General features: G+C 71.4%; 50 protein-coding genes and 2 tRNA genes (1 of these 52 cut by a window edge). 21 read left to right on the forward strand and 31 right to left on the reverse strand.

Annotated elements, in window-relative coordinates:
• Nucleotides 1-88: 88 nt before the first annotated feature.
• Both H299_RS0114270 and H299_RS0114275 read left to right on the forward strand, forming a co-directional pair.
• Nucleotides 89-613 carry a YceI family protein gene (locus H299_RS0114270; RefSeq protein WP_027748954.1) on the forward strand — a complete coding sequence of 175 codons (525 nt, stop codon included), beginning with the start codon at nt 89-91 and terminating at the stop codon, nt 611-613.
• Between the two features lie 368 nt (nt 614-981).
• Nucleotides 982-1,917: an aromatic prenyltransferase gene (locus H299_RS0114275; RefSeq protein ID WP_027748955.1), complete on the forward strand. Its 936-nt coding sequence runs from the start codon at nt 982-984 to the stop codon at nt 1,915-1,917.
• A 54-nt stretch (nt 1,918-1,971) separates the two neighbouring features.
• Here H299_RS0114275 and H299_RS0114280 read toward each other — a convergent pair whose 3' ends face one another.
• Nucleotides 1,972-3,546 carry a penicillin-binding transpeptidase domain-containing protein gene (locus H299_RS0114280; protein WP_037759106.1) on the reverse strand — a complete coding sequence of 525 codons (1,575 nt, stop codon included), beginning with the start codon at nt 3,544-3,546 and terminating at the stop codon, nt 1,972-1,974.
• 228 nt (nt 3,547-3,774) lie between these two features.
• On the opposite strand from H299_RS0114280, the gene H299_RS0114285 reads away from it, so the two are divergent.
• Both H299_RS0114285 and H299_RS0114290 read left to right on the forward strand, forming a co-directional pair.
• On the forward strand, nt 3,775-4,695 hold the full coding sequence (locus H299_RS0114285; protein ID WP_027748957.1) for a LysR family transcriptional regulator: 921 nt from the start codon (nt 3,775-3,777) through the stop codon (nt 4,693-4,695).
• The gene (locus tag H299_RS0114290) at nt 4,692-5,606 is read left to right on the forward strand and encodes a serine hydrolase (protein ID WP_027748958.1); all 915 of its coding nucleotides are present in this window, start codon (nt 4,692-4,694) and stop codon (nt 5,604-5,606) included. Before H299_RS0114285 ends, H299_RS0114290 begins: the two co-directional genes overlap by 4 nt.
• Nucleotides 5,607-5,709: 103 nt before the next feature.
• Here H299_RS0114290 and H299_RS0114295 read toward each other — a convergent pair whose 3' ends face one another.
• From H299_RS0114295 to H299_RS0114310, 4 genes are all read right to left on the reverse strand, one after another.
• A complete protein-coding gene (locus tag H299_RS0114295) occupies nt 5,710-6,624 on the reverse strand; it encodes a GNAT family N-acetyltransferase (protein ID WP_027748959.1) in 915 nt (304 codons plus the stop codon).
• Nucleotides 6,625-6,883: 259 nt separating this feature from the next.
• Complete coding sequence (gene vanX / locus H299_RS0114300; RefSeq protein ID WP_027748960.1) at nt 6,884-7,501, reverse strand: D-Ala-D-Ala dipeptidase VanX; 618 nt, start codon at nt 7,499-7,501, stop codon at nt 6,884-6,886.
• Nucleotides 7,498-8,538, reverse strand: coding sequence for a D-alanine--(R)-lactate ligase (gene vanA, locus H299_RS0114305; RefSeq protein WP_027748961.1), 1,041 nt, complete (start codon nt 8,536-8,538; stop codon nt 7,498-7,500). Before vanA ends, vanX begins: the two co-directional genes overlap by 4 nt.
• Nucleotides 8,531-9,508, reverse strand: coding sequence for a D-isomer specific 2-hydroxyacid dehydrogenase family protein (locus tag H299_RS0114310; protein ID WP_027748962.1), 978 nt, complete (start codon nt 9,506-9,508; stop codon nt 8,531-8,533). The genes vanA and H299_RS0114310 overlap by 8 nt, the downstream gene beginning before the upstream one ends.
• Nucleotides 9,509-9,674: 166 nt before the next feature.
• Between H299_RS0114310 and H299_RS0114315 the strand changes: the two genes are divergently transcribed.
• On the forward strand, nt 9,675-11,033 hold the full coding sequence (locus H299_RS0114315) for a UDP-N-acetylmuramoyl-tripeptide--D-alanyl-D-alanine ligase (protein WP_027748963.1): 1,359 nt from the start codon (nt 9,675-9,677) through the stop codon (nt 11,031-11,033).
• A 67-nt stretch (nt 11,034-11,100) separates the two neighbouring features.
• Here the strand turns inward: H299_RS0114315 and H299_RS0114320 are convergent, their stop codons facing one another.
• The gene (locus H299_RS0114320) at nt 11,101-12,228 is read right to left on the reverse strand and encodes a peptidoglycan bridge formation glycyltransferase FemA/FemB family protein (RefSeq protein ID WP_027748964.1); all 1,128 of its coding nucleotides are present in this window, start codon (nt 12,226-12,228) and stop codon (nt 11,101-11,103) included.
• A 185-nt stretch (nt 12,229-12,413) separates the two neighbouring features.
• Here H299_RS0114320 and H299_RS34175 point away from each other — a divergent pair, with 185 nt between their 5' ends.
• From H299_RS34175 to H299_RS39615, 3 genes are all read left to right on the forward strand, one after another.
• Nucleotides 12,414-13,145 (forward strand): response regulator transcription factor, encoded by a 732-nt coding sequence (locus tag H299_RS34175; protein ID WP_051262473.1) that lies wholly within the window; start codon nt 12,414-12,416, stop codon nt 13,143-13,145.
• Complete coding sequence (locus H299_RS0114330; protein WP_027748965.1) at nt 13,138-14,220, forward strand: sensor histidine kinase; 1,083 nt, start codon at nt 13,138-13,140, stop codon at nt 14,218-14,220. Before H299_RS34175 ends, H299_RS0114330 begins: the two co-directional genes overlap by 8 nt.
• A gap of 166 nt (nt 14,221-14,386) precedes the next feature.
• Nucleotides 14,387-15,673 carry a protein kinase domain-containing protein gene (locus H299_RS39615; RefSeq protein WP_158692329.1) on the forward strand — a complete coding sequence of 429 codons (1,287 nt, stop codon included), beginning with the start codon at nt 14,387-14,389 and terminating at the stop codon, nt 15,671-15,673.
• A gap of 94 nt (nt 15,674-15,767) precedes the next feature.
• Here the strand turns inward: H299_RS39615 and H299_RS0114340 are convergent, their stop codons facing one another.
• Together H299_RS0114340 and H299_RS0114345 are read right to left on the reverse strand one after the other, a co-directional pair.
• Nucleotides 15,768-16,277, reverse strand: a complete 510-nt coding sequence (locus H299_RS0114340; RefSeq protein WP_158692330.1) for a hypothetical protein — start codon at nt 16,275-16,277, stop codon at nt 15,768-15,770.
• A 174-nt stretch (nt 16,278-16,451) separates the two neighbouring features.
• A complete protein-coding gene (locus tag H299_RS0114345) occupies nt 16,452-16,844 on the reverse strand; it encodes a VOC family protein (protein WP_027748967.1) in 393 nt (130 codons plus the stop codon).
• A gap of 125 nt (nt 16,845-16,969) precedes the next feature.
• On the opposite strand from H299_RS0114345, the gene H299_RS0114350 reads away from it, so the two are divergent.
• Nucleotides 16,970-17,482: an SUKH-4 family immunity protein gene (locus H299_RS0114350; RefSeq protein WP_027748968.1), complete on the forward strand. Its 513-nt coding sequence runs from the start codon at nt 16,970-16,972 to the stop codon at nt 17,480-17,482.
• A gap of 37 nt (nt 17,483-17,519) precedes the next feature.
• Here H299_RS0114350 and H299_RS34185 read toward each other — a convergent pair whose 3' ends face one another.
• From H299_RS34185 to H299_RS0114370, 4 genes are all read right to left on the reverse strand, one after another.
• On the reverse strand, nt 17,520-18,980 hold the full coding sequence (locus H299_RS34185; RefSeq protein WP_158692331.1) for an MFS transporter: 1,461 nt from the start codon (nt 18,978-18,980) through the stop codon (nt 17,520-17,522).
• Nucleotides 18,977-19,435 carry an SRPBCC family protein gene (locus H299_RS0114360; protein WP_027748969.1) on the reverse strand — a complete coding sequence of 153 codons (459 nt, stop codon included), beginning with the start codon at nt 19,433-19,435 and terminating at the stop codon, nt 18,977-18,979. The genes H299_RS34185 and H299_RS0114360 overlap by 4 nt, the downstream gene beginning before the upstream one ends.
• Before the next feature lie 11 nt (nt 19,436-19,446).
• Nucleotides 19,447-19,785, reverse strand: coding sequence for a metalloregulator ArsR/SmtB family transcription factor (locus H299_RS0114365; RefSeq protein ID WP_037759115.1), 339 nt, complete (start codon nt 19,783-19,785; stop codon nt 19,447-19,449).
• A 293-nt stretch (nt 19,786-20,078) separates the two neighbouring features.
• Nucleotides 20,079-20,151, reverse strand: a tRNA-Ala gene (locus H299_RS0114370).
• A 133-nt stretch (nt 20,152-20,284) separates the two neighbouring features.
• Here H299_RS0114370 and H299_RS0114375 point away from each other — a divergent pair.
• Together H299_RS0114375 and H299_RS0114380 are read left to right on the forward strand one after the other, a co-directional pair.
• A complete protein-coding gene (locus H299_RS0114375; protein WP_027748971.1) occupies nt 20,285-20,836 on the forward strand; it encodes a DNA-binding protein in 552 nt (183 codons plus the stop codon).
• Complete coding sequence (locus tag H299_RS0114380) at nt 20,837-22,255, forward strand: serine/threonine-protein kinase (protein WP_027748972.1); 1,419 nt, start codon at nt 20,837-20,839, stop codon at nt 22,253-22,255.
• A gap of 33 nt (nt 22,256-22,288) precedes the next feature.
• Here the strand turns inward: H299_RS0114380 and H299_RS34190 are convergent, their stop codons facing one another.
• The 12 genes from H299_RS34190 to dnaA form a co-directional block, all read right to left on the reverse strand.
• Entirely contained in the window at nt 22,289-23,695 is a 1,407-nt protein-coding gene (locus H299_RS34190; protein WP_158692332.1) for a hypothetical protein, read from the reverse strand.
• The gene (locus tag H299_RS34195) at nt 23,695-25,677 is read right to left on the reverse strand and encodes a VWA domain-containing protein (protein WP_051262476.1); all 1,983 of its coding nucleotides are present in this window, start codon (nt 25,675-25,677) and stop codon (nt 23,695-23,697) included. The genes H299_RS34190 and H299_RS34195 overlap by 1 nt, the downstream gene beginning before the upstream one ends.
• Nucleotides 25,678-25,876: 199 nt before the next feature.
• Nucleotides 25,877-26,011 (reverse strand): DLW-39 family protein, encoded by a 135-nt coding sequence (locus H299_RS40430; RefSeq protein WP_003958712.1) that lies wholly within the window; start codon nt 26,009-26,011, stop codon nt 25,877-25,879.
• Nucleotides 26,012-26,147: 136 nt separating this feature from the next.
• Nucleotides 26,148-26,221 (reverse strand) — tRNA-Ile (locus tag H299_RS0114400).
• An 81-nt stretch (nt 26,222-26,302) separates the two neighbouring features.
• Nucleotides 26,303-26,980, reverse strand: coding sequence for a DUF3566 domain-containing protein (locus tag H299_RS0114405; protein WP_027748973.1), 678 nt, complete (start codon nt 26,978-26,980; stop codon nt 26,303-26,305).
• Nucleotides 26,981-26,983: 3 nt separating this feature from the next.
• Nucleotides 26,984-29,647, reverse strand: a complete 2,664-nt coding sequence (gyrA, locus tag H299_RS0114410; protein WP_027748974.1) for a DNA gyrase subunit A — start codon at nt 29,645-29,647, stop codon at nt 26,984-26,986.
• A gap of 47 nt (nt 29,648-29,694) precedes the next feature.
• Entirely contained in the window at nt 29,695-31,758 is a 2,064-nt protein-coding gene (gyrB, locus tag H299_RS0114415) for a DNA topoisomerase (ATP-hydrolyzing) subunit B (RefSeq protein ID WP_027748975.1), read from the reverse strand.
• 351 nt (nt 31,759-32,109) lie between these two features.
• Entirely contained in the window at nt 32,110-32,697 is a 588-nt protein-coding gene (locus H299_RS0114420) for a DciA family protein (protein WP_027748976.1), read from the reverse strand.
• The gene (gene recF / locus H299_RS0114425; protein WP_027748977.1) at nt 32,694-33,812 is read right to left on the reverse strand and encodes a DNA replication/repair protein RecF; all 1,119 of its coding nucleotides are present in this window, start codon (nt 33,810-33,812) and stop codon (nt 32,694-32,696) included. The genes H299_RS0114420 and recF overlap by 4 nt, the downstream gene beginning before the upstream one ends.
• A 36-nt stretch (nt 33,813-33,848) precedes the next feature.
• Nucleotides 33,849-34,727, reverse strand: coding sequence for a phosphogluconate dehydrogenase (NAD(+)-dependent, decarboxylating) (gene gnd, locus H299_RS0114430; RefSeq protein WP_027748978.1), 879 nt, complete (start codon nt 34,725-34,727; stop codon nt 33,849-33,851).
• 103 nt (nt 34,728-34,830) lie between these two features.
• The gene (gene dnaN, locus H299_RS0114435) at nt 34,831-35,961 is read right to left on the reverse strand and encodes a DNA polymerase III subunit beta (RefSeq protein WP_027748979.1); all 1,131 of its coding nucleotides are present in this window, start codon (nt 35,959-35,961) and stop codon (nt 34,831-34,833) included.
• A 785-nt stretch (nt 35,962-36,746) separates the two neighbouring features.
• Complete coding sequence (dnaA, locus tag H299_RS0114440) at nt 36,747-38,609, reverse strand: chromosomal replication initiator protein DnaA (protein WP_027748980.1); 1,863 nt, start codon at nt 38,607-38,609, stop codon at nt 36,747-36,749.
• A 402-nt stretch (nt 38,610-39,011) separates the two neighbouring features.
• Between dnaA and rpmH the strand changes: the two genes are divergently transcribed.
• From rpmH to H299_RS0114485, 9 genes are all read left to right on the forward strand, one after another.
• Nucleotides 39,012-39,149 (forward strand): 50S ribosomal protein L34, encoded by a 138-nt coding sequence (gene rpmH, locus H299_RS0114445; protein WP_027748981.1) that lies wholly within the window; start codon nt 39,012-39,014, stop codon nt 39,147-39,149.
• A gap of 24 nt (nt 39,150-39,173) precedes the next feature.
• The gene (rnpA, locus tag H299_RS0114450) at nt 39,174-39,539 is read left to right on the forward strand and encodes a ribonuclease P protein component (RefSeq protein ID WP_027748982.1); all 366 of its coding nucleotides are present in this window, start codon (nt 39,174-39,176) and stop codon (nt 39,537-39,539) included.
• Nucleotides 39,536-39,826, forward strand: a complete 291-nt coding sequence (gene yidD / locus H299_RS0114455; RefSeq protein ID WP_027748983.1) for a membrane protein insertion efficiency factor YidD — start codon at nt 39,536-39,538, stop codon at nt 39,824-39,826. Before rnpA ends, yidD begins: the two co-directional genes overlap by 4 nt.
• Before the next feature lie 3 nt (nt 39,827-39,829).
• On the forward strand, nt 39,830-40,978 hold the full coding sequence (gene yidC / locus H299_RS0114460) for a membrane protein insertase YidC (RefSeq protein WP_027748984.1): 1,149 nt from the start codon (nt 39,830-39,832) through the stop codon (nt 40,976-40,978).
• Between the two features lie 14 nt (nt 40,979-40,992).
• A complete protein-coding gene (locus tag H299_RS0114465) occupies nt 40,993-41,493 on the forward strand; it encodes a R3H domain-containing nucleic acid-binding protein (protein WP_027748985.1) in 501 nt (166 codons plus the stop codon).
• Nucleotides 41,490-42,224: a 16S rRNA (guanine(527)-N(7))-methyltransferase RsmG gene (gene rsmG, locus H299_RS0114470; RefSeq protein WP_027748986.1), complete on the forward strand. Its 735-nt coding sequence runs from the start codon at nt 41,490-41,492 to the stop codon at nt 42,222-42,224. The genes H299_RS0114465 and rsmG overlap by 4 nt, the downstream gene beginning before the upstream one ends.
• 281 nt (nt 42,225-42,505) lie before the next feature.
• Nucleotides 42,506-43,627 (forward strand): ParA family protein, encoded by a 1,122-nt coding sequence (locus H299_RS34200; RefSeq protein WP_078512739.1) that lies wholly within the window; start codon nt 42,506-42,508, stop codon nt 43,625-43,627.
• Nucleotides 43,624-44,775, forward strand: a complete 1,152-nt coding sequence (locus H299_RS0114480; RefSeq protein ID WP_027748987.1) for a ParB/RepB/Spo0J family partition protein — start codon at nt 43,624-43,626, stop codon at nt 44,773-44,775. Before H299_RS34200 ends, H299_RS0114480 begins: the two co-directional genes overlap by 4 nt.
• Before the next feature lie 83 nt (nt 44,776-44,858).
• Nucleotides 44,859-45,476 (forward strand): GNAT family N-acetyltransferase, encoded by a 618-nt coding sequence (locus H299_RS0114485; protein ID WP_027748988.1) that lies wholly within the window; start codon nt 44,859-44,861, stop codon nt 45,474-45,476.
• 96 nt (nt 45,477-45,572) lie between these two features.
• Here the strand turns inward: H299_RS0114485 and trxA are convergent, their stop codons facing one another.
• The 7 genes from trxA to H299_RS0114520 all read right to left on the reverse strand — a co-directional run bounded on the left by trxA (nt 45,573) and on the right by H299_RS0114520 (nt 56,177).
• Nucleotides 45,573-45,902 (reverse strand): thioredoxin, encoded by a 330-nt coding sequence (gene trxA, locus H299_RS0114490; protein WP_027748989.1) that lies wholly within the window; start codon nt 45,900-45,902, stop codon nt 45,573-45,575.
• Between the two features lie 73 nt (nt 45,903-45,975).
• Entirely contained in the window at nt 45,976-46,962 is a 987-nt protein-coding gene (gene trxB, locus H299_RS0114495; RefSeq protein WP_027748990.1) for a thioredoxin-disulfide reductase, read from the reverse strand.
• A 116-nt stretch (nt 46,963-47,078) separates the two neighbouring features.
• The gene (locus tag H299_RS0114500) at nt 47,079-48,086 is read right to left on the reverse strand and encodes a hypothetical protein (RefSeq protein ID WP_027748991.1); all 1,008 of its coding nucleotides are present in this window, start codon (nt 48,084-48,086) and stop codon (nt 47,079-47,081) included.
• Nucleotides 48,083-48,844: an RNA polymerase sigma factor SigM gene (gene sigM / locus H299_RS0114505; protein ID WP_027748992.1), complete on the reverse strand. Its 762-nt coding sequence runs from the start codon at nt 48,842-48,844 to the stop codon at nt 48,083-48,085. Before sigM ends, H299_RS0114500 begins: the two co-directional genes overlap by 4 nt.
• A gap of 64 nt (nt 48,845-48,908) precedes the next feature.
• Nucleotides 48,909-50,816: a hypothetical protein gene (locus H299_RS0114510; RefSeq protein WP_027748993.1), complete on the reverse strand. Its 1,908-nt coding sequence runs from the start codon at nt 50,814-50,816 to the stop codon at nt 48,909-48,911.
• Nucleotides 50,817-50,995: 179 nt separating this feature from the next.
• Nucleotides 50,996-53,674: a murein biosynthesis integral membrane protein MurJ gene (gene murJ, locus H299_RS0114515; protein ID WP_027748994.1), complete on the reverse strand. Its 2,679-nt coding sequence runs from the start codon at nt 53,672-53,674 to the stop codon at nt 50,996-50,998.
• A gap of 34 nt (nt 53,675-53,708) precedes the next feature.
• A complete protein-coding gene (locus H299_RS0114520) occupies nt 53,709-56,177 on the reverse strand; it encodes a DUF6049 family protein (protein WP_027748995.1) in 2,469 nt (822 codons plus the stop codon).
• A gap of 163 nt (nt 56,178-56,340) precedes the next feature.
• Here H299_RS0114520 and H299_RS0114525 point away from each other — a divergent pair, with 163 nt between their 5' ends.
• On the forward strand, nt 56,341-57,671 hold the 5' portion of the coding sequence (locus H299_RS0114525; protein ID WP_051262479.1) for a CCA tRNA nucleotidyltransferase. It continues 196 nt past the right edge of the window; 1,331 of the gene's 1,527 nt are visible here — the first part of the coding sequence; it begins with the start codon at nt 56,341-56,343; its stop codon lies off the right edge, out of view.

Below are 57,671 nucleotides of genomic sequence, written 5' to 3' on the forward strand. Positions count from 1 at the left end.
GTCGCCGGGCGCCGTTGCCGGTGCCGGATATCGGTGCGACGATGCGGGCCGTTCGCGTCCACATCACCGATAAGGAGTGCTCATCACTATGCCCACGCAGGTCGACATTCCCGGATACGCTGCCGGCACCTGGGTGATCGACACCGGCCGCTCCGAGGTGTCTTTCCACATCCGCCAATTCGCCATCTCCACCGTGCACGGCCGATTCGAGGACTTCGAGGGCACGATCGTGACCGCGGAGAACCCGCTGGAGTCGTCGGTGAAGGCGGTCATCAAGACCGCGTCGGTGAACACCAAGAGCAAGGCCCGCGACAAGCACCTCCGCCAGGAGGACCTGCTGAGCGCCGAGGAACACCCCTCGATGACCTTCAACTCCACGGGCGTACGCGCCGAGGGCGGCAAGTTCTTCCTCGACGGCGACCTCACGGTGCGCGGCGTCACCCAGCAGGTCACCCTGGACCTGGAGTTGCACCAGGTGGAGGGGGAGCCGCTGACCGGGTTCTCGGCCTCCACCCAGATCAGCCGCACGGCGTTCGGCGTCAAGGGCGGCGCGGCCGGAGCCGTCGTCAGCGACACGGTCAAGATCACGCTCGACATCAAGGCCACCCGGTAGGCACGGCCACCGGCGGCCGTCCGCGGGCGGCTGCCGCCAGCGGCACGAACGCCGGCCGGGCGTGACGGTTCTCCCCCACCCGGCAGCCCGGCCCCGCCGTCGCGGCGGGGCCGGCAGTGCATTTCAGCGGTCCGGGCACTCCCGGAATACGCAATTCCCTTTCTCGGTGCCGATCTCCCGGGAAACCTGCGCCCACCAGCGATCCTGGTCGCGCCCCTGGTCAGAAACTCCGTTCGCACGGCGGCGGCGATCTCCATGAATAGGCCATTCAAGCTAGCCGGAGCGGGGAACGCACGTTATGGTTCCGCCAAGTTGGGTCACGGGATTCCTGGTGCAAACAAGCACGCAGGTTGAAACTTGGAGGAAGCATGTACGGGGGCACAGAAGTGGAAGAAGTGTATTCCGCTCTGGAGAAATCAGCCGGGCTCGTCGGCGTACCCTGCAATCGTGACAAGGTCTGGCCGGCCCTGAGCACGTATCAGGACGCACTCGGCGAAGCCGTCATTGTTTTCAGCGTGGCGACCGACGAACGCCACGCGGGGGAGCTGGACTACACCATTACGGTGCCCACCGGAGGCGCGGACCCGTACGCGCTCGCGCTGGCGAAGGGCCTCACCCCGGAGACGGACCACCCCGTCGGCACGCTGCTCGCCGGCGTCCAGGAGCGCTGCCCGGTGGCCGGGTACGCCGTCGACTGCGGGGTCGTCGGCGGCTTCAAGAAGATCTACTCGTTCTTCCCCCAGGATGACCTGCAAGGACTGGCGAAGCTCGCCGAGATCCCGTCCATGCCGCGCGCGCTGGCCGAGAACGCCGCGCTCTTCGCCCGGCACGGTCTGGACCACAAGGTCACCATGCTCGGCATCGACTACCAGCGCGAATCGGTGAACCTCTACTTTGGCAAGCTCCCCGAGGAATGCCTCCAGCCGGACTCCATCCGCGCGATCCTCCGCGACATCGGACTGCCGGAACCGACCGAGCCGATGCTGGAGTTCGCCCGGAAATCATTCGCCATCTACGTCACCCTCAGCTGGGACGCGGCGAAGGTCGAGCGCATCTGCTTCGCCGTTCCGCCGGGCCGCGACCTGATAACTCTTGACCCGTCGGCGCTACCGGCCCGTATTGCACCGGAAATCGAGCACTTCGCGAGAAATTCTCCGTACGCGTACCCCGGCGACCGCATGCTCGTCTACGGCGTCACGTGGTCGCCCGAGGAGGAGTACTACAAGCTCGGGTCCTACTACCAATTGCCCGTGCAGACGCGGAAACTCCTGGTCGCCTTCGACAGCGTCAAGGACCAGGAATAGCGCCTGCGAGCAGCTTCAGGCCGAGCCGGTCCCGGCCCGGCCTGCGGCCGCCGTTCAGCGGTTCAGGTGGCGCAGGAACCGCGCGGCCACGGGGCCCGCGTCGGCGCCGCCGGAGCCGCCGTCCTCCAGGAGCACCGACCAGGCGAGGTCGGAGTCGCCCTGGTAGCCGATCATCCAGGCGTGCGTGCGCGGGGGATCGTCGTCGCCGAACTCGGCGGTTCCGGTCTTCGCGTGCGGCTCCCCGGGCAGATCACTGAGCGCGTCGGCGGACCCGAAGGTCACGGTGGCGCGCATCAGCTCGCGGAGCCTGTCGGCGACCTCACCGTCCAGGGCCGCCGGGGCCCGGTGCTTCTTCTGCACCGCGTCCGGCACCAGCACCGGCTGCTGAAACGTTCCGTTCTTCACGGTGGCCGCCATCGACGCCATCACCATCGGCGAGGCCAGCACGCGGCCCTGGCCGATGGTGGCGGCGGCCTTGTCGTTGTCACTCGTGTTGACGGGGACGCTGCCGTCGTAGGTCGTCGCACCCACGTCCCAGCTGCCGCCGAAGCCGAACGCCTGGGACGCGTCGCGCAGGGCGGTGTCGGTGAGCCGGTCGCGGGCGTTGACGAAGTAGGTGTTGCAGGACTGCGTGAAGACGTCTCCGAAGGTCGAACCGGCGGGCAGCGTGAACTGGTCCTGGTTCTCGAACCGCTGCCCGTCCACACGCGCGAACTTCGGGCAGGGTGCGGGGGTGTCGGGCCGTACGCCGCCCTTCAGGAGCGCCGCCGCGGTGACGACCTTGAAGGTGGAGCCGGGCGGATAGCGCCCCTCCAGCGCGCGGTTGAGGCCGCTGGGCCGGTTGACGGCGGCGAGGACGTGGCCATTGCGCGGGTCGACGGCCACCAGGGACGCGTTGCCCTCCAGCCCCTTCAGCGCCTCGGCCGCCGCCTGCTGGACGCGCGGATCGATGGTGGTGCGGACCGGCCGGCCCTCGGTCTTCGCCTCCGTGCCGAGGTCCTTCACGGCGCGCCCGCTCCGCCGGTCCGCGACCACCAGCGACTTCCCCGCCTTCCGGCCGCCGGACAGAACGTCGTCGTAGCGGGCCTCCAGGCCGGAGGTGCCCTTCCCGCTGACGGGGTCGACGGTGCCGACGAGGCTGGCCGCCTGCAGCGGGTCGCCGTCGGCGTCGAGAACCTTCGCCCGCCCGTCGCCGCTCTTGAGCGCGAGTGTCTGCCCCGGCTTCAGCTCCGGATGGATCATCGGCGAGGTGAACTCGACCTTCCACTTTCCCGACGTGCGGAGCACCTGCGCCCGGGAGCGCCAGGTGAGGTCGCCGGCGCCCGGCACCCGCATGGTGACGGTGAAGGGGAACTCCACCTCCCCCTCGCCCTCCTTGCGGCCCTCGCCCTCGACGATCGTCGTCTTGCCGGGCTTGAGGTTGGCCAGCACGGAGGCCAGAAGCGACGCGGCGTTCCGCGGTGTGTCGGTGTAGCTCGCCGCCTTGGGCGCATCATGCCCGGCCCACGCGGCGAGGAACGCCTCCAGCGGCTGCCGGGCGGACGTCACCTGCGCGTCCTCCTCTCCCGCGTCGTCGCCCCCGAGGCCGAAGGCGGCGTACCCGCCTCCCGCCAGCAGGAGCAGCGTCATGACGATGCCGAGCACGCGCCCGCGCCGCCGCGGCCGGTGCACGGCGGGACTGTTCGCTCTGCCGTTACGCGTCACGGTGCTCTCCGTTTCCGAATCGTGCCTGATCAGCACGGGGGAGAGGGCCCCCGCCGCCTGCTGGGAGTCAAACCCGCCCGCGGGTGCATGTCGAATATGCTCTCGGCATCCGACTGATTCGTGATGCGTATCGATGCACGCCAGGGGGACGGATTGCTGACAGAACGGCATCTCGAAATCTTCGTCGCGCTGGCGGAGGAGGAGCACTTCGGAGCCGCGGCCCAGCGGGTGGGGATCACCCAGCCCCCGCTGTCGCAGGGCCTGCGGCGCCTGGAGGACCTGCTCGGCGTCCAGCTGTTCGTCCGCGCACGCGGGGTGTCCCTCACCGAGGAGGGAGCGCTGCTGCTGCCGCATGCCCGCCGGGCTCTGGCCGCGCTCGCGGAACTCCGGGAGACCGGAGCCCGCGAGCACGCCGACGGCCGCCGACTGCGGCTGGGGCTGGCCCCCGAGGTGCCGACGGCGCTCGCGGCCGATGTGGCCGCCGCACCCGTACGGGCCGGTGAGCGCACCCGGATCGGCATGGTGACGGCGTCGACCGCCGCGCTGCTCGGTGACCTGGCTGCCGGGCGGCTCGACCTCGCCGTGATCCGGCACCCGTCCGTGCTGCACGGCCTCGCCGCCGGCCCGGTCGTCCTGCTGCCGACCTGGCTGCTCGCGCCCGCCGGCCTCGGCGGCTCCGGCACCGGGTCCTCGCCCGCCGCCCCGCCGCCGGAAACACCGCCGCCTGCCGCGCGCCCGCCCCGGCTGCCCGTCGCCGTACGTCCGCGCGCCGAGGCGCCCGCGGCGTACGACCTCTTCCTCGACACCCTGGCCAGCCGTGGCCGCCGGGTCGAGACCGTGGTGGTCTCCGACGAGCGCGCCGGTCTCGCGCTGGTGGCGGCGGGCCAGGCGGTGCTGATCACGGCGGACGAGGCGCTGACGGCCTCCGGGGTCGAGCGGCGTACGGCGGCGGACCCGCCGCTCCCCCTGCGGCTGCGGGTGGCCTGGGACCCGCGGCGCCCGGGGGCGGAGGAGACCGCGCGCACGGCGCGGCTGCTGGAGGACGCGCTGGCCCGAGGGGTGGTGGCACCGTGAGCGGCACGCGACGCGGCAGCGGGGTGGAGCGCACGATCCGCGGCATGTTCGACGACGCGGGCGTGCGCGGCTGGCTACAGGTCGCGGACCTGCACCGCCCGTCGGCCCAGGTCGCCATCGAACCCGACGCGCAGCTGCCCATGGGCTCCGTCTACAAGGTGCCGCTGGCAGTCGCCTTCTGCCGCCTCGCCGACGCGGGCCGGCTCGACCCGCGCCGCAGGATCACCCTGGAGCCCGGCGAGCGCGTGCCCGGTCCGACCGGCGTCTCCGTCCTGCACGACGCTGTCACGCTGTCGCTGCGCGACATGGTGGTGCTGATGATGACCATTTCCGACAACACCTCGGCCGACGCCGTCCTGCGGGCCGTCGGCCCGGGCACCGTCGACGCCGTCTGCCGCGAGCTGGGGCTGCCCGACACCCACATCCGCGGGGGCGTCGTCAGCACGTTCCACCGGCTGGTCGCCGACACGGGCGCCCCTTCGCTGGACGCGGCCCTGGCGCGCGTCGCGGACAACGACACCGTCGTGCCCGCGGGGGTGTACGACCCGGCGTACGAGGCGTCCACCACACCTTCGGACATGACCCGGCTCCTGCGGGCGATCTGGACCGGGGAGGCCGCCTCCGGCGACCGCTGCGCCTTCCTCCGCGAGGTGATGCGCCGGCAGCCGTGGGCGCATCGGCTCGGCTCCGGGTTCCCGTACGACGACGTCACCGTGTACGGCAAGACCGGCACCTTCGGTGCGATGCGCCACGAGGCGGGCGTTGTCGAACTGGCGGACGGCAGCGCCTACACGGCGGTGGTCTTCACCCAGGCGGCCCGGTCCGACACCAAGCTGCCGCGCGCGGACGCGGTGATCGGCGCCGCGGCCCGGGCCGCCGTGGAGGAACTGCGCGGCAGCGAGGGCACCTGACCCTCCCGGGGCCGCCCGCCGGGCGGCGTACCGGCTCCGGCGCGCAGGGCGGCGCGACTCGCGGGTGCCGACTCCGTGGGGGAGCGGGGCGCGGTCGCGGCCGCTACCGCGGGCGGTGCTCCCAGCCGCGGTCCGTGCGGGCCAGTTCACGGAACCCCGCAGCGGTGAGGCGGTCGATCGCGGTCCGGTCGGTGGCCGACTCGTAGGCGAGGAGGCGGTTGGCGCCGCACAGGCGCAGCCAGTCAGCGGCCTCGGCCAGCAGCCGGTGCTCCACTCCCCGCTCCGGGTGAGCGGGGTCGACGTGCAGATTGCCGATGTCGGCGAAACCCGCGGCCCGTATGTGGCGTTCGGGACGGCCCAGGGCCGTGTCGACCTCGATGAAGCCGAGAGCGTGCCCGTCGGCGTGCGCCGTGAAGCGGGTGCCGCACTCCCCCAGGGTGCGGTCGAAGGTGACACCGGGACGCGGCTCGGGCCGGGGCAGGTCAGCCACGTGCGCGATCAGCAGCACCTCCGTGTCCCCGGTGTGCCGGAATTCCGCGCGTTCGTACAGGGCACGCACATGGGGCCAGGTCCGCGGCAATCCGTAGACGGCCGGGGCGGGCAGGGCTCCGTCGGCGTACCGGACGCGGACTCTCCAGCGGGCGAGCTGCGCCAGACAGGCGGTCATCAGCCCCTCTGCAGCCTCCTCCGCGTCCGGCCAGAAGGAGGCCGGCGGGCGGCACACGAACCACTGGATCTCACCGGCGTCCCGGTAGTCAGGGCCGACCTCGTCGTCGGCTCGGTAGCGCAGCAGCTGGGCCGCGGCGACGACGTGCCGGCGCTGCTCGGCGACGAGCGTGACCCGCTCGCTCACCCACGGTTCGGTGATGAACTCGTCCGGCCGCCGCTCCAGGTCGCTGAGCACGGTGTTGACGGAGACGGAGACGCCGGGGACGACAGCGCCGACGTGCATGTTGACGAGTTCGGTCAGCTGGTCGCGGTCGTCACGGCGGAAGGGTCGTACCTCGGGCGCGGACATGCGGGACCTCCAGGGGCAGGATGATGAGCTGGAGACCGCCACGCATTGCGGTACAGGCCCACAGTACGCCGACGGCCGCGACGCGCATCCGCCGGTACGTGGCCTCGGCCGGCCCACCGTCCCGTTGCCCGGCTCCGCCCGGCTTCTGCCCTCCCGCCCAGGTGAACACCGCACGAGTGAAAGGGAGTTCCCGGGTGTCGCTTGCCCGCCCCAGCCGGGTCCCCACGGCCCACGGCCCACGGACCCCGCCCCGAAGCGCCTACGGGGCGGTCCCGACGGGAAAATCGAAGTAAGTGTCCGGATACGGCTCGCCGTTGAGCGTGTAGTGCCACCACTCGCTCTCGTACGCGCGGAAGTCGCACGCCTCCATGACGGCCCGGAGGTGCTGCCGGTTCGCCGCCGCGAGCGGTGCGATCCCTTCCGCTCCGTGGTGCGAGAGGGAATCCATCAGGTCGTGGTCCCCGCCCATGGGGGCGAGTTCGCCGGTGGCCAGGGAGTAGAGCGTCAGATCGACGGTACTGCCGCGGCTGTGGCCCGACTTGGCGGCCACGTAACCCCTGTCGAACATCTCGGCCCGGCCGATGTTCGGATAGTGCCGCGACTTCCTGCGGCCGTCCTCCGGCTGCTCCGACCAGCGCAGGAAGCAGTCGACGGCGCGCTGCGGGCGGTAGCCGTCCCACAGGAGCAGCCCGAAGCCGCGCGCCGCCGCCGCCTCGCGCGCACGCGCCAGAGCCGCGCACAGCGCCCGCGTACCGACCACCCGGTTCGCCAGATAGCCGTCCACCGGTTTGCCGGTGAAGTTGTCCCACGTGGCGTACTTGGCGTCCCAGCGTATTCCGGCGGCGCACTCGTCGACGAAGACGAAATCCTCCTTCATCGGCTCTTCCCGGTCAGCGCCAGCGAGACCGTGCGGTCGATGACTTCGGCGAGCGGCAGCCCCGCAGCCGCCATCATCCGCGGATAGCGGCTGTACGAGGTCAGCCCCGGCAGGGTGTTGACCTCGTTGAGTACCACCTCCCCGTCCCACGTGAGGAACAGGTCCACCCGCGCCAGCCCGCTGCATCCCAGGGCGCGGTAGACGGTTTTGGCGGTCTCCTGCACGAGCGCGCGCGACTCCGCGCTGATGTCGGCGGGAACGATCGCCGTCGAGTTCTCCGAACCGGCCTCCGGATCGTCCTCCTGATGGATTCTGAAGAATCCGTGCGTCAGGTCGATGCGGTCCGCCTCACCCGTGATCAGGTCCGGACCGTTCCCCAGCAGGGCGCACCCGATCTCGCGGCCGACGACCGCCTCCTCGATCAGCACCTTCGCGTCGTACCGCCGCGCGTCCTCCACCGCGGACGGCAGTTCCGCCGCCCGGGAGACCTTGGTGACGCCGAAGGACGACCCCGAGCGGGCCGGCTTGACGAAGACCGGATAGGTGAGCCCGTCGGCGTCGATGTGCTCGTCCGCCGTGACGGTCCGGAAGTTCGGCGTGGCCACCCCCGCGCTGCCGGCGACGAGATAGGTGAGGGACTTGTCCATGCACACGGCGGAGCTGGGGACGTCGCAGCCCGCGTAGGGGATGCCGGACAGCTCCAGCAGCCCCTGCATCGCGCCGTCCTCGCCGAGCGTGCCGTGCAGCACGGGCAGCACGACGTCCAGCCGGACCTCCTCCCAGCGCCCCCGCTCCCGGACGAGCAGCCCGTGCACGCCGCTGTCCGGTGACAGCACGGCCGGACGGAACTCGCCGCTCTCCCAGTCCGCGGCGGGCCCGTCGCACAGCCGCCACGCACCGCTCCGCGTGATCCCGAGGTAGAAGGGTTCGTACTTCCCGGTGTCCAGGTGCCGGGCGACCTCGCGCGCGGATTTCACGGATACGGGGTGCTCCTCGGAACGGCCCCCGAAAACTATTCCGACCTTCAGCCTATCCATGCTCGTTCCCGTTCTCGAATTTCACGCAGTTGATGAGGGAGTTCTCCACGGTGTCGCGCAGCGCGTGGTCCGTGTAATAGGCGGTGTGCGGACTGATGAGCACGTTCGGCAGCTCGTGCAGCCGCATCAGCGGGCCGCGTTCCGGCGGCTTTTCCCGGCGGTCGGCGTAGAAGACTCCTTCCTCGCCCTCCAGGACGTCCAGCGCCGCGCCGCCCAGCCGGCCGCTCTCCAGTTCCCGCACCAGGGCCTCGGTGTCGACGAGCGCCCCGCGCCCGGTGTTCACGACCAGCGCGCCGTGCTTCATCCGCGCCAGGCGCCGCCGGTCCAGCAGGTGCCGGGTGTCCGCGTCCAGCGGCAGATGGAGCGTGACCAGGTCGCTCCGCTCCAGCAGTTCGTCGAGGGGGACCTGTTCGGCGGCGGTGCGAGGACGGCTGTCGTGTGCCAGGACGCGGCAGCCGAATCCGCGCAGCCGCTCCATGACCGCCGCGCCGATGCGCCCGGTACCGACCACCCCGACGGTCAGGTCGCGCAGCTCTCTGCCGCGCACCGCGCCCAGCCGGTAGTCGTGCGCATCCACGCGGCGGATGACGGATTTCGCGTCACGCAGCGCCATCAGCATCAGCATCAGCGTGTAGTCGGCCACGCTGTCCGGCGAATACGTGACGTTCCCGACCGAGATGCCGACGCTCTCCGCGTATTCCACGTCGATGTGGTTGTACCCGATACTCCGCGTCGAGATATACGCCAGTCCGGCTCGGGCGAGCGCCCGCAGAGTGGCGTTCGTGAGCCGCGTCTTGTGCCCGACACTGATGCACCGGCCGCCGGCGGCCAGTTCGATATTCTCTTCGGAGACCGGCGCCTGGGTGAGGGCCGGAGTCACGCCGAACCGCGGCGCCGACTCCCGGAAGAGAACGGCCTCGTCCGGGCCGCACCCGTAGACGGCGATGCGCACCGTTTCGCTGTGGGTCATGGCCGCAGTCAAGGCGGCGAGCTGTTGCCGGAACGTATGGGGATTTCGATACGCCGGCGATACACCGCGCGGTCTTCACTGGCGGAATGACCTTCGACGGAACAGCCGCCCCCGCGCCCTTCCGGTCCGCTCCGCTCCCGCTCGGCGGCCTCCGCGCCGTCCGGCCGTGATCCCGCTCCGCCTCGGCGAGATCGCCGAGGCCGTCGGCGGGAGGATCGTCGGCGGGAGGACCGCGGGCGACAGCTCCGTGACCGTGACCGCCCCGGCCGTGCTGGACGGCCGAAAGGCCGCACCGGGCGGCCTGTTCGCCGCCTTCGCCGGGGAGCACACCGACGGCCACGACTACGCGGACCAGGCCGCGCGGGCCGGTGCGGTGGCCGTACTCGGCTCCCGGCCCACGGCGCTGCCCACCGTCGTCGTCGACGACGCGCGGGCCGCGTTGCAGACGCTCGCCGCCCACGTCGTGGCCCGGCTGCGCGAGGGGCTGACCGTCGTCGCGCTGACCGGCTCCCAGGGCAAGACCGGCACCAAGGACCTGCTGGCGGCCGTACTCGCCGCCTCCGCGCCGACGGTCGCCACGACCGGCTCGCTCAACAACGAGCTGGGAGTGCCGCTGACCATGCTTCGCGCCGAGGCGACCACCCGCTTCCTCGTCCTGGAGATGGGCGCCCGCCACCTCGGCGACATCGCCCGGCTCACCGGCCTGGTCGCCCCCGACATCGGCGTCGTCCTCAACGCCGGCAAGGCCCACCTTGGCGAGTTCGGGTCCCGCGCGGCCATCGCCGAGACCAAGAGCGAGCTGGTACGGGGGCTGGCGCCCGGCGGCACCGCCGTCCTCAACGCCGACGATCCCCGGGTGGCCGCGATGCGCGCGCTCACCGACGGCCCGGTGCTGACCTTCGGCCGCGCGGAGCACGCCGACGTACGGGCGCTCGGCCTGGCGCTGGACCGGCTCGCCCGGCCGTCCTTCACGCTGCGCACCGCCAGAGCCTCGGCCCGGGTCACGCTGCCGCACGTGGGCGCACACCAAGCGCTCAACGCGTCGGCCGCCACCGCCGCGGCGCTGGCGGCAGGCGTACCCCTGGATGCGGCCGCGGCGGCGCTGGCCACCTCCTCGCTCTCCCGGTGGCGTACGGAGCCGCGCGGACTCACCGGCGGCGCGACGCTGCTGGACGACAGCTACAACGCGAACCCCGACTCGGCCCGCGCCGCCCTGGACGCGCTGGCGGCGGTCGCGGGCCGGCGCCGTATCGCCGTCCTCGGCACGATGCTCGAACTCGGCGGCACCAGTGCGGCAGAGCACCGCGCCCTCGGGGAGTACGCCGCCGCGCGGGCCGACGTGGTGGCCGCGGTCGGCGAGGCCGCCCGGCCGATCGCCGAGGGCGCGGGGGCGCGGGCGGTCGCCCTGGGCGACAACGGCGCGGCCGTCGCCTGGCTGCGCGCCCACCTCGCCGCCGGGGACGTGGTGCTCGTCAAGGGCTCGCGCGGGGCACGGCTGGACGAGGTGGCCGCCGCGCTCGGCTGAGGCACCCGCGTACAGGGGCAGGCAGCCCGCGTACAGGCACCCCCGCGGCCCGCGCCGGGCCGCGGGTTCAGCGCCCGCGCCGCCGCAGGTAGAGGGCGAAGGCCCGGTAGGCCATCGGCCGCAGCGGCAGGTCCCACTCGCCCGCGTACCGCACGGCCTGGCCGCCGGTGCCGGCCTTGAACTGGATCAGCCCGGCGTGCGGGTCGCCGGTGTCGAGGGTGGGGGTGATGCCGCGCAGGTCGTAGACGTCGCAGCCGGCCGCGAGCGAGTCGCGGACCATCGCCCACTGGCAGGCGTTCGAGCCGCGCACCTCGCGCTTCTTCGTGGACGAGGCGCCGTACGAGTACCACGCGTGCGCGCCGACGCGGACCAGGAGGGCGGCGGCGACCAGGTCGCCCCGGTGGCGGGCCAGATAGAGCCTGATCCGCTCGGGGTCCTCGGCGCTCAGCACCCTGGTCATGGTCTCGAAGTACCGCAGCGGCCGGGGCGTGAAGCGGTCGCGCGCGGCGGTGTGGACGTACAGGTCGTGGAACGCCGTCAGGTCCGCACCGGCCGCGGCCTCGCGGGCCGCGACCTCGACGCCCGCCTTGGCCGCCTTCCTGATGTTGCGGCGCCAGAGCTGGTTCATGCCCCCGAGCAGGTCGTCCTCGGTCCGGCCGGCCAGCGGAAGCTCGTACTTGAACTGCGGATGCCCGAGCCCGAAGCCGTCCTGCGGGCTCTGCGGCAGCCAGCCGGCGTCCTCGAGCCAGGTGGTCACGCGGGCGCCGACCGGGTCGGTCCACCGGCTCTCCAGCCCGGTCAGCCGCTGCACGCCCGGGTCCGCGAGGCCCTCCTTGACCTGGGCGGCGCTCCAGACGTTCGTGCACACCTGCGGGCCGAGCCGGACGGCGAACGCGCCGTGCGCCCGGAGCCGGGCCGCCAGCGGGTCGAGCCACCCCTCCAGCTCGCCGGTCCAGTCGATGACCGGGCCCTCGGGCAGGTAGGCCAGCGTGAAGCGCTCCAGCCGCGGCACCGGGCGGTGCAGGACGAGACCCGCACCGACCAGCCGCGGGCCGTCGAACCAGCCGAGGGACTCGCTGCGCCACTCGGTCTTGACGCGACCCCAGGCCGGGGTCTGGAGGAAGCTGACCGCACGCTGCGTCCGCACGAACGCGAGGTGCTCGGCGGCGCTGATCGCCGTGACCGTCAGCCGCACGCCCGCCCCCTGCCGGGTGTGGCGGGTGAGGCGGGCAAGGCGGGTGAGGCGAGGGGGGAGGGCGGGGCCGCGGTGCGTACCGGTGCGCTGAGGGACATGCCACGAGTCAAGGCCGCGCCGTGTTGCCGGTGCGTATGGGGATTTCGATACGCCGGCGATATGTGCGCGCTCGTAACCTGGGGAACATGCGTGTCTTGGTCGTCGAGGACGAGCCCTACATGGCGGACGCCATCCGCGACGGCCTGCGCCTGGAAGCGATCGCGGCGGACATCGCGGGTGACGGTGGCACCGCGCTGGAACTGCTCAGCGTCAACACCTACGACATCGCTGTCCTGGACCGCGACATCCCCGGCCCCTCCGGCGACGAGATCGCCAAGCACGTGGTCGCCTCCGGCAGCGGCATGCCGATCCTGATGCTCACCGCGGCCGACCGCCTCGACGACAAGGCCACCGGCTTCGGCCTCGGCGCCGACGACTACCTCACCAAACCGTTCGAGCTGCGGGAGCTGGTGCTCAGGCTCCGGGCACTCGACCGCAGACGTGCGCACACCCGGCCGCCCGTACGGGAGATCGCGGGGCTGCGACTCGACCCGTTCCGCCGCGAGGTCTACCGCGACGACCGCTACGTCGCGCTCACCCGCAAGCAGTTCGCGGTGCTCGACGTCCTGGTCGCCGCCGAAGGGGGAGTCGTCAGCGCCGAGGACCTCCTGGAACGGGCGTGGGACGAGAACGCCGACCCGTTCACCAACGCCGTACGCATCACGGTCTCCGCGCTGCGCAAACGCCTCGGCGAGCCCTGGCTCATCGCCACCGTGCCGGGCGTCGGCTACCGGATCGACACGGCGTCCGGGAGCGGGGACGGGAACGGCAGCGGGAACGGGAACGGCGACGGGAACGGGAACGGCGACCGTGGATAGGCGTCCCGGGTTGAGCGTCCGCCTCAAACTCACCCTCAGCTACACCGGGTTCCTCATGCTCGCCGGACTCCTGCTGCTCGCGGTGATGTGGGTGTTCGTCCTGCGCCACCTGCCCGCCTACTCGGGCGTCCCCGGGGGAGTGCTGGTCCGCTCCTTCCTCCTGCGCGACTTCGCGAGGGCCGCGGGCGCCACGCTGGTCTTCCTGATGCTGATCGGGCTCCTGGGCGGCTGGTTCCTCGCCGGCCGCATGCTCGCCCCGCTGACCCGCATCACGCACGCCACCCGTGTGGCCGCGCGGGGCTCGCTCTCCCACCGGGTCCGGCTGCCGGGCCGCGAGGACGAGTTCCGCGAACTCGCCGACGCCTTCGACACGATGCTCGCGCAGCTGGAAGCACACGTCGCCGAACAGCGCAGGTTCGCGGCCAACGCCTCGCACGAACTGCGCACCCCGCTGGCCATCTCGAAGGCACTGCTGGAGATCGCCCGTACCGACCCGCACCACGACACCGGCGAACTCGTCGACCGCCTCCACACCGTCAACACCCGGGCCATCGACCTCACCGAGGCGCTCCTCGTGCTCAGCCGCGCCAACCAGCGGTCCTTCACCCGGGAACACGTCGACCTGTCCCTGATCGCGGAAGAGGCCGCCGAGACGCTCCTCCCCCTCGCGGAAGAGCACGGCGTCACCCTGGAGACCCACGGCGACATCGCCCCCATGACCGGCTCGCCGACGCTCCTGCTGCAACTGACCACGAACCTCGTGCAGAACGCGATCGTCCACAACCTGCGGGCGTGCGGCAGCGTCTGGATTCACACCAGCGTGGGCCCCAGGACCGTGCTGCTCACCGTCGAGAACACCGGTGAGCGGCTCGCCCCGCAGCTGGTCGCGACCCTCGCCGAACCCTTCCAGCGCGGCACCGAGCGCGTCCACAGCGACCAGGCGGGCGTCGGCCTGGGCCTGGCCATCGTCAAGACCATCGCCCGTGCCCACGACGGCACCCTCGCCCTCGCCCCGCGCGCCGCGGGCGGCCTCCGCGTCACCGTCGAACTGCCCGTATCCGGCGCAGCCGCCTGAACCCGGCTCAGCCGCCTGAACCCGCGCGGCGCCGCGGCACTGCGCACAGGAGCGGCGGCCACCCTGTCGCTCCCGACCGGCCGCATAGGCGACACTGATCGCGCTCGCGGCGCTCCGCCCGTGAGCGGTGAGGGGCAGCGATGTCCCAGACGCGGGAGGCGCAGCCGTGCGGGACCAACTACTCGCGGACCGATACCGGTTGGTGCGGCAGCTCGCCGAGGGCGGGATGGGGGAGGTGTGGGAGGCGCAGGACGAGACGCTGGGGCGCCCCGTCGCCGTCAAGCTTTTCTCCCAGCTCGCCGGAGGCGGAAGCCGTGGCCGCCAGGAACGCGCCAGGTTCCTGCGCGAGGCGCGGATCACCGCCCAGTTGCAGCACCCCAACATCGTGACCGTCCACGATCTGGGCGAGACCGGTGCGGGGAACGACCGCGTCCCCTTCCTGGTGATGGAGATGATCCGCGGCGAGGGCCTGGACTCGGTGCTGAGCCGGGGCGCCGCCGCGCTGCCGGACGTGGCCCGGTGGGGCGCGCAGATCTGCGACGCGCTCGACGACGCGCACAAGGCCGGAATCATCCACCGGGACATCAAGCCGTCCAACGTCTTCGTCACCCCCTCCGGCGTCGTGAAGGTCCTCGACTTCGGCATATCGAAGGCGGCCGACCCCGAGGCGACCCGGGTCACCCGGACCGGCTTCATCGTGGGCACACCCGCGTACATGGCCCCCGAACAGGCTCGCGGATACCCGGAGCTCAGCAGCGACCAGTACGCGCTGGGCTGCCTGCTCTTCGAACTGCTCACCGGACGGCAGCCGTTCGAGGCCCCCGACGCCATGGGTCACCTCACCGCGCACTCCACCCAGCAGCCGCCCGCGCCCAGCGCGGTGCACGAGGGCGTCCCGCCCGACTGGGACGAACTGGTGCTGACCCTGCTCGACAAGGACCCCGCCCGGCGGTACCCGGATGCCGCCACCCTCGCGCGGGCGCTGCGGCGGCTCGGCGGTGGCGCGTTGGGCCCGTTCCACATCTGGACGTTCGCCGGCAGGTGCCTGGACGTCTGGGGCGCCAGCACCGAGGACCACACACGGATCGTCCAGTACAACTGCCACGGCGAGCCGCACCAGCAGTTCACCTTCCACCCCACCGGTGACGGGCTGTACGAGATCAGGACGTTCACCGGCAAGTGCCTGGACGTCTGGGGCGCCAGCACCGAGAACTTCACGCGGATCGTCCAGTACACGCGCCACGGAGGGCCGAACCAGCGGTTCTCCCTCCACCCGGTCGGCCGGGGCCTCTTCGAGATCGGGACGTTCGCCGGCAAGCGGCTGGACGTCCTGGAGTCCCGCACCGAGGACCACACGCCGATCGTCCAGTACACGCGCCACGGAGGGGTGAACCAGCTCTTCCGCCTGGTACTGGTCGGCTCGGCGAACCTGCCCGCGGAGCCGGGCGGCTGAGCGAGGGGCGGCGGGGGTCTCCTGCCTGCGGCGGGGAGACCCCGGCACCAGACGGCCGCCGCGAGCTGATCCGCGAAGAACGCGCTTGCAGAGCCTAGGAGTTCGCGTCCTGGTGCGTGCCGGTCAGCCGGCACCTCTTGCCGACCGCCTCCGCTACCTGGGGTTCGATCTGGGCACGGGTACGGGCGATCGCCGAGCCGCGGAAGTCCGACACCAGCTGGTCCGGGAACTGCGAGACCACGATCAGCAGGTGCTCACCCGGCTTCCAGCGCTCGTAGGCCCCCTGCGCGGCCGGATCGGGAACGTCCACGGAGATCCGCGGCTCGCCCTCGCCCGACCACAGCCGTTCCCGCACGTCGAAGGTGAGGACGACCCGGCCCGACCGCCGCGCGTCGCGCACGGACACCACATCCCCCTCCGCGACCACCCGCGTACACGGCAGCATGCCGCTCCACGGCACCTTGCCCCGCGCCGCGTACCCGCTCCGCGCCGCCGCCGGATCAGCGCCGTCCCCCGCCGATGCGGCAACCAGCCCCGCCACGGCCAGGGCTGCCCACAACCGGCGTGCCCGCGGCAGCCGCCGAAGTATGCGCACGTGTGACATCCACGGCTCCTTCCGTCCTCTGCCTGACGGACCAGGAGGCGGAAACGTTCGGCCGGGGCGCAGCCTGGCGACGGCGGCCGTACAGCGAAAGCTTCCACACCGACCAGTACCCCGACTGACCGCTCTCGGACGTAGGGACCGAGTTCGGCTCGGACGTGCTCGCCTTCCGGCCGCTCACCGGTCCGCCGCGGACAGGCAGAACTCGTTTCCTTCGGGGTCGGTCAGCACGATGTTGCCGTTAGTGTGCCGGGCTTGGAGGGTCGCTCCCAGGGCGGTCAGGCGTCGGACCTCCGCCTCCAGGTCCGCGGCGAGCAGGTCCAGGTGCACGCGGTTCTTCACCCTCTTGGCCTCCGGCACGAGCTGGAACCACAGCCGGGGCCCGCCGCCGGCCGGCTCCACCAGCACGGTGGGGTCGTCTTCGGTGCTGGTGATGCCCTCGGAACGCAGGCGGGCGAGTTCCGCCTCGTCATAGGGCGCGACGGCGTAGCCGTCCAGGGCCGCAGCCCAGAAGCGGGCCGTGGCCGCAGGCCGAGCGCTGTCGAAGACGATGTCGTGAAGTCGCGCCATGCCCCCATGATCCCGGTGCCCGGCGGCCGTCCTCGCCCCACTCCGCCTCGGCGGGTACCACCACTCAAGATCGCTAGAGTGTTCCGCGTCGAACCTGGAGCGAACCGGCTGGTGAGGAGCGGAAGATGGCCTCTGTGTCTCGCTCGGAGATGATCCGAGTCTTCGGCCCCGCTCTGGCGCCGGTGCTGCGCCCGGAGGAGATCCCGGAGCAACTGGTGGAGAGCCGCGCCAGGTTCACTCTCCAGCACATCGGCGTACCCACGAGCATCGGCGATGCCCTCGTGACCGACCTGTACGGCATGAGACCCCTGCACGAGTTTCTGACCGGAGTTCCGCTTCCCGCCTGGGCCCGATCGGAGTACGTACTGACGCTGGGCCTCTTCCTCGACGGCTTTCTCTGCCTGGACGGAAGGGAAGGCTCGGTTCTCCTGCTGACTCGCGAACTCGAGGCTGCTCCGGTCACCTTGGCCGGCGATCTGCATGCCTTCGTCTCCCTGCTTGTCAGGGTCTCGGAGGCAGCGCACCGGGCCACGAATCCTCCCGACCCGGTCCTCACCGCGCTCATGGAACAGACTGGTCCCACGTCGCTGAGCGCCTCCGCAGCCTGGGAAGCGGTCTTCGCGAACCTGACCGGCTGATCCGCCGGGCTCATCCGCCGGGCTGATCAGGAACGGGTCAGGCGGGAAGGCGGTCGGTGTGGACACCCTCGTCAGCGGGAGGCGCCGCGGCCTCCTGGGTGACCGGCGCCGCGCGCGTGCCGAGCATGGCCAGCGCGATGACCACGCCCAGTACCGCGACGAGGCCGACCATGGCGAACGCGGCCTGATGACCGGGAACCAGCGTCTGCGGTGCGGCGGTCCCAGGCGTGGTCGCGTGCGCGGTGACGATGCTGCCGGCCATGGCTACGCCGAGGGCGGTGCCGACGGCGAAGCAGGTATCGGCGACCCCGGCGGCCAGACCCGAGTGCCGTTCGGCGACACCGGTGAACGCGGCGATCTGCGCACAGACGGTGGCCGTACCCATACCCGCCCCGAAGACCAGCAGGGCGAGAATCAGGAGCTGCGCTGAACTGTGCTCGGAGACCACCCGGTTGAGCAGCAGGCAGGCTCCGCCGAGCAGCGCGGTACCGACGACCGCGACCGGACGCACGCCGACCCTGGTCACCACCCGCTGGCAGACCAGCGCACCGGCCACGGCCGCCACGGTCATCACCCCGGCCGTGAGGCCGAACCGCACGGGCGACCAGTCGAGCACCGACTGCGCGTGGGCGGTGAGCACGATGAGCATGCCGTCGACCGCGATGCCCGTGACGAGGAGCAGGAGGTTGCCGCCGACCAAGGAACGCGACCGCAGGGCATCGAATGGCACCAGCGGGGCCTTGGACCGCCGTTCGATCACGACGAACAAGCCGGTCAGCGCCATCGCACCCGCCAGCGGCCCGAGGACGTGGCGGCTGGACCACCCGACGTCCGGGACGCTGGTGATGGCGTAGACGAACAGCACGAGCGCCGAGGTGACCGTCACCGCCCCCGCCAGGTCGAAGGAGCGGACCCGCGCCTGGTTGCGGCTCTCGCTCAGCATCATCGGCGCGAGGACCAGCACGGCCGCCCCGACCGGGACGTTGATCCAGAAGACCCACTGCCAGCCGAGCGTATGGGTCATGAGGCCGCCCAGCAGCAGCCCGGCAGTGGCACCGAATCCTCCGATGCCGCCCCAGATTCCCAGTGCCCTGTTCCGCTCGGCGCCTTCGGAGAAGGCGTTCATCACCATGGACAAGGCGGCGGGGGCGATGATCGCGGCCGACACACCCTGCAGCGCGCGGGCTGCGACCAGCACCTCCACCGACGGGGCGAACCCGCAGCCCAGCGAGGCCAGCACGCGCAGCGACATTCCGGTCAGGAAGACCCTGCGGCGGCCGAGCAGATCCGCGGCGCGTCCGCACAGCAGCAGCAGGCCGGCGAAGGCCAGCGCGTAGGCCGTGACCGCCCAGGAGACGGCGGCGCCGTGCGCCTGGAACTCCCGTTCGATGGCAGGCAGGGCGGTCAGCAGGCTGGTGCCGTCCAGGATGGTCATGAAGAACGCCGTGCCCAGCAGCACCAGCACCCGCCATTTCGAGGGGGACGGCCGCGGGCTCACCCGTGCCCTCCCGCACCCAGCTCGACGCCCAGCCTGTCGAGCCAGTCGCCGGTGCCGTGCTTCCGCCAGGAGGGCTCCTCCCGGCCGTCGAGGAAGGCGCCCTGCTCGGTGAGGACCAGCAGGGTGCCGCCGTCGGCCGGGCCGAACGCCACGGTCGTCAGCGACGCCGCGGCGAGGTCGTCCCCCACGTGCAGCACGGAGGTGTAGACGAGGCGCTCGTCCGGGACGATGTCGCGGTACCACGACTCGAACGTCAGCGAGGGGCCGCTGTCCGGGCGGCTGCGGTTGACCTCCCGGCCCCCGACCCGGAAGTCCAGTTCATGTTCAGCGTCGGGCGTGGAGAACCAGCGGGCCTTCGCCTCCGGGTCGGCCCAGGCGGCGAACACCCGGGCCACCGCGGCCGGGTAGAGGCGTTCGAGGGTGAACGTGGCGTGCGTGACAGAACGGTCGGTCATGACAAGCTTCCTCACTCCGGGGTGCCGGGGTCATCGAGCAGGTGTTCGCCGAGCCGGTCCAGGCGGCGTTCCCAGGACGTGCGCTGCTCGGCAAGCCAGTCCTCGGCCGCCCGCAGCCCATCCGGCTCGATGCGGCAGGTGCGGACGCGGCCGGTCTTCTCGGACCTGACCAGCCCGCAGGCTTCCAGCACCTGGATGTGCTGCATGACCGCCGGCAGCGACATCTCCAGTGGCCTGGCCAGCTCGCTGACCGAGACCGGTCCGCGGATGAGGCGCTCCACCATTGCCCGACGCGTTCCGTCCGCCAGCGCCTGGAACACCCGGTCCAGTGATCCGCCATAGTTAGGCATGTCCTTAACTATGAGTCGGCACGCGTTCATAGTCAAGCGTTTCCTTAATCAATGGTCGGATGCCACCAGCCGGAGCGAGCCGCAGGATTTTGTCCACGCCCTACACCGGCTGAGGGCCGCCCCGTCAACGGTCCTTGCCGCGCCCTGGTTCGCGGATTACCTGATCGCGGGGAGCAAACCGTGCCTGGTGTGGCTCGTCTGGGGCATCCCGGCAGTTCGCACGGCGCCGGCGCCACCGGCACGAAGAGGGCCCCCGACCGACAGCTTCGCAGGTCAGGGGCCCTCTTGAAGTGTGGAGCCTAGGAGAGTCGAACTCCTGACATCCGCCATGCAAAGACGGCGCTCTACCAACTGAGCTAAGGCCCCGCTTCCGACCAGAGTACCGGGTCCTGGGGACGAATTCCGACCGGGTATCGCCCTGTGCGCATCACCCTCCGTAGGATGCTCCGCAAGTTCGCGCCAGCGAAGCGACGACTGGGGAGTCCAGGGGAGAGACGTGATGGACGCAGCACAGCAAGAAGCCGCTGCCAAGGCGCAGGAACTGCAGAGTCAGTGGTACGGAGAGCCGCTCGGGACGCTGTTCCGCCGGTTGATCGACGATCTCGGGCTCAACCAGGCACGGTTGGCGACCGTCCTCGGGCTCTCGGCGCCGATGCTGTCCCAGCTGATGAGCGGGCAGCGGGCCAAGATCGGCAACCCCGCCGTCGTACAGCGGGTGCAGGCGCTCCAGGATCTGTCCGCGGATGTCGCACGAGGGGATGTGAGCGCCGCCGACGCGACGCAGCGGATGGACGAGATCCGCCGGACGGCGGGCGGCAGTGTGCTGAACAACACCTCGCAGACGTCTTCCTCCGGCGCCACGCAAACCCCCGTGAAGCGGGTGGTCCGGGAGATTCAGTCGCTGCTGAGGTCCGTCTCGGACGCGGCGGACATCCTCGAGGCGTCGGCCGCGCTGGCGCCCACCCATCCGGAGCTGGCAGAGTTCCTGAAAGTGTACGGCGCCGGCCGTACCTCGGACGCGGTGAAGCACTACGAGGAGCACCAAAGCTGAATGGGTGAGATCTTCGCGGGGCGCTACGAGTTGGCGGACCCGATCGGGCGCGGTGGTGTGGGCGAGGTGTGGCGTGCCTGGGACCACCGGCGGAAGCGCTATGTCGCGGCGAAGGTGCTCCAGCAGCGCGACGCCCACACGCTCCTGCGCTTCGTACGGGAGCAGGCCCTGCGGATCGACCACCCGCACGTGCTGGCCCCCGCCAGCTGGGCGGCCGACGACGACAAGGTCCTCTTCACCATGGACCTGGTCAGCGGCGGCTCCCTGGCCCACCTGATCGGCGACTACGGCCCGCTGCCGCCTTCCTTCACGTGCGTCCTGCTGGATCAGCTGCTCTCCGGGCTGAACGCGGTGCACGCCGAGGACGTGGTGCACCGCGACATCAAGCCCGCGAACATCCTGCTGGAGCCGACGGGCACCGGCCGCCCGCACGTGCGGCTGTCCGACTTCGGCATCTCCATGCGCAAGGGCGAGCCCCGGCTCACCGACATGAACTACGTGGTGGGCACCCCGGGCTACTTCTCGCCGGAGCAGATGGGCGGCGCCGAACCGGACTTCACCGCCGACCTGTACGCCGTGGGCCTGGTCGGGCTCTACCTGCTGACCGGGCAGAAGCCGGACGCGCTGGGCCTGGTGGAGCGGTACGAGAACGGCGGCGGCGTGCCGGGCGCGCCCGAACGCGTCCCGGAGCCGCTGTGGCAGGTGCTGGGGACGCTGTTGCAGCCGGACCCGCAGGACAGGTTCCGTACGGCCACGGGGGCGCGCAAGGCGCTCGCGGGGGCCTCGGAGATGCTCGTCCTGGAGGGCACGCTGGAGCGGGAGGTCGTGGAGGTCTTCGAGCATCTGGGGCCGCTGCCGGAGGGGTTCGGGCCCGAGGGGCCGCTGCGCGTCGCGAGCGGGCTGCCGGGTGCGGCGGGCGTGACCGGCGGGGCGCCGACGGCGACCGGCACCGGCGCCATCGGGGACCACACCGGTACCGGCGCCACCGGGGGCACCGGCGCGGCACCCGCCGTGCCTGCCGTACCCGCCGCGCCGCCGACCGGGAGCTTCCACCTGGCGCCGCCGGAGCAGCCGGTCACGCCGCCCCCGACTCCCGTGACGGGAGCGACCGTCGGCCTGCGGCCCGGCACGCCCCCGACGCCGTACGGCGGTCCGCCGGCCGTGGAGCCGGTGACCCCGGCCACGCCGACCCAGCCCTACACCGCGCACGCGCCGCAGCAGCAGCGCCCGCCGCAGGCGGCACAGGCCCAGGCGGCACAGCTGCAAGCAGCGCCGCCGCCCATGCAGCCGCAGGCACCGCAGCCGCAGGCGCCGCAGCCCGTACGGCGACCGGGACCGCCCCCGAAGGTGGCGGTCCCGGTGCTGGTCCTCGCGCTGCTCTGCTTCGCCGTGGGCATCTGGGCGCTGCTCGCGGGCTGAGCCGCCCGCTGCCGGCCGCCCCCGGCGGCCCCGCTACCCCCAGTCGCCGTCCGGCCGCCCCTGCTGGTAGGGCTGCTGCGGCGGCCCGTAGCCGTGCGGCGGCACCGGCTGGGGCACGTACCCGCCGGGCGGTCCCGCGTACGGCACGGCGTCGGCGATCTGCGGCCGCCGCCGCGCGGTCAGCGTCCACACGACGAGGACGAGCAGGAGCACCGTCCCGGCGCCGATGCCGCCGTAGGCGAGGAGTTGGTGGTCGCCCTCGTCCTGCCCCGCCTGGTCGGCGGTGGCGCCGTCGGCGGCCTGCTCCTTGTCCTCGCCGCTGACGCCGAAGCCCGCCTTCGCCGCGTCCCCCTCGTACGAGGGGCCGGGCTGGGGCTTGCCGGTGAGGGTGGTGCGCAGGGTGACCGGCACCGAGCCGTCGACGAACTCGCCCATCTCCGCCTTGGCGTGCACGGAGACGTAGTACCAGCCCGCGAAGCCGGTCTGCGAGGTCGGGTCGTCGTAGGCGAAGCGGTTGACGTAGTCGACGGTGGCGGCGGCCAGCGGCACGGCCGCCGGTTCGTCCGCCCGGTACATGGCGCCCTCGCCGTCGACGTGGCCGCGCGCGGGGTTGTAGAGGTCGACGCGCACGCCGTCGCTCGTGTAGCTGCTGGTCTCGGCGGCCTGGGTGGTGCCGAACTCGGCACTCATCACGAGCTGCTGGCCCCAGTCGACGGGCACCCGGTAGAAGCGGGTCTCGCCCGGCTTGAGGCGGTCCTTCCAGACGCCCTCGGCCATGCCGGCGGCGTCGTTGAAGCCGGTGCCGCCCTTGATCCGCTTCGGCTCGCCGGTCGGCGCCTCGGGCGGCTCGGTCGGCAGGTCCTCCCGCTCCGGCGGGGTGGTGGGGACGCTGCCCCTGACCGGCGGCTCCTGCATGAAGCGCAGCTCCAGCGGCCAGGCGCTGGGGTCGGAGGTGGCCTCGCCGGCGCGTTCGACCGAGACGTTGTACACCCCGGGGTCCTGGCAGTCGCCGTCCGGTGTGACGGTGCGGCCCGCGGTGGCGGACAGCGGACGGGCGGTGCCGTCGGAGCCGAAGGTGACCTCGCTGCTGTCGCACTTGGTGCCGTCGGTGCCCTCCAGGGTGACGGTGAGGCCGTCGTTGAAGGCGACCTTGCTGCCCGCCTCGGGCTGGGCGACGGCGGAGAGCCAGGCGCCGGACTTCGCGTCCAGTTCGACGCTGTAGTACTTCTTCTCCCCCGGTGCCAGCTTGTCGCTGTAGGTGCCGTCCTTGGCCAGCCGGGGGCCGTCGGCGCTGCTGGCGGTGCCCTTGCGGGCCTCCGCGTCGTCGGCGGTGCGGTATCCGGGCAGGTCGCCCGGTTCCGCCGTCGCCGTGCCCGGCAGCGCCGCCACCGCGCAGAGCGCGGCCGTCACCGCCAGGCCAGCCTTCGTCGTGCGCCGCATCACCACGCGCCTCCCGTCGTCGATCCGTTGTTCCCGCTGTGGCCGCTGCTCCCGCTGCTCCCTCGCCGCGCCCGCAGGTAGGCCAGTGCCAGTCCGGCCAGCAGCGCCACGCCGGTCCCGCCGGCGATCGCGGCGACGGCCGGACCGCCCCATCCTGCACCGTCGTCCTCGCCGTCCGCTGCGGCGGTCCCCTTGCGGTCGCCGTCGCCCCCGTCCTTGCCGGGCTTGTCGTGGGCGGCCTTCAGCGGCGCGTTGTGCTGCGGGCCGGCCTTCTCGCGGCCCTTGACGTCGACGCGCAGGACGACTCCGATCGCGGCGTTCTCCGCGATCTCGGCGGCCTCGGCCCCGAGGGTCACCGCGATGTAGTAGTCGCCGTTCCGGTGGACGGGGGTGACCTTGGCCGCCGGCTCGTAGCGGTTGGTCCAGGAGACCGGGACGCTGCCGAGGGAGACGGCGGTCGGCTGGCCCGTGTAGATCTTCTGCTCGGTGAACTCGCTGCTCTCCAGCGGGTGCCGGCCGGGGGAGTAGGCGCTGGTGCGGACGAAGGAGTAGGTGCCGCTGTTCCCCTTCAGCGTGGGTTCGTTGGCGAACTCCACGTCGTAGCGCAGCTGCTGGCCCCAGCCGACCGCCACCTTGTACCAGCGCGTCTGCGCGGGCAGCAGCTTGTCGCGGTAGACGCCCTTCGCCAGCTCCCTGGCGTCGTTGAAGCCGGTGCCGCCCTCCACGTCCCGGGGTGTCCCTGCGGGCAGCTCGGCCTCCTTGCCGCCCTCGCCGTACTCGGGCGCGGACTGGGCCGGCGTCACGCCCTTCGCCAGCGGCTCCTCGACGGTGTGGCGCAGCTCCAGCGGCCAGCGCGCCTGGTCCGAGGTGTTCTCGCTGTTCCGGGTGACGGAGAAGGTGTACGTGCCCGCCTCGTCGCAGCTCGCCCCGCCGTCCTCGGAGGGGATGCGCCAGGCTGCTGCGGTGACCGGGAAGGCGCCCTCGTCCTGGCCGAAGAAGGACCGGTTCCGGTCGCAGGTGGGCGGGTGTTCGCCGGTCCCGTCCAGCTTCACCTCGATCCCGTCCAGGCTGGAGACGGGTACGCCGGGCTGGGGCACGGCGGTGGCCGAGAATCCGGCGGTGGAGGCGCCGTCCAGGGGCGCCTCGTACCAGCGCGTCTCGCCGGGGCCGATGGTGTCCAGGTACTGGCCGGCGCCGATGCGGGTGGCCGCCTGCGCGGTGGCGCCGCCGGTGATCCGCTCGCCCTTGAGGCGGTAGCCGTCGGCGGAGAGCTGCGCGGCACGCTGGAGCTGGCGGGCGAGCGCCTTGGCGTCCGGGGCGTCGTAGTACGAGCCGTGGCCCGCCTCGGCGACGCACTGGAGCTCCTTGCGCGCCTTGCCGCCGACCTGGAAGCCGATGGCGTCGATGCGCAGGTCCAGGCCGCTGCCGCCGAGCTGCTCGGCGGCCTCGCAGGGGTCGGGGGTGCCGCAATTGTCCTCGCCGTCGGAGATGAGCAGGATGCTGCGGCGGCCGAGGGCGCCGTCGGGCGTCCTGGGGAGGTCCTCGGCGGCCTTGCGCAGGGAGAGGCCGATGGGGGTGTCGCCCTTGGGCTCGACAGCGGCGACGGCCTGCTTGAGGCCCGCGCGGTCGAGTGCCTCCACCGGCTTGGCCAGCCGGGTGTCGTCACAGCCGCGCGGCTTGTCGGCACCGTAGACGCGCAGGCCGGTCGGATAGCCGTCCGGGAGGCTGTCGACGACGGTGCCGACGGCCTTGCGGGCAGCGGCGATGCGGGTGCTGCCCGCGCCGTCGCTGTCGGCCATGGAACCGGAGGAGTCCAGCACCATCACCATCGAGCTGTTGCCGCTGGCGGCGTTGTCATCCGCAACGACCAGGAGGGCCGGTGCGGTGTGTCCGACCGCTGCCGCAGGCGGCCCGAGCGTGGCCAGCACGGCGAATGCCCCGCTGATGGCCGTGGCCACCCTTGTCCTGGCGTGTCGTGCCATATCCATCGTCCCTTGTACGAGGCTGTCTCGATGTCTTTGCTCCAGCACCGTATTTCTTTGCAAGAGCACACTTCAAGGGGCGGTGGCGTCACGGTCCTGCAACACGTGACGAGGCCCCGACCGCCTTCACGCGGTCAGGGCCTCGTGCGAACCTGCTGTGACTGCTCGGTTCTGGAGTGACTGCTGTGCCCGTTGAGGGTCACACACCCGAACCTGCGGGCACGGAGTCGGTCGCCTCCGTCCACAGGTCCTGCTCGGCGCGATCCGCCTGGATCTGGCGGTACACGAGGAGCCCGCCGATGGCGGCCAGTGCGACCAGGAGAAGCTTCTTCACCGCGCTACCTCGTCCTTCGTAGACTCATGACCATCTGGCGCCGATGATACCCACAGGGCTCGCGAAGCGTGGGCAGAGGTACACACCAGCCACGCAGCAGAGCCCCCAGCCGGACCGGCTGGGGGCTCTCACGCGGTGGGGCTAAGAGGACTTGAACCTCTGGCCTCATCCTTATCAGGGATGCGCTCTAACCATCTGAGCTATAGCCCCGCGCTGCACCGAAAGATTAGCGCACATCCGGCCGGGTCCCAAAATCGGTTTACGCCGCCGATTCCGGGACCCGGCCCGTGCTCACTCGTCCTCGGCCAGCGTGACCTCGACGCCGCCCACGAAGCCCGCCGACAGGTTGTAGATGAACGCGCCCAAGGTCGCCAGCGCCGTCGCCAGCACCACGTCGATCACCGCCACCACCGAGGTGAACAGCACCACCCGCGGCAGCGACAGGAACGCCTCCAGGTCGAAGCCGCCCCCCTCGTCGGAGGACGTGGCCTCGCTGATCGTGTCGCCGATGGCCGAGAAGACGCCCATGGCGTCCATCACCATCCACAGCACCGAGACCGCCACGACCGTGCACACGCCCAGCGCGATGGACAGCAGGAAGCTGACCTTCATCACCGACCACGGGTCGGCCTTGGCCACCCGCAGCCGCGCCTTGCGCGTCCGCGGCACCGTACGGGCGCCGGTACGCGGGCGGCGGCGGGCGTCCGGTGCCATGCCCTGCACACCGCCCGCACCCCCAGCCGTACCCGCGCCGGCCGGGGCGGACCCGCCCAGGGTGCCGCCGCCCGGCTGGACCACGCCCCCGGGCTTCGGCTGCGCCTGCGCCCCGGCCGCCTGCGGAGCCGGATAGGCCCGCGGCGGATGGTGCGGCTGCGGTGGCCCCTGCGAAGCATCCTGCCCCTGCGGCTGCGGTTGTGGCTGCGCCTGAGGCTGTGGCTGCGCCCGCTGCTGGGGCTGGGCACCACTCACGCCTTACTCCTCGTCGCTCGACGTGGCCGGAGAGCCGTCGGCCGGGGACTGCGTGGCCGCCGACTCGTCAACCAGAGCGCCCAGGGAGCCGCCCGCCTCGGAGTTCTCCACCGCGGCGTCCACCGCGGCCTCGACCTCCTCGGCCTCGCGGCCCGCCTCGGCATTGCGCGCGACACCGACGACGGCGTCCCGCTTGCCCAGGTTGATCAGTTGAACGCCCATCGTGTCACGGCCCGTCTCCCTGACCCCGTTGACCCGCGTACGGATCACACCGCCGCTCAGCGTGATGGCGAGAATCTCGTCCGATTCCTCCACCACCAGCGCGCCGACCAGCTCACCACGGTCCTCCACGATCTTGGCGGCCTTGATCCCCAGGCCGCCCCGACCCTGGACGCGGTAGTCGTCGACCGGCGTCCGCTTCGCGTAACCGCCGTCGGTGGCGGTGAAGACGAACGTACCGGCCCGGACGACATTCATCGAGAGCAGTTCGTCGCCTTCCCGGAAACTCATCCCCTTGACACCCGAGGTGGCCCGCCCCATCGGACGCAGCGCCTCGTCCGTCGCGGTGAACCGGATCGACTGCGCCTTCTTGCTCACCAGCAGCAGATCGTCCTGCGAGGAGACCGGCTCGGCGCCGATCAGCTCGTCGTCCCGGCCGTCGTCCATCTCGCGCAGGTTGATCGCGATGACCCCGCCCGAGCGCGGCGAGTCGTAGTCCTTGAGCGGCGTCTTCTTCACCAGGCCCGACTTCGTGGCCAGCACCAGGTACGGCACCGCCTCGTAGTCGCGGATGGCCAGGATCTCCGCGATCCGCTCGTCCGGCTGGAACGCCAGCAGGTTGGCCACGTGCTGGCCGCGCGCGTCCCGCCCGGCGTCCGGCAGCTCGTACGCCTTCGCCCGGTAGACCCGGCCCTTGTTCGTGAAGAACAGCAGCCAGTGGTGCGTGGTGGAGACGAAGAAGTGGTCGACGATGTCGTCCTCCTTCAGCTTCGCGCCCCGCACCCCCTTCCCGCCGCGCTTCTGCGCCCGGTAGTCCACCGACCTGGTGCGCTTGACGTAGCCGCCACGGGTGATCGTGACGACGATGTCCTCCTCGGCGATCAGGTCCTCGATGGACATGTCGCCCTCGAAGGGCACCAGCTTGGAGCGCCGGTCGTCGCCGAACTTGTCGACGATCGCCGTCAGCTCCTCACCGATGATCTGCCGCTGCCGCTGCGGGGAGGCCAGGATGATGTTGTACTCGTCGATCTTCCGCTGCAGCTCGTCGTGCTCGGCGGTGATCTTCTGGTGCTCCAGCGCGGCCAGCCGCCGCAGCTGCATCTCCAGGATCGCGTTCGCCTGGATCTCGTCGATCCGCAGCAGCCCCATCAGGCCCTCGCGCGCCTCCTCGACGGTCTGGCTGCGCCGGATGAGCGCGATCACCTCGTCGATGGCGTCCAGCGCCTTGAGCAGCCCGCGCAGGATGTGCGCGCGCTCCTCCGCCTTGCGCAGCCGGTACTGGGTACGGCGCACGATCACGTCGATCTGGTGCGTGACCCAGTGCCGGATGAAGGCGTCCAGCGACAGCGTCCGCGGCACGCCCTCGACCAGCGCCAGCATGTTCGCGCCGAAGTTGGTCTGGAGGTCGGTGTGCTTGTAGAGGTTGTTCAGCACCACCTTGGCGACCGCGTCCCGCTTGAGCACGATCACCAGCCGCTGGCCCGTACGCGAGGAGGTCTCGTCCCGTACGTCCGCGATGCCGCCGACCCGGCCGTCCTTCACCAGGTCGGCGATCTTCAGCGCCAGGTTGTCCGGGTTGACCTGGTACGGCAGCTCGGTGACCACCAGGCACTGGCGGCCCTGGATCTCCTCGACCTCGACCACCGCGCGCATTGTGATCGACCCGCGCCCGGTGCGGTACGCCTCCTCGATGCCGCGGCGGCCCACCACCAGCGCGCCGGAGGGGAAGTCCGGGCCCTTGATCCGCTCGATCAGGGCTTCCAGCAGCTCCTCGTTGCTCGCCTCCGGGTGGTCCAGGTACCACTGGGCACCCGAGGCGACCTCGCGCAGGTTGTGCGGCGGGATGTTCGTCGCCATGCCGACCGCGATCCCGGCCGAACCGTTGATCAGCAGGTTCGGGAAGCGGGCCGGCAGGACCGTCGGCTCCTGGTTGCGGCCGTCGTAGTTGTCCTGCATATCGACGGTGTCTTCGTCGATCTCGCGGAGCATCTCCATGGACAGCGGGTGCATCTTGCACTCGGTGTACCGCATGGCCGCCGCCGGGTCGTTGCCCGGGGAGCCGAAGTTGCCGTTCGAGTCGACCAGCGGCATCCGCATCGACCAGTGCTGGGCGAGCCGCACCAGCGCGTCGTAGATGGAGGAGTCGCCGTGCGGGTGGTAGGTGCCCATCACGTCGCCGACGACGCGGGCGCACTTGTAGAAGCCCTTCTCGGGCCGGTAACCGCCGTCGTACATCGCGTACAGCACGCGGCGGTGCACCGGCTTCAGGCCGTCCCGCACGTCGGGCAGGGCACGCGAGACGATCACGCTCATCGCGTAGTCGAGATACGAGCGCTGCATCTCCGTCTCAAGGCTCACCGGCTCCACGCTGAGCCGGGTCGGCAGGACGGTGCTGCCCTCGGTGGGGGCGTCCTTCGGGGAGGTCTCTGGGACGTTGTCGTCGGCCATCGCTGGTTTGAGGTCCTTGTCTGTGGGGCGGCGGGCGGAGAGCCGACTCAGATGTCGAGGAAGCGGACGTCCTTGGCGTTGCGCTGGATGAAGGACCGGCGCGCCTCCACGTCCTCGCCCATCAGGATCGAGAACAGGTCGTCGGCGGCGGCGGCGTCGTCCAGCGTCACCTGGCGCAGCACCCGGTGCTCGGTGTCCATGGTGGTGATCCGCAGCTCCTCGGCGTTCATCTCGCCCAGGCCCTTGAAGCGCTGGATCGAGTCGTCGCGCATCCGCTTGCCCTGCTCGCGGCCGAGCCGGATCAGGCTGTCGCGCTCGCGGTCGGAGTAGGCGTACTGGTGCTCGTCCCGGCCCCACTTGATCTTGTAGAGCGGCGGCTGGGAGAGGTACACCCGGCCCTGCTCGACCAGCGGACGCATGAAGCGGAACAGCAGGGTCAGCAGCAGCGTGTTGATGTGCTGGCCGTCGACGTCGGCGTCCGCCATCAGGATGATCTTGTGATAGCGCAGCTTCTCGCTGTCGAAGTCCTCATGGATGCCGGTGCCGAACGCCGAGATCAGCGCCTGCACCTCGGCGTTCTGGAGCACCTTGTCGATGCGCGCCTTCTCCACGTTCAGGATCTTGCCGCGGATCGGGAGGATCGCCTGGTACTGCGGATTGCGGCCGGACTTGGCCGAGCCGCCCGCCGAGTCGCCCTCCACGATGAAGATCTCGCACTTGGCGGGGTCGTTCGACTGGCAGTCCGAGAGCTTGCCCGGCAGCGACGCCGTCTCCAGCAGGCCCTTGCGGCGGGTCAGGTCCCGCGCCTTGCGCGCGGCCACCCGGGCCGTCGCCGCCTGGACACCCTTGCGGATGATGTCCGCGGCCTCGTTGGGATGGCGGTCCAGCCAGTCCGTGAGGTGCTCGTGCACGATGCGCTGGACGAACGTCTTCGCCTCGGTGTTGCCCAGCTTCGTCTTCGTCTGGCCCTCGAACTGCGGCTCGCCCAGCTTCACCGAGATGATCGCCGTCAGACCCTCGCGGATGTCCTCACCGGTGAGGTTGTCGTCCTTCTCGCGCAGCAGCTTCTTCTCGCGCGCGTACCGGTTGATCAACCCGGTCAGCGCCGCGCGGAAACCCTCCTCGTGGGTGCCGCCCTCGTGCGTGTGGATCGTGTTCGCGAAGGAGTACACCCCCTCGCTGTACTGGGTGTTCCACTGCATCGCGATCTCGAGCGAGAGCAGCCGCTCCTTGTCCTCGGCCTCGAAGTCGATGACCGTGGGGTGCACCAGCTCGCCCTTGCGCGAGTTGAGGTAGCGGACGAAGTCGGAGATCCCGCCCTCGTAGTGGTAGCGCACGGCGTTCTGGTTGCCGTCCTCGTCCACGTGCTCCGCGCGCTCGTCCCGCAGGGCGATGGTCAGGCCCTTGTTCAGGAAGGCCATCTCCTGGAAGCGGCGCGAGAGCGTCTCGAACGAGTAGTCCGTCGTCTCGAAGATCTCGCCGTCGGCCCAGAAGGTGACCGAGGTGCCCGTCTCGTCCGTCGGCTCGTGCTGCTCCAGCGGCGCCGTGGGCACCCCGAGCTTGTACTCCTGGGTCCAGCGGGAGCCGTCCGTCCGCACCTCCACCGCCACCCGCTGCGACAGCGCGTTGACGACGGACACACCCACGCCGTGCAGACCGCCGGAGACCGCGTAGCCGCCGCCGCCGAACTTGCCGCCCGCGTGCAGCACGGTCATCACGACCTCGAGCGCGGGCTTGTTCTCCGAGGCGACGATGCCGACCGGGATACCGCGCCCGTTGTCGACCACCCGGACACCGCCGTCGGCCAGCAGCGTCACGTCGATGGAGTCGGCATGGCCGGCGAGCGCCTCGTCGACGGAGTTGTCGACCACCTCGTAGACGAGGTGGTGCAGACCACGCTCACCGGTCGAGCCGATGTACATGCCCGGTCGCTTCCGGACCGCGTCCAGACCCTCGAGGACGGTGATGTCGCTGGCGTCGTACGACGGGACACCCGGCTCGGGCACGGCCGCACTCGCTGCATCGGCCGCCTCCTCGGGACCGTCATCGGACGTATTGCTCTGGTTTGGGTTGCCGGAATCGGCCACGAAGCGCCCTTTCTGGCACAGCACAGGCCGTCTCCTGGGCAAAACGGAGCGGCTGCGTCGTTCGACATGATCCGCAACAGGGCGGCTTACATCCAGTGTACCGGTGGCTCGGCCATCAATGGGGCTTTGCCGGTACCTGAGTCCTCATGTGCCGCCCTGGGGTGCCGTCCAGCGACTCCCCATATGCGGACCGGGGGCCTAAGAGGCTCACAGAGCCACTCAGCGCTTCGGCTTGTCAACGGTCCGCACCTGTGTGTGTTCCCTCACCCTTACGCGCCCACGCGCGTGCGAAGACGCCGCGAAGGTACGGGTACGGACCGCACCAGGCCGCGCCGGAACGGGACGGACCAGGCCCGCCGGAGGAAGGCGGACCGCTCAGCCGTACGTGTCCCCCGGGCCCTTGCTCCCCGGGGCCCGCAGCGGACCGGAGCGCGTCGGCGCCTCGGGCCCGCGCACCTTGATCAACCGGACCGTGCCCTGCCCCAGTTCCTCGTTCAGCCGCGCGACCAACCGGGGCGCCAGCAGCCGCAGTTGCGTCGCCCACGCCGTCGAGTCGCAGCGCACCAGCAGGCTGCGCTCCTCCTCGTCGTACCGCAGCGGCGCGCAGTGCTGGGCCACCTCCGCACCCACCAGCTCCGGCCACCGGCCCATCACCCCGCCGACCGCCGCCGGGGCCTCCCACCCGCGCTCCGTGATCAGCCGGCCGACCGCCGCGCCCAGCGGCAGCGGATCGCGGCCGTCGCGGCCGGCCCCGGACCGCAGCCCGCCGCGGCGCGCCTGCTTGCGCTGCGAGGCGGCCGCGCCGCGCTCCCGCGCGCGCTCCTTCGCCGCGCGCAGCGCCACCCGGGCCAGGTCCACACCGGAGGGCTCGGCGGGCTCCGGGCGCGGCCCGGACTGCCCGGACTGCCCGGGCTGGGGCAGCGGGGCGGGGTCGGGCAGGCGCTCGGGCACCGGGCCGCTCATGCCCGCGTCACCTCGCCCTCGGCCACCGCGAACCGCACCCCCGCCAGGGCGGGCGGCACGTCCTCCGCCACCGCGGCCGTCACCAGCACCTGTTCGCCCGGCGCGACCAGCTCCGCCAGCCGCGCGCGGCGCCGTACGTCCAGCTCCGCGAAGACGTCGTCGAGCACCAGGACCGGTTCGTTGCCCTCGCTCTTGAGCAGGTCGTAGGAGGCCAGCCGCAGCGCCAGCGCGAAGGACCAGGACTCGCCGTGGCTGGCGTAGCCCTTCGCGGGCAACTGGCCGAGCTTCAGCACCAGATCGTCCCGGTGCGGCCCCACCAGCGTGACGCCCCGCTCGATCTCCTGCCGGCGCGCCTCGCCCAGCGCCGCCCGCAGCTGCTCGAACAGCTCCTCGCGGGACGAGCCGGCGTCCACCGGGGCGCGGTACTCCAGCGCCACCGGGCCGCCGCCGGGCGCCAGCCGCTCGTACGCCTTGTCCGCCAGCGGGCGCAGCGTCGCGATCAGGTCCAGCCGCTGGGCCAGCACCTCCGCGCCGACGCGCGCCAGATGCTCGTCCCAGACGTCCAGCGTGGCCAGGTCGCCGCCCCGGCCGCCGTGCCGCCGGGCCATGGCCGCCGACTTCAGCAGAGTGTTCCGCTGCTTGAGCACCCGGTCGTAGTCGGACCGGACACCGCCCATACGCGGCACCCGCGCCGTCACCAACTCGTCCAGGAAGCGGCGGCGTTCACCCGGATCGCCCTTGACCAGGCTCAGGTCCTCCGGCGCGAAGAGCACCGTGCGCAGGATTCCCAGCACGTCCCTCGGCCGCACCTGCGAGGAGCGGTTGATCCGCGCGCGGTTCGCCCGGCCCGGGTTCAGCTCCAGTTCCACCAGCTGGCTGCGCTCGCCCTGCCGCACCGCCGCCCGTACGATCGCGCGCTGCGCGCCGAGGCGCACCAACGGCGCGTCCGAGGAGACCCGGTGGCTGCCGAGGGTGGCCAGATAGCCGACGGCCTCCACGAGGTTCGTCTTGCCCTGGCCGTTCGGTCCGACGAAGGTCGTGACGCCCGGATCGAGGGCGACCTCGGCCCGGGCGTACGAGCGGAAGTCGGCGAGCGAGAGATGCGTGACATGCACGATGGCGCGCTGACCTCCCCGAACCGCCGTCGCCTGCTACTTGGTGTTCTGCACCGCGTGGCCGCCGAACTGGTTGCGCAGCGCGGCGATCATCTTCATCTGCGGCGAGTCCTCCTGGCGGGAGGAGAACCGCGCGAACAGCGAGGCGGTGATCGCGGGCAGCGGCACGGCGTTGTCGATCGCCGCCTCCACCGTCCAGCGGCCCTCGCCCGAATCGGCCGCGAAGCCGCGCAGGGCCTCCAGGTGCTCGTCGTCGTCCAGCGCGTTGACCGCCAGGTCCAGCAGCCAGGAGCGGATGACCGTGCCCTCCTGCCAGGAGCGGAAGACCTCGCGCACGTCGGTGACCGCGTCGGCGGCCTCCAGCAGCTCCCAGCCCTCCGCGAAGGCCTGCATCATCGCGTACTCGATGCCGTTGTGGACCATCTTGGCGAAGTGGCCCGCGCCGACCTTGCCCGCGTGCACGGCGCCGAACTGACCCTCGGGCTTCAGCGCGTCGAAGACGGGCTGCACCCGGGCGACGTGCTCGGCGTCACCGCCGTACATCAGGGCGTAGCCGTTCTCCAGGCCCCAGACGCCGCCGGAGACGCCGCAGTCGACGAAGCCGATGCCCTTCTCGGCCAGCTGGGCGGCGTGCTTCTCGTCCTCCGTCCAGCGGGAGTTCCCGCCGTCCACCACGACGTCGCCGGGCGAGAGCAGCCCGGCCAGCTCGTCGACGGTCGACTGGGTCGCGGCGCCGGCGGGCACCATCACCCACACCACGCGCGGGGCCTTCAGCTTCCCCACCAGCTCGGCGAGGCTGTGCACATCGGCGAGGGCGGGATCGCGGTCGTATCCCACGACGGTGTGGCCGGCGCGGCGGATGCGCTCGCGCATGTTCCCGCCCATCTTGCCCAAGCCGACGAGACCCAGCTCCATCAGTACGCCTTCTTTCGGTGTGGCTGCCTGTTCGTACCCGCGTACGAGCCTACGCCGGTGGGTGCGTGCACACCTGTGGGCTCAGCCGCTCAGGAGAGGAGCCTCAGCCGCTCAGACGCACCGGCATGATCAGGTACTTGTAGGCGTCGTCCGCCTCGGCGTCCTTCGCGGGGCGACCGCTGAGCAGCGCGGGCTTCGTCGAGGTGGTGAACGAGAGCTGGGCGACCGGAGAGTCGATCGCGCTCAGGCCCTCGAGCAGGAAGCCCGGGTTGAAGGCGATCGAGACGTCGTCCCCCTCGAGGTCGGCGTCGACCCGCTCCACAGCCTGTGCGTCGTCGCTGGAGCCCGCCTCCAGGGTCAGCACACCCTGCTCGAAGCTCAGCCGCACCGGGGTGTTGCGCTCCGCGACCAGGGCGACGCGCTTGACGGCCTCGACGAACGGGGCCGTCTCGATCACGGCGACGGAGTTGAACTCCGTCGGGAACAGCGTGCGGTACTTGGGGAGGTCGCCCTCCAGCAGCCGCGTCGTCGTACGCCGGCCGGAGCCCTCGAAGCCGATCAGGCCCTCGCCGGAGCCCGAGCCGGACAGCGCCAGCGACACGCTCTCGCCGCCGCTCAGCGACTTCGCGGTGTCCAGCAGTGTCTTCGCGGGGACCAGGGCGACCGCCGAAGTGTCCGGCGTCTCCGGCTTCCACAGGAACTCGCGGACGGCGAAGCGGTAGCGGTCCGTGGAGGCGAGCGTGACGCTGTCGCCCTCGATCTCGATCCGCACGCCGGTGAGCACGGGCAGCGTGTCGTCCCGGCCGGCGGCGATGGCGACCTGGGCGACGGCGGCGGCGAAGACCTCACCGGGGACGGTGCCGGTGGCGGTCGGCATCTCGGGCAGCGCCGGGTACTCCTCCACAGGCAGGGTGTGGAGTGTGAACCGCGAGGAGCCGCAGACCACCGTGACCCGCACGCCGTCGGTGGAGATCTCGACGGGGCGGTTCGGCAGGGAGCGGCAGATGTCGGCGAGCAGGCGGCCGGAGACCAGCACCGTGCCGTCCTCCTCGACCTCGGCCTCCACCGAGACCCGCGAGGAGACCTCGTAGTCGAAGCCGGACAGGCTCAGGGCGCCCTCCTCCGCCTTCAGCAGCAGTCCTGCCAGGACCGGCACCGGTGGACGGGCGGGGAGGCTCTTGGCGGTCCACGCCACCGCCTCTGCGAGTACATCGCGCTCTACCCGGATCTTCACCTTCAGCCGCCTCCTGCTGCTGTTGCTGCGGGCCTGTTGCCGGGGACCAGTCTGACGCACACCGCTGACAGTCGGGCCCACGCGGGTCAAGTCGGTGCGAGCGGGGTAGGACCGTCCCAGGCCGAGTTGTGCACAGCCCCCACTTCCAAGCGAATTTCGGGCTCTCTCTAGGTGGTCGTAGTAGTAGGGCTTGTGGAAACCGTGGATAACCCCGTTTTCGCAGGTCAGGCCCCAGATTTTATCCACCGGCCCTGTGGGCGGAGCGGTGGACGGAAGGGGGGTTCCTGTGGACGGCGAAAAGTTCTGCACACCCGGTACACAGGCGGACCCCACTTCCCCACAGCCCCGCCCACAGGAATCGAGGAGTTCTCAACAGGGCTCCGGTGGGGGGCGGTGTGACCTGATTCACTCGTACCGGTGACGGGGCGCGTTGTGTTGCCGAACAGTGGACAAGGGTGTGGAGAAGCTGGGGACAACTCACCGTTTGCTGTGGGTAGGCGGTGGACAACTCGACGGACGGTCCGGCGCCCGGCAGTTCGTCCACAGGTTGTGGATTTCCTTCGCCCACAAATCCCCAGCCCTCTGACCTTGGAAGATCATCCCTCGCGGTCGCCGCCTGTGGAGGCTTTCGGGACAACTCGGCGATCCCCAGGGTGTGGACGCCGCCGCGACCGGCTTTCTGTGGACTTCCCGCCTCCCGCGGCATGGATTCGAACAACGCAGAGCGCCCCCCGACACGTGTCGGGGGGCGCTGGAGCGCGGCGCTGCGGGACAGCCGTCAGCCGTCAGCCGTTCTTGATCCGGTTCGTCAGCTCGGTGACCTGGTTGTAGATGGAACGCCGCTCGGCCATCAGCGCACGGATCTTGCGGTCGGCGTGCATCACCGTCGTATGGTCCCGGCCGCCGAACTGAGCGCCGATCTTCGGCAGCGAGAGGTCGGTCAGCTCCCGGCACAGGTACATCGCGATCTGCCGCGCCGTCACCAGGACACGGCTGCGTGAGGAGCCGCACAGGTCGTCGATGGACAGACCGAAGTAGTCCGCGGTGGCGGCCATGATGTCCGCTGCGGTGATCTCCGGGGACGCGTCCTCGCCGCCGGGGATCAGGTCCTTGAGCACGATCTCGGTGAGCCCGAGGTCGACCGGCTGGCGGTTGAGACTGGCGAAGGCGGTGACCCGGATCAGCGCGCCCTCCAGCTCCCGGATGTTGCGCGAGATCCGGGACGCGATGAACTCCAGCACCTCGGGCGGCGCGTTGAGCTGCTCCTGCACCGCCTTCTTGCGCAGGATCGCGATACGCGTCTCCAGCTCCGGCGGCTGCACGTCCGTGATCAGGCCCCACTCGAAGCGGTTGCGGAGCCGGTCCTCCAGGGTGACCAGGGCCTTGGGCGGCCGGTCCGAGGAGAGCACGATCTGCTTGTTCGCGTTGTGCAGGGTGTTGAAGGTGTGGAAGAACTCCTCCTGGGTGGACTCCTTGCTGGCCAGGAACTGGATGTCGTCCACGAGCAGGATGTCCATGTCGCGATAGCGCCTGCGGAACGCGTCCGCCTTGCCGTCGCGGATGGAGTTGATGAACTCGTTGGTGAACTCCTCGGAGCTGACGTAGCGCACCCGCGTACCCGGGTAGAGGCTGCGGGCGTAGTGCCCGATGGCGTGCAGCAGGTGCGTCTTGCCGAGCCCGGACTCGCCGTAGATGAACAGCGGGTTGTACGCCTTGGCCGGCGCCTCGGCGACCGCGACGGCGGCGGCGTGGGCGAAGCGGTTGGAGGCGCCGATGACGAAGGTGTCGAAGAGGTACTTCGGATTCAGCCGGGCGGTCGGCTCCCCGGGGCCGGTCGCGGGGGCGGGCTGCGCGGCGAGCGGGCCCGGCGCGCCGGACTGCGCGGGCAGCTGGGCCGGGCCGTCGTAGCGGGGGGCGCCCTGGTGGGTCTGGTGCGGGGGGCCGCCGCCGTGCCGCTGCGCGGGGTGCTGGGGGTGCTGCTGGTGCGGCTGCTCGTACTGGTCGTACGAGGACTGCCGGGGGGGCTGCTGGCCGTAGCGGTGCGGCTGCTCGTAGCGCTGCCCCTCGTACGGCTGCGGCGGCGGGTGCTGCTGGTGCTGCGGCTGGTGCGGGTAGGGCTCCGGTTGCTGCCAGCCGCCGTGCTGGTGCTGCGGGGGCGGCTCGGTGCGGGGGGCCTGCGGGTAGTCGGGGTAGGCGGCGCGGGGGCTGGGCAGCTCGCGCGCCTCGTAGCGCTCGTGGGTGGCGGGGCCGGGACCAGGGCCGGTGTTCTGGCTCGGGACCTGGCCCGGTCCGGGGCCGTGTCCGGGCGGCTGCTCGTCGGCGGGCTGTCCGGGCTGGCCCTGCTGGCCACCGGGGCCACCGCCCGCCGGCGGCGGCGACGCCGGGCCGGTCACGGTGATCGCGAGCCGGATCGACTGCTGGCACTCGCGGCTGAGCGCGTCACTGATCAGCGGGGCGAGCCGCCCCTCCAGCACGCCCTTCGCGTACTCGTTCGGCACACCCAGCAGGGCCGTACCGGAGACCAGCACCAAGGGCTGGCAGTCCTTGAGCCATCGCTGGTCCTTGGCCTCGACCCCCTGACCCTCGGTGAGGAGTTGCTCCAGGACGCGCGGCCACACTGCGGCTAGATCGGCAGGCAGGTCGGCCACGGGGCACGCTCTCTCACTCGCTGGATGGCGTTCGCTCCGGGGAGACGACGCTCCGGGGAGGCGACTTGCGCCCCTGGAAGGTGTGATCCGCGGGACGGTCGGGAAGATTGGGAAGTTGAGCCACGGTAGTCAGGCCGACCTGCGCGGTTCAAGTCGTTGTCCACAGCCTGTGCACGACTGGGGCAATGGGCCGATCCACGTCGGCCCGGTTTGACCGGATGGCGTAACCGCGCGTACCGTATCGAGGTCGAGTTGTCGATGGCTGCTGCCGCCTGCCTCCGATGGGCATGACGATGCGGTGCACACTCGGGCGTTGCGAGCTACTCGTGGGCGCACGGTGACAGCCAGTTGACATCCCACACCCCGTCTCGTCCGAGACTCAAGAATTCCTGGAGCCCCCGAGTGAGCAAGCGCACCTTCCAGCCGAACAACCGCCGCCGCGCGAAGACCCACGGTTTCCGGCTGCGCATGCGGACGCGCGCCGGCCGCGCGATCGTGGCGAACCGCCGTAGCAAGGGCCGCTCGCGCCTGTCGGCCTGAGCAGCCTGACCCCAGGTCCATGACGTGCTGCCTACCGAGCACCGGCTGAGGCGGCGCGAGGACTTCGCGACCGCGGTACGACGGGGACGCAGGGCGGGCCGACCGCTTCTGGTCGTCCATCTGTTCCGCAGTACCGACCCGCACGAGGCGGGGGGAGATGCTCCCCCCGCGCGTGCGGGTTTCGTCGTGAGCAAGGCCATCGGCGGCGCGGTTGTGCGCAACCTCGTGAAGCGCCGCCTGCGCGGACTCATGGCCGATCGGCTCGCTTCACTTCCTGCGAGTAGCCTGGTGGTCGTACGGGCGCTGCCCGGTGCGGGCGCGGCGGGCTACGACGAGCTGGCCCGCGACCTGGACACCGCGTTGCAGCGGTTGCTGGGGAGGGCACCGTGAAATACCCGCTGCTCTGGTTGATCAAGCTCTACCAGTGGACCATCAGTCCGATTCTCGGGCCGGTCTGCCGGTACTACCCGTCGTGCTCGCACTACGGGTACGGCGCGATCGACCAGCACGGTGCGGTGAAGGGCACGGTGCTTACCGCCTGGCGCATCCTGCGCTGCAATCCGTGGTCGCCCGGTGGCGTCGACCACGTTCCCGCCCGGAAGCGTCCGGTGTGGCATCAGTGGCTCCGCAGCCGCTGGCAGCAGCACCGGACCCAGTCCCACGCCCAAGGAGTCTGATTCGTGGACACGATCCTCGATCCTCTCTATATCGCTGTCTCCTGGATCATCGTCCAGTTCCATTCGCTGTACAGCCTTGTGTTCGCCGAGGACAGCGGCTGGGCCTGGGGTCTGTCCATCGTTTCGCTGGTGGTCCTGATCCGCATCTGCCTGATCCCGCTGTTCGTCAAGCAGATCAAGTCGACGCGGAACATGCAGGCGCTCCAGCCGCGGATGAAGGCGATCCAGGAGCGGTACAAGAGCGACAAGCAGCGTCAGTCCGAAGAGATGATGAAGCTGTACAAGGAGACGGGCACCAACCCGCTCTCCAGCTGTCTGCCGATCCTGGCGCAGTCGCCGTTCTTCATCGCGCTCTTCCAGGTGCTCAACAAGATCGCCGGCAACAAAGAGGTCGGGGTCCTCAACGCGGAGCAGGTCGAGAGCGCCCGTAACGCACACGTCTTCGGCGCCCCGATCGCCTCCAAGTTCCTGGACAGCGCGGAGAAGGTCGAGGCGCTCAAGGCCACGCTGACCGATGTGCGGGTCGTCACCGTCATCATGATCCTGCTGATGTCGGCCTCGCAGTTCTACACCCAGCGTCAGCTCATGACGAAGAACGTCGACCTCACGGTCAAGACGCCGTTCATGCAGCAGCAGAAGATGCTGATGTACATCTTCCCGATCATGTTCGCCGTGTTCGGCATCAACTTCCCCGTCGGTGTCCTCGTCTACTGGCTGACCACCAACGTGTGGACGCTCGGCCAGCAGATGTACGTGATCAAGCGCAACCCGACGCCGGGCAGTGTCGCGTTCCAGCAGCGTCAGGAGAAGCTGCGCGCCCAGGGCAAGATCGTGGACGATCCCGCCGAGGTCGAGGCCAAGAAGGCGGTCGAGGCGGCGCGCGCCAAGCGCAGCCAGCCGAAGCGGCAGAGCAAGTCCCAGCGGCAGACGGCCGCCTCCCAGCCCGGGGAGAAGACCGACCTGAGCAAGGAGCCGCGGACCCCTGCCGCGGCGAAGAAGCCCGCCGCGAACACGGCGGCGGCGAAGAAGACCACCGGGCAGAAGCCGTCCGCGCAGAAGACCGGCGGCAGCTCCACCGCGAAGTCGGGCTCCCCGCAGAAGAAGTCCCAGGGGAACAAGAAGAAGCCGCAGTCCGCGAAGTCCAAGAAGTAAGAAGGAGTCCGTCCGTGACGGAGACGACCGCCGCAGAGGGCACCGACACCCTGTCCCGCCTTGAGCAGGAGGGGGAGATCGCGGCCGATTACCTCGAAGGGCTGCTCGACATCGCCGACCTCGACGGCGACATCGATATGGATGTGGAGGCGGACCGCGCCGCCGTGTCGATCATCAGTGACGGCTCGGGGCGTGATCTGCAGAAGCTTGTCGGCCGTGAGGGCGAGGTGCTGGAGGCGCTCCAGGAGCTGACCCGGCTGGCCGTCCACCGGGAGACAGGTGACCGCAGCCGCCTCATGCTGGACGTGGCGGGCTTCCGGGCCCGTAAGCGTGCCGAGCTGACGGAGCTGGGCACCAAGGCGTCCCAGGAGGCGAAGGACGCGGGCGAGCCGGTGAAGCTCCGCCCGATGACGCCGTTCGAGCGCAAGGTGGTGCACGATGCGGTGGCCGCGGCCGGGCTGCGCAGCGAGTCCGAAGGCGAGGAGCCGGAGCGCTGCGTGGTCGTGCTTCCGTGAGCGAGCAGCCGCAGGAGACGGAGGAGCTTCCGGCCGCGCCCGACGCGGCCCGGGAGTTCTTCGGTCAGGTCCTGCCGGGGGCCGTGCGCTATGGCGAGCTGCTGGCGGACACGGGGGTGCGGCGCGGGCTGATCGGCCCGCGCGAGGTGCCGCGTCTGTGGGAGCGGCACCTGCTGAACTGCGCGGTGCTCTCGGAGGTCGTGCCGAAGGGCGTGACGGTGTGCGACGTGGGCTCCGGGGCCGGGCTGCCGGGGATTCCGCTGGCGCTGGTGCGGCCTGATCTGAAGATCACGCTCCTGGAGCCGCTGCTGCGGCGGACGAGGTTCCTCCAGGAAGTAGTGGAACTGCTCGGCCTGGATCACGTGACGGTGGTGCGGGGCCGGGCCGAGGAGGTGCTGGGCACCCTGCCGCCGGTGCAGGTGGTGACCGCCCGTGCGGTGGCTCCGCTGGACCGGCTCGCGGGGTGGGGCGTGCCGCTGCTGCGGCCCTACGGCGAGATGCTGGCGATCAAGGGCGACACCGCCGTGGAGGAGCTGAAGAGTGCCCGCGCGGCGCTGCACAAGCTCGGGGTGGTCAAGACGTCTGTGGTGCAGGTCGGTACGGGCGTCGTCGACCCGCTCGCCACGGTGGTGCGTGCCGAGGTCGGAGAGAGCCCCGGCGGGGTCCGGTTCGCCGCGAAGCGGGTGAAGGCGGCCAAGGTGGAGCGGGCGCGGCGGCGCCAGCAGCGCTGAGGCGCTGACTCCCCCTGTTCCTAGCGGTGCCCGGGATGATCCGGGCTGCGGCGGTTACGCCAAAAAAGCGCTTAGCGTACGCATGGCGGAGTGTCGCCCGGGCCGTTGCCGGGCGGGGCTGCATGGTGTTTCACGTGAAACGACGCTCTCTGCTGCACGGAATCATCGGTCGTGGACGCGCGGCGGCTGCCGCCCCACGGGACCGGCGGCCCCTGGATGCGCCTTCTGGCGCTGATTCATCCACAGGTAAGCGGGGCTCGCTGGTTCATGACCCCGAAAGCATGGCAGGCTTTGAACTTCAGGAAGGTCCTGCCGAGGAGAGTGAACCGTTGCGGTCCGACGCCAACATCGCGGGGCCGATGGCCGATCCGGTCCCCGGTCCCCGTACCGAGTCGACTGAAGTTTCACGTGAAACGCCACTTCCCATGGACGGCTTTGGTGGGGACGTTCCTCCCGCTGTCGCCGTCCGTGAAGGTGAGGGGGCCGCACCACCTGTCGGGCGGGCCGCACAGCAGGTGATCGAGGCGATGAACCGCGCCGGCGAGGGGCTTCCCAGGCCCGAGCAGACCCGGGTGATGGTGGTCGCCAACCAGAAGGGCGGGGTGGGCAAGACCACGACGACGGTCAACCTGGCCGCCTCGCTGGCGCTGCACGGTGCCCGGGTCCTGGTCGTCGACCTCGACCCTCAGGGCAACGCCTCCACGGCGCTGGGGATCGACCACCACTCAGACGTGCCCTCGATCTACGACGTGCTCGTGGAGAGCAAGCCGCTCGCCGAGGTGGTGCAGCCGGTGCCGGACGTCGAGGGGCTCTTCTGTGCGCCCGCCACGATCGATCTCGCCGGTGCGGAGATCGAGTTGGTGTCGCTGGTGGCCCGTGAAAGCCGGCTCCAGCGGGCGATCGAGGCGTACGAGCAGCCGTTGGACTACATCCTCATCGACTGCCCGCCCTCGCTCGGGCTGCTGACGGTCAACGCGCTCGTCGCGGGAGCCGAGGTGCTTATCCCGATCCAGTGCGAGTACTACGCGTTGGAGGGGCTGGGCCAGCTGCTGAGGAACGTCGATCTCGTGCGCGGTCACCTCAACCGCGATCTCCATGTCTCGACGATTCTCCTGACGATGTACGACGGGCGGACGAGGCTGGCGTCCCAGGTCGCCGAAGAGGTGCGCAGCCACTTCGGGAACGAGGTGCTGCGGACCAACATCCCGCGTTCGGTCCGTATCTCCGAGGCTCCCAGCTACGGGCAGACGGTTCTCACCTACGATCCCGGTTCCAGCGGCTCGCTGTCCTATCTGGAGGCGGCGCGGGAGATCGCGCTGCGTGATCCGGGCGCGCAGCTGGAACAGCAGCAACAACAGCGACAGCGGCAGCAGCGGCACAGCTTGGCGGAGGGGAATCAGTGAGCGAACGACGTAGGGGACTGGGCCGAGGACTCGGCGCGCTGATCCCGGCGGCTCCCCGGCCGGCGGAGGAGGCCGAGGGCGGACCGCTCGTGGGGCGCGGGGTCACCTCGCCCACGGCGGTCCCCGTACTGACTCCTGAGCGTGGCGTGGCGGCTGCGGCGGTGACCGGGCTGCCCGAGGCCGGTGCGTCCTCCCGTGTTCTCCGGGACACGTCCGCAGCGGACGGAGGGGAGGCGGGGCAGGCGGCCCAACCGGCCGCGGAGGCACCGGAGTTCCCCGAGGAAAGCAGCTCGGGTGCGCACTTCGCGGAACTGCCGCTGGATGCGATCACTCCCAATCCACGGCAGCCGCGCGAGGTCTTCGACGAGGACGCGCTGGCCGAGCTGGTCGCCTCCATCAAGGAGGTCGGCCTCCTCCAGCCGGTCGTGGTACGGCAGTTGGCTGCGGGGCGCTTCGAACTGATCATGGGAGAGCGCCGCTGGCGCGCCTGCCGTGAAGCCGGCCTGGAGGCGATTCCGGCGATCGTCCGTGCGACGGACGACGAGAAGCTACTGCTGGACGCCCTTCTGGAGAACCTGCACCGGGCGCAGCTGAACCCGTTGGAGGAGGCGGCGGCGTACGACCAGCTGCTGAAGGACTTCAAGTGCACGCATGACCAGTTGGCGGATCGGATCGGGCGCTCCCGTCCCCAGGTCTCCAACACGCTGCGGCTCCTGCGGCTCTCGCCGTCGGTGCAGCGCCGGGTGGCGGCCGGGGTGCTCTCGGCCGGGCACGCGCGGGCGCTGCTGTCGGTGGAGGACGGCGAGGAGCAGGACCGGCTTGCGCACCGCATCGTGGCGGAGGGCCTGTCGGTGCGGGCGGTGGAGGAGATCGTCACCCTGCTGGGCACGAGTGGGAAGAGCACGCAGAAGCCGAAGGGGCCGCGTGCGGGCAGGCGGCTCTCGCCGGCGCTGGATCAGCTGGCCGGTCGGCTGTCGGACCGCTTCGAGACCCGGGTGAAGGTGGACCTGGGGCAGAAGAAGGGGAAGATCGTCGTCGAGTTCGCCTCGATGGAGGACCTGGAGCGGATTCTGGGGCAGCTGGCTCCGGGTGAGGACCAGGCGTTCGAGCAGCAGCTCTCGGAGGACCCGGCAGCCGATGCGGAGTAGCTGACTCCCCGTCCGGGGCCGGGACCCCGGCTCGGGGTTCCGGCTTCGGTGATTCAGTGGCGCCCCATGGATACGATGTGTCCATGGGGCGTCAGCTCGTTCCGCTCACGCTGGACAACCTGCCGGATCTGCCGAAGCGCTGCCGTGACTGCGTCTTCTGGGAGCTCGATCCGGTCAGTGGCGCGGCTGCGGTCAGATCGGGGCATCCGGAGGAGGAGAAGGAAGCCTGGATCTCGGCGGTCCTGCTGGAGTGGGGATCGTGCGGCCGTATCGTGCGAGTCGACGGCCTGCCGGTCGGCTTCGTGCTCTACGCGCCTCCGGCGTACGTGCCGCGTTCCGCGACCTTCCCGACCAGCCCCGTGTCGCCGGACGCCGTGCAGTTGATGACCGCCTGGCTGCTGCCGGAGTACCGGGGGCAGGGGCTGGGGCGTGTGGTCGTGCAGACGGTGGCCAAGGACGTGCTGCGGCGGGGGTTCCGTGCCATCGAGGCTTTTGGGGACGCACGCGGTCAGCACGCGGCGTGTGTGCTTCCGGCCGAGCATCTGCTCGCGGTGGGGTTCAAGACCGTGCGTCCCCATCACGCGTTTCCGCGGCTGCGCTTGGAGCTGCGGTCGACGGTGTCCTGGAAGCAGGATGTCGAGCGCGCGCTCGATCAGCTGCTGGGTGCGGTGCAGAAGGAGCCCGCGCTCCGGCCGATGTGAGTTTCACGTGAAACGGGACCCGCCTCGGAGGGCAGATCCCGTTTCACGTGAAACCTCGGCGCTTGCGTGGGCCCCGCGGCCCACGCTCGGCTTCGGTCAGGCGAGGTAGTCGGACAGGTCGCGCTCGATGGCCGCCTTGGGCTTCGCGCCGACGATGGTCTTGACGACCTCGCCACCCTGGTAGACGTTCATCGTCGGGATGGACATGATCCCGTACTTGGCGGCGACGCCCGGGTTCTCGTCGATGTTGAGCTTCACGATGGTGAGCTTGTCGCTGTGCTCCGCCGCGATGGCCTCCAGGGACGGGGCGATCTGGCGGCACGGGCCGCACCAGGCCGCCCAGAAGTCGACCAGGACGGGCTTGTCGCTCTTGAGGACGACCTCGTCGAAGGTGGCGTCGGTCGCGGTCACGGTGGCACCGGCCATGATGGTTTTCCTCTTTCTTTGCTGGCTTCGGATGGGGGCAGCTGTGGCAGAGCTGGCTGTGAGGGTGCCGAGATCAGCCTGCGGTGGCCTTCTCCGGCTCGGGCAGCGCTTCCGCGCTGGCGTGGGGAACGAGGGTGGCGAGGTACCGCTCGGCATCGAGAGCCGCGGCGCAGCCGGTGCCGGCGGCGGTGATGGCCTGACGGTAGGTGTGGTCGACGACGTCTCCGGCGGCGAAGACCCCGGGGATCTTCGTGCGGGTGGAGGGGGCTTCGACGGTGAGGTAGCCCTCCTCGTCGAACTCGAGGACGCCCTGGAACAGCTCGGTGCGCGGGTCGTGGCCGATGGCGACGAACAGGCCGGTGACTGCCAGCGGCGAGGTCTCCCCGGTACGGGTGTCGCGCAGGGTCAGACCGGAGAGCTTGCCGTCCTTCTCGTGGATCTCGGCCACCTCGCTGTCCCAGGCGAAGCGGATCTTCGGGTCGGCGAACGCGCGCTCCTGCATGGCCTTGGAGGCGCGCAGGGTGTCGCGGCGGTGGACCACGGTGACGGAATCGGCGAAGCGGGAGAGGAAGGTGGCCTCCTCCATCGCCGTGTCACCGCCGCCGATCACCGCGATGTGGTGGCCGCGGAAGAAGAAGCCGTCGCACGTGGCGCAGTAGGAGACGCCGCGGCCGGAGAGTTCGTCCTCGCGCGGCAGGCCGAGCTTGCGGTGCTGCGAACCGGTGCTGATGATGACGGTGCGCGCGCGGTGGACGGTGCCCGCGGAGTCGGTGACGGTCTTGATCTCTCCCGTCAGATCGACCGAGACGACATCGTCGGGGATCAGCTCCGCGCCGAAGCGCTCGGCCTGGGCACGCATCTGCTCCATCAGGTCCGGCCCCAGGATGCCCTCCCGGAAGCCCGGGTAGTTCTCCACCTCGGTCGTATTCATCAGTGCGCCACCGGCGGTGACCGAGCCCTCGAAGAGCAGCGGCTCCAGCGACGCGCGCGCGGTGTAGAGCGCTGCGGTGTACCCCGAGGGCCCTGAGCCAATGATGATCACGTTACGGACGTCGCTCACAGGAGCTTCCTTGTCTGCCGACTGCGTACCTGGTCCTTCTGGCGAGGTATTCACCCCACCCAACGGATACTAGGCGGCAGACATTCCCCGGTGTGCCGACGCCCGGCGCAGGTGTGTCACTCCCGCGCGTAGGTGTGCTTGGTGAGCACTTCGCCCGGCCCCTGAGCGGAGCCGCTGGTGCAGGCGGGGTCGACGACGTACGCGTCCACGAACCGGGCGTCCCCGACGTGCGGCAGTATCACGAGGTAGGCGGGCTTCCCCTGGTACGGAGCGCCGGGGTCGGCGGCCAGCGGCTTCTCCGTACGCCCGATGCCGTCCCGTACACAGCTGGGGACGGTGGTGCCGTCGTCCTCCAGCGGGGCCTGGGCGCTCGGGCTCTGCTTGGTGTCCACCTCGGGGGCCGGGGTGGCCTGCTGCTGCTTGTCCAGGAGTGCGCGGACGCGGGCGCCGAGGTCCTGGTCGGCGTCGCGTCCCGCCTCCTGCCGGTCGGCCGACGGGGGGTTGCCCGCGTTGCCCGGGGGCGACTTCCTGTCGTGGCTGGTCTCCGCGGTGGCGGACCTGTCGGCCTCGTCCGAGGAACTTTGGAAGACCAGCACGCCGCCGAGGGTGAGGGCGGCGACCGTGGTGGCGGTGGTGAGCAGGGCGACGCGCCAGCGGTGCGGGCGCCGAGCTCGCCCGGGGCCGGAAGAGGCGGGGCCCCCCGGCGCTGCGGCGTGGCCCGCCGGACGGCCCACCGCGCGGGGGGAGGGCCGTACGGGGGCACGTTCCTGGTCCGCTGTTTCACGTGAAACAGGCTGCTCGGTTTCACGTGAAACCGGACCCGCGTCGTGGTGAGTGGTCGTGGGGGCACCTGGCAGCGGCTCCGCTGCCAGGGCGGCGTCGATCCGCGCGGCGAGGTCACCCGGCATCGGTGCCGGGGCCGGCAGGGTGCCCAGCAGGGTGCGGATCTCCTCCAGCCCGCGGCGTACGTCGGCGCACGGCACGCAGTCGGTGAGGTGGGCCTCGATCTCCTCGCTCCGGGCGGCGGAGAGCAGACCTTCGTCGAGCGCGGAGAACTCCTCGACGCTCGGGTGCTCCTCGTGCCCGGAGTCGGCCGGGCCGGGGGTGCCGGAAGTGGGGGTCATGCGCTGCTGCCACCTCCGCCCTTGACTGCTCCAGGTTTCGGGGCAGCCTGCTGGGTGCCCCGCGACGGTGGGACGGCCGCCCGCCCCGCGAGGTTCCGTCCCGGGCCGGGTGCGTCCTGCCGGCCGTCGGCTTCCTGGCCGTCGTCGCGTGGCGTGCCGTCCGGGCGCAGGTGGCTGATCATGGGCAGCAGCCGGGCCCGCCCCCGCGCGCAGCGGCTCTTCACGGTGCCGACCGCCACGTCGAGGATGCGTGCCGCCTCCGCGACCGGATAGCCCTGCATGTCGACCAGGACCAGCGCGGCGCGCTGCTCGGCCGGGAGATGCCCGAGCGCGGCGATCAGCTGGCGGTGGAGGTCCTGCCGCTCGGCAGGTGCCGCCGCTGACTCGTGCGGGTCGAGCAGCGCTTCCAGCCGCTCCGCGTCGTCCGTGGGCGAGGTGCGCCGCGACGCGGTCTTGCGGGCGCGGTCCAGGCAGGCGTTCACGGTGATGCGGTGCAGCCAGGTGGTGACGGCGGAGCGTCCCTGGAAGGTGTGTGCGGCGCGGTAGGCCGAGACGAGGGCGTCCTGCACGGCGTCGGCCGCCTCCTCACGGTCGCCGAGGGTGCGCAGGGCCACTGCCCACAGTCGGTCGCGGTGCCGCCGGACCAGCTCGGCGAAGGTGTCCGGGTCCCCCGCGACGTGGCGGGCGAGCAGCTCCTGGTCGCTGAGCGGCGCGTCGTCGGCGGGCGCGGAGCGGCGGGCCTCGTCGTCCTCGCTCACCGTCGCACCCCCTTTTCGGATCTGTCACCCGGACCGTCGGCAGCCCGGGGGCGCCGCGCGGCGCTCAGCCGGAGATACGGATGTCCGTGATCCGGCCACGATAGTTGCCGTCGGTGGCCAGCGGGAGCTTTGTCAGCCAGACCAGTACGTACCGGCTGGTGACTGGTTTCTTCGCGGTGTGGTCCAGCCGCTCGCCCGTGGCGTCCGTGATCTTGCGGAACCCCTCGTACGTGCTCGGCATGGTGCTGGTGCCCTTGGGTGCGGCCAGCAGTTCGGCGGAGGTCTCGCCGTCGAACCGGACCTTGATGCTGCTGATGTCCTGGGCCTTGCCGAGGTCGAGGATGACACCGACTCCGGGCTTGAGGTTCCCGAAGTCGGGCTGCCCGTAGTAGTTGCGGGTGTACCAGAAGGACTCGGGATCGTCGTCGAACGCCTTCGGTACGGACTCCGGGTTCTCCGAGCCGTCGCCGGACGGGTCGAAGTCCTTGCCGTCGACGATCTTGATCGGGGTGTTGCTGACGGGCTCCGGGTCCGGCTTGTTCTGCGACTGGCTCGGCGGGTCGGTGTGCGTGTCGCCGTTCATCAGGGTGTCGGCGACCTGCCAGCTGCCCAGCCCGAGCGCGGCGATCAGCAGCGCGGAGACACCCCACTTGAGCATCTTGCCGGTGCGGCCCGGCAGCGCGGGCGGGGTGGGCGGCGCGGCGGCCGTACGGGCGGGACCGGCCCCGCCCGCGCCAGGCCGTACGCCGCCGGGACCGTACGGGCCGTGCGGACGGCCGGGGTGCCGGTAGGACGGCGGTGTGCTGAACGTCGGCTCCGGCGGGCGGATGCGTGGCAGCGCCGCGACGGCCCTGGCCAGCTCCGCCGGTGTCGCGCAGGGCTGCTCCTGCCGGGAGGCGGTCGCGCCGTCGTTGACGAGGGCGCGCATGGCCAGCTCGGACAGGCCGCGGTGGACGCCCGCGCGGACCTGGTCCGGCGCGACCAGGGTGTCGGCGAGTGAGCCGACCCCGCTCAGCCCGTAGGCGTCCTCCTCGTACGGCCAGCGCTCGGTGAGGGCGGCGTAGAGAAGGGCGCCGATCGCCTCCGTGTCGGCGCGCTCGGGGTGCTCGCTGGTGACCCCGCGCAGCGCCGCGCTGACGGCGAGACCGCGGACGCGGTACTGGCCGGAGCCGGTGCGCAGCACGGAGGCGGGGGTGATGCGCAGATGGGCCAGGCCCTCGCGGTGAGCGGCGGCCAGCGCCTGGGCGAGGTGGGTGACGAGCTGGTACGCCTCGTGTGCGGTCAGCGGACCGGCGGCGAGGAGTTCGGTGAGCGGGGTGGCGTCGGGCAGCCATTCGTGCACGACGTACACGAGGTCGTCGCCTTCGACGGCGTCCAGGACCTGGACGAACCGGGGGTCGCCCAGCAGTGCGGCGGAGCGGGCCGCGTCGAGCGTGGGGCGGGCGCGCGGGTGGTCGGCGGGCAGTATGTGGACGCCGACGGCACGGCGCAGCTTCTCGTCCACGGCACGCCAGCTGCTGAAGCCGTCCAGCCGGGTGACGCACTCCTCGAGCCGGTAGCGCTTGGCCAGCTTGTGGCCGCTGTGGAGTTCGGGGGGCGCGGGCGATGCATCCGGTGCGGGCTGCGTGTCCGCGGCCGTCGGCTCGGGAGGCTCGTCCGTCGCGGCCGGGGCGGGCTCGGCACCCGCTCTGGCCGCTGCGTCTGCCTCTTCGCCCCGCTGCGGCTCGTCCGCGCGGTCCGGGCCCTCCTCCGCCGGGGCCTCCGTGACCGGTGGCCCGTCGGAGACCGGTGGCGCCTCTCCCGGTTCCTGCCCGTCGGCAGGCCCGGGGGCGCCGGTCTCGGTGTTGGTGTCCTTGTCCTCGTGCCCGTCGCTCACACCGTCAGCCGTGGCCTCGTCCGCATCGGCGGACAGCGGCGTGTCCTCGCCGCTCGTACTGGCCACGTCGACGGCGGCTGTGCTCCGTTCCGCCACCGTCGTTCCTGCCTCCCCAATCGATTTGCAGCCGGGTTCTCAGAACAGCCCAGAGATCATTGTGCCTACAGCCCGCCGTCATGCACGACACACGGTGGTGGTGGATGGTTGTGCTCGGTGGCCGTAGTCACGTCCTCCCCCGCTCGTCGTCTCCGTCGTCCGTACCGTCATCGCGCCCGTCACCTGCCGAGTCGGGCGCGGACCATGCCCACCATGGCGTTGATCTCCTGCACGCGCATCCGCTTCGCCGTGACGACGAACACCAGCGCCAGCACGGCGCCGCCCGCCAGCAGCGCGCAGGACGAGCCCACCATGCCGCTGCCCAGCGACTGCGTGATCGCGTACGCGGTGGCACCCGCGGCCAGCGCGGCCGGCACGCTGGCGCCGCTGAGCCGGGCGTACGTACGCACGACGCGGGCGCCGTCCAGGTCGCCGCCCAGCTTCTCGCGCAGCCGCCGCCAGGCGATCCCGACGCCGATGATGAACGCCAGGCCGTAGGAGGCCGCCATGCCCACGACCGCCCAGCGGGCGGGCAGCAGCAGGAAGCTCAGGCCCGCTCCGGCACCGTTGACGGCGGCGACGATCACCGTGTTGTAGAACGGCGTGCGCGTGTCCTCGTAGGCGTAGAAGGCGCGCAGCACGACGTACTGCACGGAGTAGGGGATGAGGCCGAGGCCGAAGGCCATCAGCATGTAGCCCATCGACTGGGCCGCCTCGGTGCCGCCCGACCCGTAGATCAGGGTGCACATCGGGATGCCCAGGGCGACGAAGCCGAACGCGATGGGCACCATGGCGACGGCGGAGTTGCGCAGCCCCTGGGAGATGTCGTCGCGCACCGCGCCGTTGTCGCCGTCGCTGGCGGAGCGCGCCAGCCGGGGCAGCAGGGCGGCCATCACGGAGACGGTGATGATGGAGTGCGGCATCGTCCAGATGAGCTGGGCGTTGGAGTAGGCGATGTAGTTGGTGCCCGGATGGCCGTCGTCGTACGCGTCAGCGCCCGCCCAGGTGGAGAGCTGGGTGACGATCAGCACGCCCGCCTGGTTGGCCAGCACGAACAGCACGGTCCACTTGGCGAGCTTGGCGGCCTTGCCGAGGCCGTGCCCGCGCCAGTCGAAGCGGGGCCGGATGCGGAAGCCGGCCGCCCGCAGGTACGGGATCATCGCGAGCGACTGCACGACGAGCCCGAGCAGGGTGCCCATGCCCAGCAGCCGGACGCCCTCGTCCGGGATGGTCCTGACGTCCAGGCCGGAGGTGCTCGCGCTGCCGTAGACGGCGAGGAAGAGCGAGATGGTGAAGATGATGACGATGTTGTTGAGGACCGGCGTCCACATCATCGCGCCGAAGCGCCCCCGCGCGTTGAGGATCTGCCCCATCACCACGTGGATGCCCATGAAGAAGATCGACGGCAGGCAGTACCGGATGAAGGTGACCGCGACTTCGGCGGTCTCCGGCTCCGAGGCGAACTTCACCGACATGACCTGGAGCAGCTGCGGCGCGAAGAAGATCGCGGCGACGGTGAGCAGGCCCAGCAGCACGGCGACGAGCGTCAGCAGCCGGTTCGCGTACGCCTGGCCGCCGTCCCGGTCCTCCTTCATCGCCCGCACCAGCTGCGGCACGAAGACGGAGTTGAGGCCGCCGCCCACCGTCAGCACGTAGAGCATCGTCGGCAGCACGATCGCCAGCTGGTACGTCTCGCCCAACGGGGTCGCGCCGAGTGCGACCACGATCAGTGCCGAGCGGAGGAAGCCGGTGAGCCGGGAGACCAGGGTGCCGGCGGCCATGATCGCGCTGGAGCGCAGCAGCCCGGCCGCCTTGCCCCCCGCGCGAGGCGGTGCGGTGCCCGCGGGAGCCTTCTCGCCTCCGGCGGCGGGCGCCTGCTCGGGCGTCCGGGGGTAGCCGTGGGGCGGCTGCTGGGCGGCACCGGGGTATCCCTGCGGGGCCCCTTGGCCCCCACCACCCTGGCCCTGGTCGTGCTGCGGCGGGTGCGACTCCTGGTCGCGGAAGAGGTGCGCGAACGGGTCGTGCCCGGCGGGCTCCCCGCCGACCTGCCGGTATCCGGGGCTCGGGGGAGGGCTCAGCAGATCGCTTATGCCGTTGAACTGGATGGTCGAGGGGTCGTTGCCGTACTGCATGTACTGGGTGGGCCAGTCCGACTCCGGCGCCCACTGGCGCGGGTCGGGCGCGTAGCCGCCCTGCGGTTGCGGCTGGTGCTGCTGGTACGGCTGGTGGCTCTGCTGGTGCTGGTGCTGGTCGTGCTGAGCCCGCGGATCGGGATAGACGTCCTGGGGCGGCGGCTGCGGGGCGCGGTCGTAGCGCGGGTCCGTCAGCGGGTCGACCTCGGGCTCCAGCCGGGGGTCGACCCGGGGGTCCGGCGGGACGGGCCCCGGGCTGTGTCCCTGGGCGTGGCCCTGGCCGCCCTGGTCGAGGTAGGGGTCGGGCGGGTAGGGGGCCTGGCCGTACTGGTTCTGCGGGTACTGGTTCTGCGGGTACGAGCCCTGCGGGTAGCCGCCCTGACCGTACGCCTCCCCGCCCTGCTGCCCGTGCTGCCCCTGGCCGTAGGGGTCGCTGCCGTACGGGGTTTGGCCGTAGGCGTTCTGGCCGTACGCGTCCTGCGGGTACGAGCCCTGCTGCCCGTACGGGTCCGGGTCGTGCGGGCTCTGGTGCTGGCTCTGTCGGCCGGGGTGCTGGGGGTGCTGCGGCGGCTGCGGGTGCTGGGGGCGTCGCCCGTACGGGTCCTGGCCGTAGCCCTGGCCGTCGTCGTACGGGTCGTGCGGCGCGTCCGGCTGTGCGTAGGGGTCCTCGGGAGGCGGCGAACCGCCGGGCGTCTCCCCCCGGTCACCGTCGTACGGCGCGTTCATTGCCACCTACCCTTGCCCTGCTCGCCAGGCCGACTCAACGGTCCACTTTCTCACCCGTGCCCTGCGGGCCACCGCTTTCCCCAGAGGTGTCCGTACCCCGCTCACCCGGCTGCCCGGCGCGGGAGGGCCCTTCGGACATGCCAGGCTCCGCCCCCGTGCTTCCTTCACCCGTTGACCCTTCCCCGTTCTCGGCGTCTTCCCCCTCCGAAATACCCGCAGGTGCGTCCGGGTCCGCGGCCGGGCCCCGCCGCTTGCGCTGCGTGTACATCCGGATGCCCGCGAGGACGACCAGCAGCACGCCGCCGGCGATGACCAGCAGCACCGTCGAGGTGATGGAGGTGACCTTCACCTGGAAGCTCATCGGCGGCCCGTACGGCTTGTCGTCCGAGGTGAAGAGCTGGGCGGTCACCGTCGTCCGGCCGTTGGCCTTGGCCGTGGTCTCGAACTTCACGGACTGGCTGTGCCCGCCGTCCACGACGACCGGCTGGCCGTCCTGGACCTCCAGGCCGATGCGGCTGGAGGAGAGCCGCAGTTCCAGCCCGTCCACCCCCTGCACCAGGTTGTTCTGCACGGTGACCGGTATGGTCGCGCTGCGCCCGGAGAGCGTGAGGTCCGACTTCTGGATCAGCTGCACCTCGCGGGTGAGATCCACCAGCCGCTCCTGCACGGATCTGCGGAACTGCTTCGCCTCGTCCGGCGCCCCGCGCCAGGAGCTGGACACCTCGCGGTCTATGGCGGTCCCGAAGGGCGTGACGACCCGGTCCTCGATGGTGAGGATCTTGGTGAAGTCGCTCAGCGTCCCCTGCGTCTCCTGGATCTGCCGGAACGCCTCGGCGGGCAGTTCCTGCTTGCGCAGCGCCTGCGGATAGGCGCCGGGTCCGGGCACGGTGCGCTTGGCGGACGGGTCGGGCTTGGCCTTCGCCGCCTCCGGGAGGCTCAGATCGGTGGTCCAGGCACCGCTGTCGGACAGCGCCCGCAGCGCGGCGGCCATGGACTGCGCCTGCGAGACGCTGGGCATCCGCTGCGGCGCCACCACGATGCTGCGCTGCCGGTTCGGCACCTGCTGGGTGATCGACAGGGTCTCGGCGAGGAACCGCTGGACCGCCTGGGTGGCGGACCCGGCATGGGCCAGGTCGTGCCGGAACACGGTGGACAGCCGGTGGTCCGCGACGACCGCCGTCGTCCCGCCGCCGATCGGCCGCGCGCCGGTCGGGGTGTACGGGATGCCGCCTTCGCGGAGGCTGTCGCTGCGGGCGATGACGTGGTGCGCGCCTCCGGAGGTGGCGACCTGGACGACGGAGGAGTCCACCGCGCCCTCGACGGGCCAGGCGAAGTCGGTGTTCGGCTTGGTGTGCAGGACCGTCTCGACTGTGCGCGAGCCCCGGTCGGTGGCGGGGCCGAGGCGGCTGAGGGTGCCGGGCACCTCCCCGCCGCGGTGCGCCAGCGAGGCCAGATCGGGGTCGGCGAAGGGCAGCGCGATGATCTCGTCGTCCCCCACCGCCTCCTGGAGGCTCGCCAGCCACTGCTTCGCCGCCTCCTGCCCCTTGCCGGGCGCGGTGCCGCCGTCCTTCGTCCGCACCTCGTAGGGGTCGGTCATGGCGTCCACGCTGGCGAGCAGGTCCGGGTCGATCACCCAGGTGACCGGCAGGTCGGCGCCGAGCGCGACGAGCTGCTGGAGCCGGCCGCCGGGCGCGATGGCCTTGGCGAGGTCGTCGTTGCGGAAGACCGAGGGCTGCTCGTCGTCGGACTCCGCGCGCGCGGTCAGGTGCGGGGAGGAGATCAGCGGCCACATGAACGTCAGCTGGGTCTTCGTCTGCGCCTCGGTGGCCTGCCAGGGCAGGAAGCTTCGGCGGATGCCGAGGAGCTGCGGGTACGGGCGGGCCTTGGTCTGGCCGGTGAGGGAGACGGCGAGCTGGTAGATGCCGCTGACGCCGAGCCCGAGGTCGTCGACCGGCACGGTGATCGAGAACTTGCGGGTGACACCCGGCCGCAGCGCCTTGATCTTGGTGGTGTGGCCGGCGATCTCCGGACCGTCCACGCCGGGCAGGTAGCCGGAGCGGCGGGCGGACTGGTCTATCGTGCTCCGGCTGGTCATGGGCGCGCTCAGCCGGAGGCCGAGGTGTGCGTCGGCGATCGTGGCGTCGCCCTTGTTGGTGACCGTGCCGGAGAGGGTGAGGTTCTCGCCCGCCTTCGGGATGGCGGGCGTGAGCGCGTTCACCGAGATGTCGGTCGTGCGCGAGCCGCTGGGAGCCTTGGGGGTGGCGGGCTTCCGCGAGGATGCCGCCTGTGTGCCCTGTGCGGCCGTCACGGAGTCCTGGACGGCCTGTGCGGCCCGGGTGGCCCCGACGGACGCCGGGGCCGGCGCCGCGCCCTGAGCGGCTGCCTGTACCGGTAGCGCGCCGCCGAACAGCGACGCCGTGGTCAGCAGGGCGGCCAGTGCGCGTCGTGACCACCTGCGGACGGGAGCGGTCGGGGTGCCCTGCGTCTCAGCCGCCTCGGCCACGCGGTTTCCGTCCTGTTCGTTGCGTCGTGGGTGTGTGCTGGTTCTGAACCCCCGATGTTATCGATGTCCCGGCCCCGGCAGTGCCACGGCTGCCGCCATCCGGCGCGGCCGGGCCGGGGACGCCCGGCACGCCGACCGGAAGGTCAACGTAACCTGTTCTGCTGTGCCGAACGCCAACGATGACAGCCAGCAGACAGAGCAGCCCGAGCGGGAGCCCCGGCGGGCCCCGGACACCTCCTCCCAGGAGCTGAGCGAGGTGCAGCAGCGGGCCGTGAGCGAACTGCTGCGGGTGTCGCCGGTGGCTGACGACCTCGCCCGCCGCTTCCAGCAGGCGGGTCACCGCCTCGCCCTCGTCGGGGGGTCGGTACGGGACGCGCTGCTCGGCCGGCTCGGCAACGATCTGGACTTCACGACGGACGCCCGCCCGGCAGACGTACTGGCGCTCGTACGGCCCTGGGCCGACGCGGTCTGGGACGTCGGCATCGCCTTCGGCACGGTCGGCTGCAAGAAGTACGCCGCCGCGGGCGGGGACGGGGAGGCCGGGTCGGTCTTCGACATCGAGATCACCACCTACCGCTCCGAGGCGTACGACCGCACCTCCCGCAAGCCCGAGGTGTCCTACGGTGACTCCATCGAGCAGGATCTGGCCCGCCGCGACTTCACCGTCAACGCGATGGCCGTGGCGCTCCCGGAGAAGGTCTTCGTCGACCCGTACGGCGGGCTGGAGGACTTGGCGCGGCAGGTGCTGCGGACGCCGGGGACGCCCCAGGAGTCCTTCTCGGACGACCCGCTGCGGATGATGCGGGCCGCGCGCTTCGCCGCCCAGCTGGACTTCACGGTCGCCGACGACGTGGTGGCCGCGATGCGGGCCATGGCGGACCGTATCGACATCGTCTCGGCCGAGCGGGTCCGCGACGAGCTGAACAAGCTGCTGCTGTCCGCGCATCCGCGCAAGGGGCTGCGCCTGCTGGTGGACAGCGGGCTCGCCGGGCGGGTGCTGCCGGAGCTTCCCGCGCTGCGGCTGGAGCGCGACGAGCACCACCGGCACAAGGACGTCTACGACCACTCGCTGATCGTCCTGGAGCAGGCCATCGACCTGGAGGAGGAGGGGCCGGACCTGACGCTGCGGCTGGCGGCCCTGCTGCACGACATCGGCAAGCCCCGGACCCGGCGCTTCGAGCAGGACGGACGGGTCTCCTTCCACCACCACGAGGTGGTGGGCGCGAAGATGACGCGGAAGCGGATGACGGCCCTCAAGTACTCCAACGAGCTGGTACGGGACGTCTCCCGGCTGGTCGAGCTGCACCTGCGCTTCCACGGCTACGGGACGGGCGAGTGGACGGACTCGGCGGTCCGCCGGTACGTACGGGACGCGGGGCCCCTGCTGGGGCGGCTGCACAAGCTGACCCGCTCGGACTGCACCACGCGGAACAGGCGCAAGGCGTCGGCGCTCTCCCGGGCGTACGACGGGCTGGAGGAGCGCATCGCGCGGCT

It is taken from the genome of Streptomyces sp. CNH287, assembly GCF_000424825.1.

Excerpts from the sequence above, each read along its gene's own strand:
- trxA (WP_027748989.1), bottom strand. The coding sequence starts at position 45,902 with ATGGCCGGTGCCACCGTGACCGCGACCGACGCCACCTTCGACGAGGTC.
- gyrA (WP_027748974.1), bottom strand. The coding sequence starts at position 29,647 with ATGGCCGACGACAACGTCCCAGAGACCTCCCCGAAGGACGCCCCCACC.
- H299_RS0114375 (WP_027748971.1), top strand. The coding sequence starts at position 20,285 with ATGGACGCAGCACAGCAAGAAGCCGCTGCCAAGGCGCAGGAACTGCAG.
- H299_RS0114275 (WP_027748955.1), top strand. The coding sequence starts at position 982 with ATGTACGGGGGCACAGAAGTGGAAGAAGTGTATTCCGCTCTGGAGAAA.
- H299_RS0114365 (WP_037759115.1), bottom strand. The coding sequence starts at position 19,785 with ATGCCTAACTATGGCGGATCACTGGACCGGGTGTTCCAGGCGCTGGCG.
- H299_RS0114295 (WP_027748959.1), bottom strand. The coding sequence starts at position 6,624 with ATGTCCGCGCCCGAGGTACGACCCTTCCGCCGTGACGACCGCGACCAG.
- H299_RS0114380 (WP_027748972.1), top strand. The coding sequence starts at position 20,837 with ATGGGTGAGATCTTCGCGGGGCGCTACGAGTTGGCGGACCCGATCGGG.
- H299_RS34200 (WP_078512739.1), top strand. The coding sequence starts at position 42,506 with ATGGCAGGCTTTGAACTTCAGGAAGGTCCTGCCGAGGAGAGTGAACCG.
- H299_RS0114420 (WP_027748976.1), bottom strand. The coding sequence starts at position 32,697 with ATGAGCGGCCCGGTGCCCGAGCGCCTGCCCGACCCCGCCCCGCTGCCC.
- H299_RS0114360 (WP_027748969.1), bottom strand. The coding sequence starts at position 19,435 with ATGACCGACCGTTCTGTCACGCACGCCACGTTCACCCTCGAACGCCTC.
- H299_RS34190 (WP_158692332.1), bottom strand. The coding sequence starts at position 23,695 with ATGCGGCGCACGACGAAGGCTGGCCTGGCGGTGACGGCCGCGCTCTGC.
- vanA (WP_027748961.1), bottom strand. The coding sequence starts at position 8,538 with ATGGATAGGCTGAAGGTCGGAATAGTTTTCGGGGGCCGTTCCGAGGAG.
- H299_RS34195 (WP_051262476.1), bottom strand. The coding sequence starts at position 25,677 with ATGGCACGACACGCCAGGACAAGGGTGGCCACGGCCATCAGCGGGGCA.
- H299_RS0114280 (WP_037759106.1), bottom strand. The coding sequence starts at position 3,546 with ATGACGCTGCTCCTGCTGGCGGGAGGCGGGTACGCCGCCTTCGGCCTC.
- H299_RS0114270 (WP_027748954.1), top strand. The coding sequence starts at position 89 with ATGCCCACGCAGGTCGACATTCCCGGATACGCTGCCGGCACCTGGGTG.
- murJ (WP_027748994.1), bottom strand. The coding sequence starts at position 53,674 with ATGAACGCGCCGTACGACGGTGACCGGGGGGAGACGCCCGGCGGTTCG.
- H299_RS0114485 (WP_027748988.1), top strand. The coding sequence starts at position 44,859 with ATGGGGCGTCAGCTCGTTCCGCTCACGCTGGACAACCTGCCGGATCTG.
- vanX (WP_027748960.1), bottom strand. The coding sequence starts at position 7,501 with ATGAAGGAGGATTTCGTCTTCGTCGACGAGTGCGCCGCCGGAATACGC.
- H299_RS0114350 (WP_027748968.1), top strand. The coding sequence starts at position 16,970 with ATGGCCTCTGTGTCTCGCTCGGAGATGATCCGAGTCTTCGGCCCCGCT.
- H299_RS0114310 (WP_027748962.1), bottom strand. The coding sequence starts at position 9,508 with ATGACCCACAGCGAAACGGTGCGCATCGCCGTCTACGGGTGCGGCCCG.
- H299_RS0114500 (WP_027748991.1), bottom strand. The coding sequence starts at position 48,086 with ATGACCCCCACTTCCGGCACCCCCGGCCCGGCCGACTCCGGGCACGAG.
- H299_RS34175 (WP_051262473.1), top strand. The coding sequence starts at position 12,414 with ATGCGTGTCTTGGTCGTCGAGGACGAGCCCTACATGGCGGACGCCATC.
- gnd (WP_027748978.1), bottom strand. The coding sequence starts at position 34,727 with ATGGAGCTGGGTCTCGTCGGCTTGGGCAAGATGGGCGGGAACATGCGC.
- H299_RS0114340 (WP_158692330.1), bottom strand. The coding sequence starts at position 16,277 with ATGTCACACGTGCGCATACTTCGGCGGCTGCCGCGGGCACGCCGGTTG.
- H299_RS0114345 (WP_027748967.1), bottom strand. The coding sequence starts at position 16,844 with ATGGCGCGACTTCACGACATCGTCTTCGACAGCGCTCGGCCTGCGGCC.